The sequence below is a fragment of the Paenibacillus sp. MMS20-IR301 genome (assembly GCF_032302195.1).
GTDB lineage: Bacteria > Bacillota > Bacilli > Paenibacillales > Paenibacillaceae > Paenibacillus_AQ.
Map to the genome: position 1 here is coordinate 6,912,843 of NZ_CP135275.1, position 47,158 is coordinate 6,960,000.

Sequence of the window (47,158 nt, forward strand, 5' to 3'; positions counted from 1 at the left end):
CAAGACTTTAAGGTTCGCGTCCGGCTGCCGGATGGAGCATGGCAGGAGCTGTTTGTGTATGAGGCCAAGGTGGACATGCATGAGGTGCGCCGGGCGTCGATGGCTTACTTCGACATGAGCGGAACGGTCTTCGTGGAGGTTGAATATACGGGACCGGCGGTGGAGGACGCGGTAATCCGCCCTTTGTCGGCAGGAATGGCGTTTACCAGGGACGGCAACGTACTTGCCTTTGCACTGGACCGTCCGTGCAAGCTTTCGGTGGAGGTGAACGGCGACCGGTTCGGCAACCTGCATCTGTTCGCGAATCCGCTGGAGACGGACGCGCCCCGGCCGGAGGATGAGGGTGTCCTGCTGCTGAAGCCGGCCATCCACCGGACCGCGGATATTTACCGGAAGCTGAAGGCCGGGGAGGCGCCGAAGATTATCTATTTCGGGCCCGGCATGCATTATATCGAGGAAACCCTTCTGCGCATTCCCTCGGACACGACCGTCTATATCGCCGGAGGCGCGGTCGTTGCCGGCTCTCTGGTCTGCGAGCGGGCCGAGAACGTCGTCATCCGGGGCCGGGGTGTGCTCTATCTGGGCGACTATCACCGCTTCTCCGCCTTCCGCGGCATCCGGATCGAGTTCTCGAAGCGTATCTCGGTAGAGGGGCTGATTCTGCTGGACCCCCCTCATTACAGCATCTATATCGGCAAATCGGAATTTGTTCTGATCGAGAACTTCAAGTCGTTCAGCACGCGCGGCTGGTCTGACGGCATTGATATGATGGCAAGCTCGGATATCGAGATCCGCGACGTATTCCTCCGCACCTCGGACGACTGCATTGCCATATACGGCAGCCGCTGGGATTACCGCGGCGATACGCGCCGGGTCAGGGTGTCGGACTCCATCCTCTGGGCGGATGTCGCCCATCCGCTGATGATGGGCACGCACGGCGACCATGACCGGGACGGAGATACCATTGAGGAGATTACCTTCAGCAACATCGATATTCTGGAGCACCACGAGCCCCAGCCCGATTACTGGGGGGCCATGGCTATTAATGCCGGGGACAAAAACCGGGTGCGGCAGGTGACGTATGAGGATATCCGGGTCGAGGCCTTCGAGCTTGGACAGTTAATTGATATCCGCGTCGTCTGGAACAAGGATTACAATCCCGTACCGGGCGGGGCTATTTCCGGGATCGTATTCCGGCGGATCCGCTATACCGGCGCGAACATGAATCCGAACCGGATTCACGGATACGACCCGGAACGTCCGGTGGACGGAGTCCGCTTCGAGGATCTGGAGATTAATGGACAGCCCGTGACGGATGCCGCCCAGGGCAACTTTGATATCAATGAATATGCGGTGAATATAACCTTTGCCGCAACGGAGGATGAACAATGATGATCTCTAACCCCGTCCTGCGCGGGTTCAATCCAGACGCTTCGATCATGCGGGTCGAAGACGACTACTACATGGCTACGTCGACTTTTGAATGGTATCCCGGTGTGCTCATCCATCATTCCCGCGATCTCGTTCACTGGCGGCCGCTTGTCCGTCCGCTGGACCGGCTGGACCAGGTGGATCTGCGCGGCGTACCGAGTTCGGGCGGCATATGGGCACCTTCACTAAGCTATGACGGCGGGCTCTATTACCTGTGTTATACGAATGTGGTTGCGCGCAAAGGCGTCTACAAGGATCTTCATAACTATGTAGTGACGGCACCGTCCATTGAAGGCCCGTGGTCGGAGCCGGTGTATCTGAATTCCAGCGGGTTCGACCATTTCCTCTTCCACGATACGGACGGCCGCAAATGGCTGTTCAACATGCAGTGGGATTTCCGCCAGCATAAAAACCGCTTCGCCGGCATCATCCTGCAGGAATATTTGCCTGCAGAGGAGCGGCTCGGCGGTCCGGTTAAAGTGGCGACGAAGGGAACCTCCCTCGGCGTTACGGAAGGGCCGATGGTGTACAAGAAGGATGGCTGGTACTATCTGCTGGTAGCTGAGGGCGGAACGGGGGCGAACCATGCGGCTACCCTGCTCCGCTCGCGTACCGTGGACGGCATGTACGAAGCCGATCCTTCCGGACCGGTGCTGACCAGCGTCGGCGCTCCGGATCATCCGCTGCAGAAGGCCGGACATGGCAGCCTGGTCGAGACGCAGGCGGGCGAGTGGTACATGGCGCATATCTGCAGCCGGCCGCTTCCGGACGGCAGCGGACTGAGTCCGCTCGGGCGCGAGACGGCGATCCAGAAGGTTGTCTGGACCGGAGACGGCTGGCTGCGGCTGGCCTCAGAGGGGCAGCTGCCCCGTCTGGAAGTGCCTGCGCCTGATCTGCCGGCTCATCCGTTCCCCCCGGAGCCGGAGAAGGATGACTTCACGGCCGGTCAGCTCGGCATTCACTGGTGCACGCTCCGGGTGCCGCCGGAGGAAGCCTGGCTGACGCTGAAGGAGCGTCCGGGATATCTGCGCCTGTACGGCCGGGAGTCCCTCCATTCCTGGAACCGCCAAAGCCTGGTTGCCCGGCGGATTCAGAGCTTCCGCTGCGAGGTTGAGACCTGCGTGGAATTCGAGCCGGAAGCCTTTACGCAGATGGCCGGACTGGTCCTGTATTACGATGAGACGGACTACTTTTACCTGAGAATCTCCCATGATGAAGAGCTGGGGAAACATCTCACGCTTGTGAGCAGCGACCGCGGTGTCTACACCGAATCAGAGGAACGGGCCGCCATCGGCGGCTGGCAGCGCTGCTTCCTGAAGGCCGTCATTCATGATGAGACGGTGCGCTTCTTCTATTCGCAGGACGGCACCGGCTGGCAGCCGATCGGCTCCGCGCTGTATACGGGCGTTCTGGCGGATGAATACGCGAAGAAGCTGTCATTCACCGGCGCCTTCGCCGGCGTCTGCGTGCAGGATTTGCGCGGCACCTCACTTCCGGCCGATTTCGATTACTTCAGTTACCGGGAACAGGTTTAAGCCAGACTCAAGACTTATGAAGCTTCCAAGTGCGCACCGGCTGGGATTGAATTAGAACAGATTAATAATCATATACAATGGTCTCAAATGATTAAGTTCATTTGGGACCATTTTTTTCTGATTACCGGAAACGAAAGCGTGGAACGATTGCCGGCAATATGATAAAATAACGTTGTTATTTTGAGGAAAGGAGCAGCGGCCATAGATAAAAAATCAATAGTTACAGAGCGAAAACTGCTGCACAATGCGAAGATGGAATTTATGGAGAAGGGCTTTCACGGCGCGAACATGCGGTCGATTGCCCAGAGGGCGGGAATGACAACGGGTGCAATCTATCGTTATTTCGCTACGAAGGATGCGCTTCTGGTCGCTTTGACGCAGCCTGTCTTGAATGAATTAAATCAGCTATTTGAGCATTCAGCCACCGTTCATACTCAGGCATTGGACGATAACGACAGTGAAGCAAGCATGCTTCTTGCTGAGCATAACCTCAACGGCTTTGTCGATTTTATTTTCCGGAACCATGATGAATTTGCATTGTTGCTGAACTCTTCGGCGGGTTCCTCCTTGGAGAACTTTTGGGAGTCGTGGATAGAATCGGATATCGTTGCCACACAACAATATATGGAGAGTCTGGTAGAGCTGGGGCTGCTTAGCCATTGTCCTCCCGGGCGGTATATTTCTATTTTCGTCAAGCAAAGCTTTGCCTTTGTGCTCGAAACCGTTTCTTCTGGAATGTCCTATGAACAGGCTAAAGAATACATGCGTTATTTAATTCCTTTTTTACAGGCGGGATGGAGAACCCTGTTACATAACGGAGCGGATGCTGAAGGAAGCAAGCGGACTATCCAAGGAGGAGGGCAACATGAGTAGATATGCCATCGGGCACATCCTGATTAAGAGTAAAGATTTAAAGCATGATGTCAGTGTATACGAGAAATGGGGCTTCACCGTGACCTATCGTACGGACCCGCAGCGATCCCACAATGCTCTGATTTACTTTCGCGATGGATCTTTTCTTGAATTATTCGACCCTAAGCCGGCATACATGCCGGATAGGCTTATCACAATGCTGCTTAAGCTGTTTCGCCACGCGAAGTCCGCGAAGATTAAACGGTTTATGCACTATTTGAGCTGCGGGGGCGGAATTACCGATTATGCCATAGATAGTGTGCCAAGCGAAGAGGCGGAGTTGAGTCTTCAGCTTAGCAAGCAGGCCGGAGCGCGGATAAGCAGCATAACCAAGCTGAGTAAGACATTGCCGGATGGAAGAAAGCAGCGGTGGTGGATAGCCATTCCCGAAGAGCCGGCATTACCTTTCTACATGAGCGCCTACGACCCTCCTGTAATCTGCCATAATAACGAACTTACACATCACAACGGCGTGCAAGGAATTGATTGTCTGGTTATCGATGTACCGGATGTGGAGGAGGCAGTGCTGCAGTACAAGCCGCTGTTTCCACAAATCAGCGAATCCCATGATCCACAGCAATATGAGCTTGTATTTGAAAAGCGTCATAGAATTATTCTCCGTCAAGCTGACAAATTCAGGCTGGCTGAGATTCATTTATATACTTCCCAATCCCGGCCCGGCAATGAGCTTGTTCTGACTAACGATAAGCAAGGAACAAAGCTTGAACATTCCAGAAGATAGTCCATGAGATTAAGAGGATCATCAATTGGATTCTGGCGCCGCTTACGTTACATTGTGGGTATCCCGAGAGGGAACTGTAATATTACGTAGGGAGTGAATGCAGTGGAGCAACTGGGAAGAACGATAATCCGGCTGGATAAGACCTGGAGATTTCAAATTGATCCTGAGGCAGAGGGGATAACTATGGGCTGGGACAAAACCGGCTTGCCGTCCCCTGAAGCCGTGACAGTACCCCATACATGGAATGTTCAGCCTGAAACAGAGAATTACCGGGGCCATGCCTGGTACGAGCTCCGGTGTACAGTCCCGGAGCTCCCGCCTGGAGGCCGGGTCTGGTTTGATTTTGAAGCAGTCTACCGGGATTGTATCATTTGGATTAACGGTGAGCGGGCCGGCAGCCATTTGAATTCCGGCTATACCTCCTTCCGCATTGAAGCGACCGGGTTACTCAAGGCAAGACAGGAGAATCTGCTGGTGATATCCGTTGATAACGGAAACAGTGAAACGGCACTCCCCAAGGGCAACAGCTTCGATTGGGCTGATGACGGCGGGATGATCCGCGGGGTTACTTTGAATATTACTGGGGAAGCGGCTATAGATGTTATTCAGATAGAGGCAACCCCGCGGTTCCCGGATCCTGAGCAACCCCGGGCTTGCGGGAGACTTCGCGGATCGGTCACGCTGCACAAGGCGCTGCAGACAGCTGCTAAGGAAGTGAGGCTTGAACTGGTATTGCAGCAGCAGGGCCGGACGATCTGGGAAGGTGCACAGGCCGCCGGCTATCCATGTACGGTTATTCCATTTCCTGAAGCAGAGATTGAAGGGATTGAGCTTTGGCACTTCGATCACCCGCATTTGTATGAGCTGAATGTAAGGATTATTGCAGACGGGGAATTGCAGGACAGTCTGACCCGAAATATCGGTTTCCGGGAATTCAGGGCAGAGGGCAGCCGCTTTCTGCTCAATGGTGAGCCGGTACGGCTGACAGGTGTGGAATGGATGCCGGGCTCTCACCCGGATAGCGGGATGGCAGAGACGCTGGAGGATATCAAGCGTGTATTAACACAAATGAAGCAGGCGAACTGTGTCTTTACGCGCTTTCACTGGCAGCAAAGTGAGCAGCTGCTGGAATGGTGCGACCGCTACGGGATTTTGGTGCAGGAAGAAGTGCCTCTATGGCAACAGCCGGCAGAGCCAGGTGCGGAGACGCTTCCCTTAATTAAGCAGCAGCTGTCCGAAATGATATCCCGGCATAATCATCATCCCAGCGTTATCGCTTGGGGAGTTGGTAACGAACTCGATGGACAATCGCCCAAGACCATGCAGTACGTTCAGGAAATACGGGCTTATATCAAGGAACTCGATCCAGTCCGTACAGTTAACTATGTAAGCAACACAGTTCATTTGGAGCCGTCACTTGATGCAACCGGTGCAGGCGATATTATCATGTGGAATGACTACATCGGGACCTGGCACGGAGAATTCGACATGGATGAGACGGTCCGGAAACTGATTGCGGCACATCCTGATAAGCCGATCGTGGTCTCCGAGTTTGGCCTCTGTGAACCTGTCTATTCCGGTGGAGATGCCCGGCGGAGTGAGCAGATGGTTGAAAAAATGGACATTTACCGGAAGGTTGAGCAAATTGCCGGAATGATCTACTTCAATCTCAACGATTACCGTACCCAGATGGGAGAAGAGGGAGAGGGGCGGATGCGCCAGCGGGTTCATGGTGTAACCGATTTGTATGGGGCGGAAAAGCCCTCCTATCAGCTGCTCCGGGAAGTGTCCTCGCCTGTTACGCTTGAAATTGTGCACCAGAGCTCGAGTGATGAGTTACTTTGCCGGATTAAGTGCAGTGACGGGCTCCCGAGTTATACTATTGACGGGTATAAGCTCATTTTGTCTGCTGAGGAAGGAAGCTGGGAGCGGCAGATCGATATTCCGGTATTATCTCCGGGCGAACAAGCGGATCTTGTTGTCCCGGCAATGGACATTCCCCGCAGCATCCGTGCGGCTGTCCGCCGTCCGACAGGTTTTGATGTGCTGGAGCAGCGGGTGGAGCTCTAACTCTCTCTTCATCTTTTCTATTGTGATAAAAGTTTTACGTTTTCGGGCAAGGGCAGCTTGCTTTTGGAGGGCAACCTTTTTGATCAGTATTTAGGGTGATAACTGCCACGCCCTCCCCAGGCAGCCCAACCAGTTGAATTAGGGGTACTTCTGCCCCTAATTCACCCCCAAAGCGCCCCAATCAGTATGAGGTTTTAGTCCAGTAGCATTTATTTATTGTGCTAATATACTGAAGTTATAGCAATGATATAAAAGAAAATAGTCCATCCTATTCCGAACTTTCTGAATTGTGGCTACTATGGCGATCTTGTATTGTTGAGTTATTCAATTAACTTTACACACAGGAGTGATTGTGTTGACTGAGCCTATGGCCAAAACAAAAATATGGGAAGAAACAGTGCAGATTCCAACGTACGGTGTTGGTGAGCCTAATAAAAACCCGATGTTTCTGGAAAAGCGGGTTTATCAGGGAAGCTCCGGCAGAGTGTACCCGCATCCTGTCATCGAAAAAATCGAAGATGAGAAAAAGCCTGCCCCCTACCGGATTGTTGTTCTGGAGAATGAATACCTGCGGGTAGAGATTATGCCTGAGCTGGGCGGCCGTATTTACCGGGCGGTAGACCGCACCAACAATTATGATTTTGTCTATTACAATCAGGTTATTAAGCCGGCGCTCGTCGGTCTTGCGGGACCATGGATTTCCGGCGGAATCGAATTCAACTGGCCGCAGCATCACCGTCCTAACACTTACGGTCCTGTCGAATACCGCCTGGAAGAGAAAGCGGACGGCAGTGCAACGGTATGGGTCAGCGAAATTGACAGAATGTATGGAACGAAGGTCACTGCAGGCTTCACGCTCCACCCGGACAAGGCATATATTGAAATTTCTGCCCAATTGTACAACCGTACCTCGGAGCCGCAGACCTTCCTGTGGTGGGCTAATCCCGCGGTTGCTGTAAATGATCATACCCAGTCTGTGTTTCCTCCGGATGTGACGGCTGTATTTGACCATGGCAAACGCGATGTCTCGCGCTTCCCTATTGCAACGGGAACGTATTACAAAATGGACTATTCTTCAGGCGTAGATATTTCACGTTACAAGAATATTCCGGTACCGACTTCCTACATGGCTTATAAATCAGACTATAATTTCGTCGGAGGATACGATCATTCCGTTCAGGCCGGACTCCTGCATGTTGCGAACCATCATATTTCACCGGGGAAAAAGCAGTGGACCTGGGGGAACGGCGAGTTTGGCCAGGCGTGGGACCGTAACCTGACCGATGAGGATGGCCCGTACATCGAGCTGATGACCGGAGTATTCACGGACAACCAGCCGGACTTCACCTGGCTGCAGCCTTATGAAGAGAAGACCTTTACACAATATTTCATGCCTTACAAAAATATCGGAGTGGTCAAAAATGCTACCACCGAAGCCGCGGTCAACCTCGAAGTCGACGAAGAGCAGGGCACGGCAACAGTATTTGCTTACACCACTTCACGTTACGAGAATGCAGTAGTTGAACTGGCCGGGCCGCAGGGGATTGTGCTGTCCAAGCAGCTTACACTCACTCCGGCGGATACGTATTCCGCAGAAGTTAAGCTTACGGCTGGCGTCCTGGAACATGAACTCACACTCAAGGTACAAGATGCTGCAGGTAATGTGCTGGTAGCTTATACCCCGCAGCCAAAGGATATTGAACAAGTGCCGGATGCTGCCAGGCCGCTGCCGGAACCGCAGGACATCGCGACGAATGAGGAGCTGTACTTGGCCGGGCTTCATCTGGAGCAATACCGCCACGCCACCTTTGAACCGGAGCCTTATTATCTGGAAGGGCTTAAGCGTGATCGGAATGACAGCCGGATTAATATTGCTTACGGTACTTTACTGCTGCGCAGGGGGTTGTTCGCCGAGAGCGAAGCACACTTCCGCAAGGCAGTTAAGCGGGTAACCTGGCGTAACCCTAACCCGTATGACGGGGAAGCGTATTACCAGCTCGGACTTAGTCTCAAGCTGCAGGGGCGTCTGGATGAAGCCTTCACTGCTTTCTATAAATCGGCCTGGAGTGCAGCATGGCAGGACGGCGGCTATTTCTCACTCGCCCAAATTGCTGCTGAACAAGGGAAGTTTGCTGAAGCGCTGGACCTTGCTGAACGTTCACTGATCCGCAATGCGCGGAACTATAAGTCCAGAAATGCTAAAACCGCCATGCTGCGCAAGCTGAACAGATTGAAAGAAGCGGAAGCCTTCGCGGAAGAGACCCTGAAGCTGGATGTCGCTGATTTCGGCGCCCATTATGAGCTGGCGCTGATCCGGGAAGCACAAGGGAGAAGCGAAGATTTCACTGTATCGGTTAATCAATTCAAAGCGCTGCTGCGCGGTGAGCCGAAGAATTATCTGGAGCTGGCCTCAGACTATGCGGGTGCGGGACTGTATGAGGAAGCTGCCCGGGCGCTGCTCCTGCTGGAGAGCTCCTCGGATCCTATGGTGAATTACACGCTTGCTTATTTGTACGGTAAATTGGGTCAGCCGGAATCAGTGCAAAGCTGCCTGTCTGCCGGAGAGAAGGCGAATGCGGATTACTGCTTCCCGAATACCCTGTTCGAGCTTCAGGTGCTTGAATATGCAGTCTCTGTTCATCCTGAAGATGCTAAAGCCTGCTACTACCTTGGTAATCTGCTGTATGATAAGAAGCGTCACGGGGAGGCTATCCGCTATTGGGAGCAGTCCAGATCCGCCGATGACAATTACTCTGTCGTGCACAGAAACCTGGCGCTGGCCTATTACAACAAGCAAGGGAATCCGCAAGCTGCGCGGGCTTCACTGGAGAAAGCTCTGGCCTGTGATCCGGGGGATGCACGGGTATTATTCGAACTGGATCAGCTGTACAAAAAAATCGGATTACCGGCCGGAGAGCGCCTGGCCTTCTTGGAAAGCCGGACCAGCCTTGTAAGCGGCCGTGATGATCTGTATCTGGAATATGTCACATTGCATAACCTGCTGGGCAAGCATAACGAAGCGGTTCAGCTGCTGGCCTCACGCAATTTCCATCCATGGGAAGGCGGCGAGGGCAAGGCGACAGGCCAATACGTAATGGCACATGTGGAGCTGGCGAAGCAGCATATTCAGGCAGGCCGTCCGGACAAGGCGGTGGAATTGCTGCAGGCGGCGCTTGTCTATCCGCTGAATCTGGGCGAAGGCAAATTGGCCGGTGCGCAGGAAAATAACATCTATTACTATCTTGGCTGCGCCTATGAGGCGCTGGAGCAGCAGCAGGCAGCAGAGGCTTCGTTCCGCACAGCTTCACACGGTCTGGATGAACCGACCAGTGCGATGTACTATAATGACCAGCCGCCGGAAATGATCTTCTACCAGGGGCTGGCCTGGCTGAAGCTGAATGACACACATAAGGCGAAGCGGCGGTTCAACAAGCTGGTGGATTACGCGGAAAAGCATCTGTTCGATGATGTGAAAATCGACTACTTCGCGGTATCTCTGCCGGACTTCCTGGTATTCGATGAGGATCTGAATAAGCGAAATGAGATTCACTGCCGGTTCATGCGGGGATTGGGTTTACTTGGCCTTGGTAAGAAAGAAGCGGCAGCGACTGAATTCAAAGAAGCCCTCCGTTTGGATTGCAATCACATCGGTGCGAAGCTGCATTTGCAGCTGAGTAAGTAAGCAAAACAGCGGCAGCCAGGATTAGAAGGTAGAGTCCTGGACTGCCGCTGTTTTATTTTCCGGATGATATGAAGTTGAACCATTATGTGCCTACTGCACCAGACTCTCCAAATCCGGCTGCAGCTTGTTACGCAGAACGTACAGCATGCCGGCTCCGACAAGGAATGCGGCGGCATCCGCAATGACGAGCGACCAGACCACTCCGTGGAAGCCGTTCAGGCGGTTCGCGATGAATAACACAGGAATCAGCGTAATTCCTTGAATGACTGACATCACGAAAGCAGCAGTTCCTTGCGCAGTAGCCTGGAAGATTCCTGTAAAGAGTGCGGTCGTTCCTGAAATGAACAGGGATAAGAAGGTTACATGCAGAATGTAGCTGCCCATTGCAATTAGCTGCGGGTCATTCGTAAACAAACCGATCAAAGAGTCAGAAATCAGGTAGACGATGACTCCGAATACGACGGCTAACGCTACAATCGTTTTCACTGTGAATCCGATGGTCTGCTTCATGCGCACTTTATTGGCTGTATAAGAGAACGCAATGAGCGGCACGACTCCCTCGCATAAGCCCATGATAATAAACTCAGGAAATTGCAGTAAGCGCGATGAAATCCCGTAAGCGGCTACGGCCGAATCCCCGTATTCTACAAGAAAATGATTGAGAATCAGCGACATGGCCCCCATGAAGATGCTCATAATGAAGACGGGCACTCCGATTTTAAATACATTGCTCAGAATCTCCCTGGTTACCTTGAACCAGCGTACAGAGATCGTCAAGAATGAGCTCTTATACCCCATATGAAAGGCGTAGTATACGCTCGCAACCATGTTAGAAATAACCGTAGCTGAGGCGACGCCGATCACTCCCCAATGAAATACGAAGATAACTAACGCATCGAGGATAATATTCACCACAACGCTGAGAATCATACCGACCATTGACTTAATGGCTGCCCCCTCGGAGCGCACGATATTCTCCAGCGTGAAGCATAATACAAAGAAGGGTGAACCGAGAATCATGACTGTGACATAGTCTTTCGTAAAAGCAAAGGATTCGGGGGTTGCCCCCAGGCTGTGAACAATAGAATTGATTAGTGGAAGACCGGCGGCGATTACGATCAGACCGAGTACCAGGCTGCTGTAAAAGGCGAAGGAAGACACATGCTTCACATCATCATATCTTTTCTCACCCAGCAGACGGGAGATAAATGTACCGCTGCCCATGCCGATAAAGTTGCCTAAGGACATAATGATGGCGAATAGCGGCAGGGTTAAGGCAAGTGCGGTCAACATGACCGTATTATGGAGTGTCCCGATGAAATAGGCATTCAAGATAGAGTAAATAACACTCATGGACATGCCTAACATCATGGGAACAGCGAAGTGGGCTACGGCTTTGGCAACAGGGGCTTTCTCAAAATAATGGAGGTTTTCTGCATCCACTTGGATCACTACTTTCTTATGTTTTGTCGAAATATCAATCTAACACCGTTAGATTGAACCTTACAGTGTTAGATGATATCATGGAGTTATGGATCTGTAAAGCATAAACTTACACTGTTAGATAAAAGGGCGGATAAGGATGAAAAAGCAGCAGCCTCAGATTTCGGAGGAGCGGATTCTGGAAGCTTCATGGGAGCTTCTCGGAGAAGACGATATCGAGAAATTCAGTATGCGGCGGCTCGCCGACAGAGTAGGTATTCAGGCACCCTCTCTGTACTGGTATTTCAAGAGCAAACAGAAGCTCTACCAGCGCCTGGCCAACCAGATATCCAAAATCATTGTGGAGGAATTCCAAGTTGAGGGGGGCTGGAAAGAGCAACTGGCGGGACTTGCGGTAACTGTAAGGAGCGTACTCAGCCGGTATCCCTGCTCCACACAGCTGATGATGATGACGCTGCCCCATGAGCCGGATATCATCCGGTTCAACAACCTCATGCTGCTCTGCGTGGAATCGACACCGCTTAAGCCGGAGCACAAGATGCAGGTGGCGACTACGCTTATGAACTATGTCTTCTTCTTTGTGCTGGACAATTATCAGCATGAGCGTAATGTAACCGCTGTGATTATGAATAAGGAGGAGCTTCCGGGTGAAGGCATGCTTCAGCTTCTGGATACAATGAGCGAGGCAGATTCGGGGGTGTTCCGGAGAGTATTTACGACCGGGCTGTTCGAGCTGATGGGCACCGACCAGGCGTTTGAGTTCGGGCTGAAGCTGATTATACTGGGGATTGAGCAGGTGATTCTTGAGCAGGAGAATTCGCAGGCATAACGATTAGCATGAAGGGGCTGTCTCAAAAGTAGCCATGCGCTACATTGTGGAGAAATAGAGCCATTGTATTTTATACAGTAGATTCCTTCCTAAGTAGCTAAAAAACCCATTCTATTGTATTCCGTACAATGGTTACCAAATAAATGAGCTTAAAATGCTTGAATTTCAAAAAACTAGTGTACAAAATACAATAGATTCATTATTCAGGCGGATTTAACCGCTATTTGGCTGCACGAAGTACAATAGAATTCTCAACTCCTATACTTCCTGAAGCCCAAGACGCAAAGAGGCTGTCCCGGAAGCCATGAAAAGGCCGCTGGGCCAGCCCCATTTTAATAGGGTTTACGGCAAACATACACGTAGGCAGGGGGGAAGTTACGGCCCACAAACTCAACCCGCTCAATTGTGAATCGGGCAGCAAAGTGTTTCTTCATCTGAAGGGAGAACCGGTAAGCCACGAAATAGCCGCCAGGCTTGAGGGCTTGAACAATCTGGTGCAGCAGCCTTTCGCGCATCTCGTCAGAGAAATTAAAGAACGGTAATCCGCATAGGATACAGTCCAGCTGGCTGACGCCTTCATCATTCAGTTTCTTTAATAAGTATGAGGCATTGGAATGGAACATAAACGCAGGAAACCGCTCTTTCAGATAGGTCCTCATGGTCTTATTCCGCTCAAACAGGAATACCTGCGAGCTGTCAGCTCTATGCAGGTCAATTAAGCGTGTGATGGTCCCGGTCCCGGCTCCAAGCTCGGCAACTGAATGAATCTCTGCCCAGGGGATACACCGCACAAGTGTTTCGGCCAGTGCGGGAGAACTGGGCAGTATGCTGCCCACGCGTAGGGGGTCTCTAAGAAATCCGCGGAGAAAAAGCAGGTGTTCACGAATGTTCACTGGTCTGATCCCCCGGTTTCAAGAGGCAGCTTCAGTGCAAAAGTAAATAAGCCGTCTGCATGATGAAGCGTCAGCGAACCCCCGTGCAGCCCGGCGATGTTCCTGGCGATAGACAGGCCAAGCCCGGACCCGGTCTGAATGCCTTCGCTGCTCCGTGAATGGTCCACCTTATAAAAACGTTCAAATAATTTATCCTCTTGTTCCTTCGTTAAAGGAATTCCCCGGTTCTCGACTTCTATTGTCACCTGCCTGTGATCTGTACTCAGCCGGATCTGAATGGCTCCCGGTCTGAAGGAGTATTTCAAAGCGTTCATCAGCAGATTATCGATTGCTCTGGCGATTTTGTCACTGTCCAGAGCCGCGAACACGGGGAGGCTGCCAAGCTCTTTATTGATATGCAGCTCATTCTCATAGGCGATGGGCTCGAATTCAAACAGCAATTGCTTCAGCAGCTGGTTCAGATCAATCTGATTGATGTCCAGCCGGGTGTCACTAGAGCTAAGCCGGGTGTATTCAAACAGATCATCAAGGAGCTTCTTGAGGTGCGCGGCTTTATTGTAGGTATTTTGCACAAAACGGTTATATTCTTCCTGATCCTGAAACGAGTTCGCTCTTAAAAGCTCAATGTAGCCGATGATACTGGTCAGCGGAGTACGCAGGTCATGAGAAATACCGGTAATCCATTCCATCTTCGATTGCTCGGCTTCCCGTTCCTTCACGATTTGCCGCTGCAAACGTTCTGTCATCTGATTGATGTTAAAGGCTACCCGGCCAAGCTCATCCTGCCTGTTGACGGGTACACGGTGGCTTAAGTCTCCCTCGGTGATGGTCTGCAGCCCGCGTTCCAGAGTCATCAGATCCTTGACAATCCGGCGGGTCAGCGTAAGAAAAGTGAGAAGAAATACGGTTAGAAACAGCGGGGTTATAAAATACGGCAACAGCTTGCCCAGCCAGCCCATACCTGTTCCCACCCGGAAAACAAAGTAAATCAGCAGGTTGTTCAAAGCCACAGCAGCCATTATGCTAAGCAGCATACTGAGTAGAATGCTAACCTGAATCTTTTTTTTTCGTTTCGACTGCTTTGCGGATTTATTCAATTTTGTAGCCAACCCCCCATACGGTTTTAATATAGAGGGCTCCGGGGATTATCTTCTAACTTCTCACGTAAGTTGCGGATATGGACCATCACGGTATTGTCGGAATAGCCGAAGGGCTCTTTCCAGACATGTTCATAAATATGCTCAGAACTAAACACCTGTCCCGGGTGGCTGGCCAGCAGTACCAGAATGCCAAACTCCAGCGGCGTCAGCACAATATCATTGTCTTTCAGCTTTGCTGAATGTTTACTTTTATCAATGACAAGATCTTTGATCAAAATAAGTGATGAATTGTTCTCAGCCTTCCCGAGTAAAGTCTGTCTCCGCATTTGCGCTTTGACACGGGCCAGCAGCTCCAGCGGGTTGAAGGGCTTGGTCATGTAGTCATCTGCCCCGGTGGTAAGACCGGTAATCTTATCAATGTCCTCTTCCTTCGCGGACAGCATAATGATCGGCGCATCAGAGATTTCCCTGATTCTCAGGCAGGCAGTTATCCCGTCCATCCGGGGCATCATGACATCGAGGATTACCAGCCCGACAGGGGTGGTTTGTATCACTTGTAATGCTTCCCGGCCGTCAGCTGCTTCAAGGACACGGTATCCTTCATTCCGTAAATAGACATGGATGATATCCCGGATTTCGGATTCGTCATCAACAACAAGGATCGTATTCATCTGCAGTGGCCCTCTCTTTATTGAAGTTGGTAGCTTATTATATATGTTTCCGGCAGACGTATACAAACGCAGGCGGAACATTGAGCGGCACGAATTTGATATCCTCAATAATGAAGTGCTCAGCGAGCTGCTTCTTCATCTGCAAGGAATACTGGAAGGCAACGAACAGGCCGCCCGGCTTGAGGGAGCTGACAATCTGTTCAATTAGGGCGTCTCTTAAGCCGCGTTCAAAGTTGAAAAAGGGCAGCCCGCTGAAGATGCAATCCAGTTGTGCAACCTTGTTTTTATGAATCGTATCTTTCATCCGGACAGCATTAGCGTGACATGAGAATTCCGGATAGGCCAGGCGCAGCTTCTTCCGCATCACATGATCCATTTCAAATAAGAAAACTTTGGCCTCCGGTTTTACATTGGCCCCAATATAACGGGTAATCGGCCCGGTTCCTGAGCCCAGCTCGGCTACGGCTGTAATGTCATTCCAGTCCACCTGCCGGATCATCTTTTTCGCCAGAAAACGGGAGCTCGGTGTAATGCTTCCCACATTTTTCGGGCTTTTCATAAACCTCTGCAAAAACAATAAATTCTGATTCACTCCGTATTCCCCCATCGCTAAAAGTTAGAATTGAAAAGAGAGATGAACATCTGATGCAGAAAGATTAATAAAAGAAACTGAAGAATTTATGGGGAGAATTCTGAAGAAATTCTGAAGCTTTATACTCGCGGATTCCAAAAAAAAGAAGCCTTGGGAGCAGTGCGCCGTAGTCACTGAATACTCCTTGGGCTTCTTTTCTATGATTCATACAATATTTATTGCGGATAGAACTTCTTAATTCTCCGCATGCGCAATTCTGTACGCTGTAGGGGAGGAACCGGTTATTGTCTTGAATAATCTGGACAGGTAGGAGATGTCCGCAATCCCTACCCGGCTGCAAATAGAAGCTAAGGGGAGGTCCGTTGAGATGAGCAGCAGCTTGGCCTCCTCTATTTTTTGCTGGTTAATATACTGGATTGGCGATGTGCCGAAATGCTGCTTGAAAATCCGGATAAAATAATTGGGATGGACGTGAATGAGCTCGGCTAACTCTGCGATGGTCAGATTACGGCGGTAATTCTCCTGTATATAATCAATAACGCCCATTAAGGGTTCGGATAGCTCAGAGCTTCGCAAATTGTCTGCTTTAGGAACTGCATGTTCGATGTAATGCGCAATCAGGCTGAGCATCGCCGATTTTTTGAGCAGGGGGGCGGTGAGCAGCTTCGACGAATCCGCAAGCACCAGTTCATTGAACAGACGGAGGGATGCTGTATTGCCGGTGCTGTCGAAATAATAAGGCGTCTGCAAAAGATCAAACAGATTGTGCTGACCCACTTTGGCTGAGAAGTGGCACCAGTATTTGGTGAATCTGGTTCCTTCTGTAGTGGAATAGGATTGCTGAACGCCTTGCGGCATAAGGAAAAATTGGCCAGGCTGCGGGTAGAACTCCTCATCCCCGATTTTCAGCCAGCCTTCCCCGTCCTGAATGAAATAGAATTTGTTGTAGCCGGGAGTGTAGTCCAGATCGCACCAGTCACTCCAGACCTGATTATAACCAATAGCCGTTACGTTCACTTGCAGATTGCTAAGATACAGCTGTACCAGTTGCTGCCGGGAAATGGTCATGACAGTCTCCAATGCATGAGAATGAACTACAGCCAAAGAATAGCATACCCGTCTGAGCCCTGTAAAATTAGGTTGCAAATTCATAAAATCTGAGTGAATATTATACTTTTTTAACCTTATAAATAAATGTAGTATAAATTTGTAAACGATTGCGTTAAGGTTGTAAATTTTAAAATGAAAAAGGAGCGTAACTATGACTACAGTGAACAATGCCGGACTGGTTATCGACAAGGCCTACCGTTTAGCCGAAGTGGATCCCCGGCTGTACAGCTCATTTATCGAGCACTTGGGCCGTGCTGTCTATGGCGGCATTTATGATCCGGAACATCCTGAAGCAGACCCGTCCGGCTTCCGCCGCGATGTTGCCGGGATGATCCGTGATATTGGGGTGCCGCTGATCCGCTATCCGGGCGGCAACTTCGTTTCCGGCTACAACTGGGAAGATGGCGTGGGTCCGGTAGAGGACCGTCCCAGCCGTCTGGAGCTTGCCTGGCGGAGCCTGGAGCCCAATACGGTGGGAACAAATGAATTCATCGAATGGGCGAGAGGCGTAGGAGCCGATGTCATGATGGCTGTTAATCTGGGCACCCGGGGCGTCGATGCCGCACGCCATCTGCTGGAATACTGCAATCATCCCGGCGGGACGTACTATAGCGATCTGCGCGCGGCGCACGGCTACAAGGAGCCGCACCGGATCAAGACCTGGTGCCTCGGCAATGAGATGGACGGGCCCTGGCAGATCGGCCAGAAGACAGCGGCCGAATACGGGCGCCTGGCCAGTGAGACTGCCAAAGCGATGCGGCTCGTTGATCCTGAGATTGAACTGGTCGCCTGCGGCAGCTCCTTCCGTTCGATGCCTACCTACGCCGAGTGGGAAGCGGAGGTGCTTGATCATACCTACGAGCAGGTTGATTATCTGTCATTGCACACGTATTACGGCAATGCCGAGAATGATACGGCGAATTATCTGGCCCGCTCGCTGGATATGGACCATTTCATCCGTGAGATTATCGCGGTCTGTGATTACATCAAGGCGAAGAAGCGCAGCCGCAAGACGCTGCATCTGTCCTTTGACGAGTGGAATGTATGGTTCCATACGCTGGAGAGCGACAAGCAGGTTGCCCCTTGGCAGTTCGCACCGGAGCTGCTGGAGGACTGTTATACCTTCGAGGATGCGCTGATGGTCGGCAGCATGCTGATTACACTGCTGAATCATGCTGACCGGGTCAAGGTTGCCTGCCTGGCCCAGCTTGTCAATGCGATTGCACCGATTATGACGGAAACTGGCGGCCGCGCCTGGAAGCAGACGATCTATTATCCGTATCTGCATGCCTCCCTGTACGGCAGAGGAACCGTGCTTGTGCCGGTGCTGAGCTCAGGAAAATACGACAGTAAGGATTACACCGATGTGCCGCTGCTGGATACAGCCATTGTGTATGATGAAGCCCGGGAGGCGCTGACGGTCTTTGTGGTCAACAAAAGTCTCGAGGAGGCCAGCCTGCTGGAATGCGATATCCGGGGCTTTGCCGGCTACCGGGTAATCGAACAGATTGTAATGACGAGCGGGGATGTGAAGGCAGTCAATACCGCAGATAGCCCGGATAACGTAGTTCCGCGCCGGATCCATGATGCCGGGCTTGCTGACGGCCGCTTAACGGCTGTGCTGCCGGCATTATCATGGAATGTAATCCGGCTGGGCAAAGCCGGCAGCTAACGCTCTTTCGCAAATTTGCTGCGGAATGCCGACGGGGAGAGCCCTTCCTTCTTGGAGAAGCAGGAGGAGTAATGGGAGACATGATGGAAGCCGACCTCCTCGGCGATACGCGCCACAGGCCAGGAAGTGAGGAGCAGCAGCCGCTTGGACTGTTCGATCCGGTAATATTGCAAGTAAGCCATCGGCGTCATGCCGAAGACCTTGAGCATGCTCTTCGCGAGGTAATTGGGATGGTAGTTCAGCGCCTTCTGCAGCACCGGGTTGGTGATATCCTCCATGTAATGATTGCGGATATACAGCTCGATCTGCTCTGCCAGATGAATCGCGGTAGCATCGCTCGGCGAAGCCAGATCCCGGTCCAGATGCTGCAGGAAGGACTGAAAGATGGCCTGGCGCCGCCAGTTGCGCATGGATTTCGGCTCGGATTCCTGTTCGAAGAACAGCTCCAGCTGTTCCATCGCTTTGGCGGAGATCTTCATATGCTTCGGGATAAAGATGGAGCAGACATCGGCGTGGTTGAGGTAGGCTTTGCTCTTGTGCTCCTCCATCAGCGCCTGCTGATTACCGAGGCAGTCACCCATATCAATACATTCCTGCCAGCTGCCGAAGGTCTGGAAGTGAATCCAGATAATTTCAGTTTTCACCGTGCAGGGGGCAAAGCCGTAATGATGGCCGTCCGGCAGGAGAATGATCCCTTCCCCTGCATTTAACTGCCACAGGACCCCGTTCTCGGCGACCGGCAGGAGGCCCTTGACCACGACGATCAGATCGAACACGCCTATGCAGTTGCGGTCAATGTGATAATCACCAACATCGTAGGATGCATGACCGCAGTCAACGAAATAGGGAATAGGCGGTGAAATGAAATGCAGAATCGGCGCATTCATATACAGGATTCCTCCAGAGGTTGAAAATATTAAAAATCAGGTTGAATAACCTTGTTTATTTTAATGTTATATCATGTCATATTATAAGTAAAGCGCTTTCTAAAATAGTGTAATCGTATAAATTGTTGGCATGACTTATCTCCTTAAACGGGTTAAGTATAGAAGAATTATCCAAGGAGGGTACACATGAAGAAGCAAGGATTAGTTACACTGGCGGCAATGATGGCTATGAGCATGGGGCTGAGCGCCTGCGGGGGAAATGGAAGCAATAATGAGAATGCTGCCACGAATGCACCGGCACAAACAAATAATGCTCAAGCCGAAGGCACGAATGCCGGCGGAAATGCAAAAGCGGAAAAACTGGTGTTCTGGACCTTTGTGGATGCGCATCAGAAATTTATGGAGAGTATGGCCGACAGCTGGAACCAGGCTAACCCTGACAAGCAGATTGAGCTGGAAGGCACTACGATTCCTTATGATGATATGCATACCAAGCTGCTGATTGCCCTGCAATCCGGCGTAGGCGCCCCAGATCTGGTTGATATTGAACAAAGTAAATTCCCGAACTTCATGAAGGGCACACCGCAGCTGGTCTCCCTGAATGATATCCTTGAACCCGAGCTGGGCAATATCGTCAAGTCCCGGGTGGAAATCTACAGCAAGGATGCTACTTATTACGGTATTGACTACCATGTCGGTGCTACGGTGATGTACTACAATAAAGAGCTGATGGATCAGGCCGGCTTGAACGCTGATGACATCAAGACCTGGTCCGATTTCGAGACCGCCGGCAAAACAATGCTGGAAAAGACCGGCAAGCCGATGATTACATTTGAAGGCAATGGCAACTGGTCATGGTGGCCTGCGATCAGCCAGCAGGGCTCCGATCAGGTGGATGCTGAAGGCAACCCGACTGTAGATGCTCCGGTCAATGTGCAGACAATGCAATTCTTCCAGAAGCTGGTCAAGGAAGGGGTGGCAGCTGTTGCTCCGGGTGCCGGCCATGATACTGAAGAGTACTTTGGCTACATGGACTCTGAAAGCGCTGCTTCTGTCTTCATGCCGTTCTGGTTCATGGGCCGCTTCACCGACCATATGCCTGACCTTAAGGGGAAAATGATCATCCGTCCGATGCCGGCCTGGACGGAAGGCGGAAACCGTTCCGCAGGTATGGGGGGAACCGCTACCTCAATTACTAATCAGGCTAAGAACCCGGAACTGCTGAAGGAGTTCCTGGCATATGCCAAGCTGTCCAAGGAAGGCAACATTCAAATCTGGAAGCAGCTCGGCTTCGATCCGATCCGCACCGATGTATGGACGGATCCGGCAATGAAGGAATCCAACAAATATACGGATTACTTCGGCACAGATATCTTCGATACACTGCTTAGCGTTAAGGATGAAATCGCACCGGTCAACATCCGTGAAATCTCGCCAAAAGTATTCGATGCCATCCGCAACATAGCGATTCCAATGATCTTCATCGATATGAATGATCCGGCAGCAGCCTTGAAAAAGGTGCAGGACAGCCTGAAGTAACAGCTGAAGGCAGCAGATTTAAGATCAATGAAAGGAGTGGAGGCGATTCTATGCAACAACAAATAAACAGAGAACCGGCTTTAGCTTCCAAGCCGAGAAACCGACTGGCAAATTCTCAAGCGCTCGCCCCCTATTTGTTTGTATTGCCGTTTATAATCTCATTTCTTCTGTTTTTTGCTTACCCGTTGATCAATGCCATCATCATGAGCTTCCAGAGTGTACTGCCCGGAGAAGTGACCTTCGTCGGTCTGGATAACTACCGCGAGCTGTGGAATACAGATTTCGCCGATGCCTTATACAACAGCAGCCGCTATACCCTGTTTACACTGGTGCTGCTGATTCCGGTTCCCCTGCTGCTCGCTGTAATGCTGAATTCGAAAAAAATGCCGTTCAGCAATTTTTTCCGCTCGACGCTGTTTATTCCTGCCCTTACTTCAGTAGTGGTGGCGGGGGTAGTGTTCCGCATGATCTTCGGAGAGCTGGACGGCGCACTGATGAACTCATTCCTGCATCTGTTCGGCATCTCCAGCCAGCGCTGGCTGTACAGCTCAGAGCTGTCCATGTTTGCCCTGCTGGTGCTCGCCTCATGGCGCTGGATCGGAATCAACATTCTGTATTTCCTATCTGCACTGCAGAACATTCCGTCCGATTTATATGAAGCGGCAGATATTGACGGCGCCGGTACAAGAACGAAATTTATGCGGATTACAGTACCGCTGCTGAAGCCGATTACCGTCTATGTGCTGACGATCAGTATTTATGGCGGTTATGCCATGTTCACCGAGAGCTACATGCTCTGGGCGGGTAAGCCGTCACCGCAAAATATAGGGCTGACGATCGTCGGCTACATTTATCAGCAAGGGTTTCAATATTTCAATCTTGGCTTCGGTTCCGCAATAGGGATTACACTGCTTGGCATTACGCTCGTAGTCAGCATGCTGCAGCTTATTCTGACCGGTATGTTCAAGAAGGAGGAGTAGAGAAATGGAAACTGCACCGCGCAAAAAATTCACCGCATCTTCTTTGCTCCTGCTGGTCCTGTTCACCATACTGGCCGTGCTGATGCTGTTCCCGCTGTATGCCCTGTTCCTGGCTTCCTTGAAGCCGGCCAGTGAATTGTTCCGGTACGGGCTGAATGTCCGGCTTGATTTCGACTTAATGAGCCTGGATAATTACCGCAGCATCTTCGCGGGGAAAGGCGAGGCGGGCCACTATTTCCAGTGGTATTCCAACAGTGTAATCATTACGGTGCTCTTCACCGTGCTGAGCCTGCTTCTGTCATCCATGGTCGGCTATGGACTCGGCATGTACCGGTTCAAGGGCCGCAGCCTGATATTCACGCTGGTCCTGGTCGTAATGATGATCCCTGTGGAGATTATTCTCCTGCCGTTATACAAATTAACGGTAAGCCTGAAGCTGATTAACTCCGTATGGGGGATTATTCTGCCCTTCATGGTTGCGCCGCTGCCGATCTTCTTCTTCCGCCAGTTTGCCCTGGGGCTGCCGAAGGATTTCATGGATGCGGGCCGGATTGACGGCTGCACCGAGATCGGAATTTTCTTCAGGATTATGGTACCGCTGATGGCACCGGCCTACGGTGCAATTACGATTCTGCAGGCGATGAACAGCTGGAATAACTTCCTGTGGCCGCTGATCGTTCTTAGAACTACCGATAAGTTCACCCTGCCGATCGGCCTTGCCTCATTTGTTACCCCGCTGGGCAGCAATTATGAAGCGCTGATATCAGGTGCTGTTCTGGCAATCCTGCCGATTCTTGTCCTGTTCTTATTCTTCCAGCGTTACTTTATCGAAGGGCTGACTGTAGGCGGAGTCAAGGGCTAAACCGGCAGCAGCCTAATATTGCAGGATAAGGGAGCACACTGCGGATGACCATGCATGAATGGGCGTTAACAGGCAATCAGGATCAGATCATTAACCTGCCTAATGGCGGCTGCTTGAAGAGAAGCAGCACTCAGGATCACCCGGGAGCGGCTATGACAATAATTGAACTGTCCAATGGCCGCCTGATGTTCACCGTACTTATTGAACGGGGGCTCGACATAGGCGTGCTGTATCTTGGGGAGCAGAAGATGAGCTGGGAGCGAAGCGGCAGCTATTTGCTGCACCCGTCGGATGTTGACCTTCAGGAGGCAGACGGTACAGGCTGGATGAAGGGCTTTTACGGAGCGGTAGCTGCTATTGGGCCGGAATGCTTCGGCACACCGGGCGAAGGCTTCACCTTGCATGGTTCGGGATCGTATTCAGCAGCACTGCCGGAGAGCATTCAAGTCTTCTGGGATGACCAGTCTGTCCGGATAGAAGGAATAGTTCCGGTGAAGGACCGGTCCGGCAGGCTGTTATTCGAGAAATGGATCCGGATGAGTACCGTCTGGGGAGGAACGCTCCTGTGCCGTGAAGAGAGGGTCAGAAACTGCAGCAGTCAGGTGCAGGTTCTTGATGACGGATATCATATCCAGTTATCCGGTGCTTATATGGAGCAGGGAGGCAGATACGTACTGCCTGCTGAGCGGCAGGCGCTATTGCTCAGAGATTCAGCGCCTGCGGAGGAGAACCCGCTGCACATTCCCGCAAGGGCTGAAGGGCCATACCCGATGAGATGTTATCAGTATGTGCCTGGAAAGGTGGCAGGTCTGGCCCGGTATCCGGGCCTTGCTCCATATGTAAGCACCATGAATCTAAGCAGAGGGTTAACCGCCGAGATGATTGTCGATACGGCAGGCACATGTGCGGGCTATGTGATCCGGCCGCTCGCGGACTTTCCCAGATCGCTGATTGCGAAGCAGATTGACAGCAGCTTCATGTTCGCCATCGAGCCGTGCCGGTCACGGCCGAACCGGATGTCACAGAAGATCACTGACGGTGAGGCGTTATTCATTGAGGCCGGGGAGACCCTGTCATCGAGCTGCATCATCGGTCTTACGGATTCCAGTGAAGAGATTCGCGGGATGGAGAGGCTGATTCTGGCCGGAATCGATCCTTAATGGAAATTGCTAAACGTTTAAACTATGAACAATAGGAGTGAGAACTTGAATCTGCTTCGTAATGATACATTTGAGTTACACCTCTCTCCACGGGGCACAGTGGAGTCCTTAATAATGGCAGATGATCCGGCAGGGATGAACTGGGTCATTGATGCCGGCTATGTTAAGGAAGCCGGTTACTCTGATGAAGACAAACGGTTCGGGCAGTGGAGTGTTACAGCAGACGGTGAGCGGATTGAGAGCACCAGCCTGCAGCCGCATATTGAAGTGGTGGAGGATCAAGCGGCCACGGTTACTTTTGTACATGATAAGCTTACCGTTCAATATGAATACCTGCTGGATACTCACGGGGAGTGGACCTGGAGTATCCGCTGCTTCAATCCCAGCAAGGCTGCTGTACTGCTTAGCGGGTTCCACAGCTGGTTCTCACTGGCTTATATCATGTTCCGCGATCATGATGTCTTGAGGAATATTAAGCATTCCTGCGCCGTATTTCCGCATGTGGGCGGGGATTACAGTAAATTCGCGGCTGTAAGGCGAAGCAATGAGGCCCCGCATCTTGCGGTGTACAGCACCGGTGAGCGTGTTGCCGCATTTGGAACGTATTGCAGTTATGTTAACCGGTTCCTGGAGCAGGTCTCGCCGTCACTGGACGGAATGCTGTACCACCGCTTATCCTTTGTGGAGGATGGAAGCTCGATGGAGCAGTCGGCGGACCATGACTGGATTTACGGCGGCGACTATACCTCTATGACCCTTGAGCCTGCGGGCGAAAGAGTATGGTCCTTTGTTTTTACAACCTTTAATGAACAAGAAGAATTCTACGCCAAAGCGAAACAATACGGGCATCCGGGCTGGAATTATTCGTCCGTGACGACTACAGAAGGGAAATTTATTGCCGAAGTGGAATTGCCGGAAGCAGAAGCCCTGCAGTCGGTGACCATTTACAGCGTAACAGATGATACAGGGGCTGTTCATGAGACGGATGTCTCAAATGAATTCAAGATAGTTCCTAATACTTCATCTAAACGTTTACGCGCAGTGCTGCCGCTCAGGTCAGCCGGAGAGATCAAGCTGGTTGCCGAGCTTACTAACGGAAAATGTGATGTGCTGGTCGGAAACGTTCTTGAGCCGGTACATAAGATTCTTGAGGAAAGAGCAGCCTGGCTGTGCAGCAACAGCTTTAACACGGATTCCGTAACCCGCCCTTACTCGATTCTGCCCCTATCCAATCAAGGGGAATCGCTGGGCAAACTGTCATTTATCCTGATGAAGAATCTTCTGTCCCCTCCAGTAACGGCACAGGTGAGAAAGGTTGAACTCACTGCCTTCCTTGATCTGAAGCATCACTGGTTTGAACACGGGGATTTCCTGCTTCCGAAACCGCTGTACGGGTCCTTCTACCGTATTTATGATTTTGATTATATCGGCCATGTCTATTATCTATTGTCCAAATTCGATAAATCTCATTTATATTACGGAACTCCGGAGATGTATCTGACCTGGGCTGCCGAGGTTATGTGTATGCGGCTCGATCCGCAGTGCCACCGGAATAAACGTGAGCAGGAAGAATCCCAGCTGGTAGGGGTGTTTATTCTTTATATAGCAGACCTGCTGGAGGACTTGCATAAGCGGGGGTTAACGGACTGGCATGATAGGCTTAACAAGCTTTGGCTGACGCTTGTACGCGGGCTGCAGCAGGGCTCGGCAACCTATGAGGGGGCTGTGACGGAGCATTTTTATGACAATGCCGGCTTTGCGCTTACCTGCCAGGCGCTGTGCCTGGCCGGATTCACTGCTGAAGCGAAGCGGTATGCCCCGCTGATCATTGCCAACACCGGATTCAGTAATGATTACAGGGCCAATGCTCCGGACCGCTGGTGGGAAGCCTTATCCTTCATGACGCATTCGTTATGGGGCGGATTAGCGGCAGGTGCTGCCCGCCTCGCTTATGAGACGCTTGGAGATATCCGGCTGCTCGAAGCCGGTTACCGGGCAACGATGGCTATGTTCAACTGCTATGACTGGAACGTTCATTCGACCACCCGCAGGCTTAAGCCCGGTGAGGCCGCTTCAACGTACAGCATTGCCGCTCCGAATCTGAATATGCCTGAGCTGTCCCGAAACCGCTTTGGGCAATCCATTTTCAAAAAATCGAGTGATCCGTTATTCAGCAGCCTGTTCGCAGACATCGAAGGGGATGACTGGGATATGGGAGAAGAGCTGGTCGCTTATCTGCTTGGTTTCGGATCAACCACCTACCTGTATACCGACAGCGAAGGGAAGCTGCAATGTGTAAACGGCCTGATTGAGCCGGCAGGGGAAGGCTGGATGATTACAAGCTATGCCGCCTACCCGACCAGATACCTGATGCCGGAGCAGGGACTCGTCTTCGGCTCAGCAGCAGGGGAAATAGTTAAGCGCGTCCTATACGCAGATGGTAAATTTGAAAGTGCAGAATTGAAGATTTAGCCAGCAGAAACCCGAAAGCAGGCATTGCACGGCCGGCTTTCGTTCTTTTTAAACGTTTTACTTAAATGTACTGATTGAAATTTCATAAATATAGGTTGGAATATCTGGTTTTTCAATCTAAACTATGGGTGCTATAATCAAGTAAGCGCTTCCCAAGTAGGGCGGTTATAGGGAAAAAGGGTGAATTGCACAGCAGAGAACGGGTAGCGCAAATAATGTCTGAATGAATCACTTCTTAGCAAATTTTTATGGACTTTATGCTAAACGTTTAACCAGAAAGCCGGGTTAAATGGATAGACATACAAATTCAAGCTAATTTCGAAGGGAGATCAGAGGCAATGAGAACAGGAAAGAAACTTGGGGCAGGTCTTATTCTAACCACACTCTTAGTGGGTGCCGCTGGATGCGGAGGCAATGAGGCGAATACAAACAAAAACGCAAGTGCAAGCACTAACTCACCCGCATCTGAAGCAACCAAAGCACCCGAGGCATCTGCAGAAAAGGTCAAAATTATTTACTCCATGTGGGGAAGCGCGGCTGAAGGAAATACAACCCAGGCCGTAGCAGACCGGTTCAATGCTTCCCAGGATAAAATCGAAGTAGAAGTGCAGGCGATCCCTTGGGAGAACTACATGACAAAGTTGAATACGCTTGCAACAGCCGGCCAGCTGCCGGATACAGGAATGCTGAAGGAGGACGGTGTCATCCAGTGGTCCTCTGAAGGGATGCTGAATGATGTAAGCTCCATGTACGAAGGCAGCGACAGCAAGCCGCTGGACAGCCTGGCCTACAAATATCAAGGCAAGCCTGTAGCTTATGCCGCGGCCAATGAAATTCTCCTTCTCTATTATAACAAAGACATGTTTGATAAAGCGAATGTGCCGTATCCGCCATCTGCACTCGATCAGGCCTGGACCTGGGATCAATTCGTAGATGCTGCCAAGAAGCTGACGAATGACAAGAACGGCAAACATCCCGGCGAGGACGGCTTCGATTCACAGGGGATTGTCCAGTTCGGTGCTTCGGTTGAGAACCTTCCGTGGCAGCTCGAGACGTGGGCGCTCAGTAACGGCGGAGGCTTCTATTCCAGTGATGGTTCAGAAGTTAAGGTCGGGGAGGACGCAAGCATTGAAGCGATTCAGCGGGTGGCCGACCTGTACTTGAAGGATCATGTTGCTCCGCTCTCTGTCGGACAGACTGACGATGGGATCCAGCGTACGATTATTGCCGGTACTGTCGCTATGGCGACTAATGGACAGTGGAACGTGGGAACCAGCCTGAATACGGCAAAAGAAGAAGGGCTGAACTACGGCGTAGCTGTTCTGCCGTACATGAAGGATAAAATCACGATCAGCACCGGCGGTGCCAATGTTGTATTCTCCCAGACCAAACATCCGAAAGAAGCGATGGAATGGCTGAAATGGTATAACTCCGAGGAGAACAACTGGGAACTGATCTCTTCAGGCATCTGGATGCCGACGCTGGATAAATGGTATAAGGATGAGACGCTCACCCGCAAATGGGTAGAGAATCCAAACTTCCCTCCGTATGAGGAATACAAATCAGCGGTTGTTGATTATGCGCAGTCCTCTGCAGCGAGACCTGCAGCCTGGTTCTATACGAACTATACAACAGACTTTAACACATTGCTCGGATCGGTGCTGGGAGATGTCTGGACCGGTAAGACTACCGCCAAAGAGGCAATTACCAAGAATCTCGATGCCCTGAAGGCAGCTCATACAGGCAACAAATAAATATAAGTCAGGGGATGACTGCCGGTACTTCATAAGCGGCGGTTATCCCCTGCACATAAGGTGGGGGAGCAAGGTATGGAAACCATTAAGATGCAGCCCATTAGTAAACTGCAAAAGCGGCGTCCCCGGATTTTTTCGGCCGAAGCGCGTGTAGCTTATATCTGTTTAATTCCTGCTTTTCTGGGACTAATCTTTCTGACCTATTTACCGCTTGTCGGGGTGCTGGGAATCAGCTTAACGAATTGGACCGGGCTTAAGAGCCCTGAATTCATCGGCTTCGAGAATTACATCAAAATATTTACTACCGACCCTTATATTAAGGATTCGATTATCTCGACTATCTACTTTGCGGCATTGTCTGTAGCGGGAAGCATGATTTATTCACTGTTTATTGCACTGCTGCTGAACCGGAAAATTCCGGCGAGAGGATTCTTCCGCGCTGTGTTCTACGTTCCTTATGTACTGCCGGCTGCAGCGATCTATGTAGGATGGTCCTGGCTGTATGAGGGGAACTTCGGTTTCTTCAACTATATCCTCTCTGAGCTGGGGCTGAACAAAATTCTGTTCATCGCAGATTCCAGCTATGTTGTCCCTTCCCTCTCGCTGATTTCGGTTTGGCTGTCAGGAAATCTCATAGTTATCTTCCTGGCGGGCCTGCAGAACGTTCCGGCCGTATACCATGAAGCTGCGGAGATGGATGGCGCGAACGGATGGAAACGCTTCCGGCATATCACGCTGCCATGTATGTCACCGATTATTTTCTACAATCTGCTAATGAGCCTCATCGCCAACCTTCAAGTTGTAACGCCTGCGCTGGCCTTAACGAACGGCGGCCCGGGCAACTCCTCCCGGTTCCTGACCTATCTGATGTATGACCAGGCTTTCGTGAATTACAGATTAGGTTACGCGTGCGCAACGACCCTGATCATATTTGCTATCCTGGCTGTATTTACCACAGTGTTGTTCAGGACCTCGGGCCGGTGGATCTACAATGAAGGAGGCGACGACAAATGAGCACAGCGGCATACGGCAGACTGAAAAGCAAGAAACGCAGAACCAGAACGATGAACATAATCACTTTTGCCGTCGTCATTTTTTTCGCCATACTCGCTATCTTCCCGATCTGGTGGATTTTCCGCACCTCACTCATGACGAACGCTGAAATCTACAAATACCCGCCTTCGCTGATTCCGGACAACTGGCTCTTCTCCAACTATGAGAAGACCCTGAAGGTATTTAAATTCTGGAAATATCTTTGGAACACAATGGTCATCATCGTTCCTTCCTGTCTGGCAGGCACATTTACGGCTACGCTCTGCGGATATGCCTTTGCAAGACTGCGTTTCCGCGGGAAAAGCTTCATCTGGGCACTCTGCGTGGGTTCGATGCTCCTGCCTGCGATGGTAACACTGATTCCGCTGTATATCGGCTGGACGCGCGGGCTGGGCTTCAATGACAGCTACTGGCCTTTGATTCTGCCGTATTTCTGCGGCGGGGGTGCATTCAATATTTTCCTGATCCGCCAGTTCATCATGTCCATTCCGCGGGAGCTGGATCAGGCAGCAACCATTGACGGCGCCGGTTATTTCCGGATCCTGTTCAATATCATCATACCCGCCATCCGGCCGGCGATGATCGTCGTTGCTTTGTTCATCTTCATCGGGCTGTGGAATGATCTGCTTCAGCAGATGATTTATATTAACTCAAGCGATAAATATACGATTGCCCTTGGACTTACCAATTTCCGGGGACAGCTCAAAAGCGACTGGTCGTTAACGATGGCCGCAACCTGCTTGTCCTTTGCTCCAGGCGTCATTTTTTATTTAGTCGGCCAGAGGTATTTCGTAGAGGGTATCACACTTACCGGCTTAAAGAATTAATCCGAGCCCCATTGCTAATACAACATGTACACAGGAGGTTACAATGACGATGATTTCAAAAAAGTGGAGGCCGCTTACGGTCGCGCTGCTGCTGGCTGTTCAGAGTGTGCCGCTCCAGGTTAGTGCTTCGCCTGCGGATGCAGCAGCGGCTGTGAAGAATGGTATCTCCAATGCCAGCCTGTCGGCCAAAGTCGGTGATCTGGGCCAGATTGAAGAGCTGTATATCAACAACAATCCTGCCAATAAACAGGGGAAGCCGATCAATTTCGTACTGCCTAATACTACATCACCGCAGAATGGCATCCAGCACCAGTGGATGGGGGAGATGATCTTCTCTTACCGCACCGGTGCCAGTGCACAGTTCCCTGAGGGCAGGGACGGCTTTGTAGAAGTAGATACCAACAAAACACTGGCCGCCGGCGGGTCCACACAATATTCCTCCATCAATCCGGCTAACCCTTATATGAACAAGACAGCTTCAGCAGACGGCAAGAAGGTCGAGATTAACTTCATCGGGCAGAACCTGGATTCTGCCGCGCAGCGGGTAATGAAAGGCTTTGATGTAAAGTCTGTCTTCGATATGGAGACGGATGACGGTTCAATGCTGTGGGAAATTACGGTGAAGAACAAGAGCAGTGAGTACATCGAATTCGGGGATATCGGCCTGCCGATGCCTTGGAATAATAAATACCAGACCTTATCCGATACCTATGATGACCGTCTGACCGTGCATAATTTCGCCGGTGCCGACAGCGGGTATTCCTATGCCATCCGCACCAGCGGCGAAGGAAACTTTATGATGTTCACCCCGGTGCCGGAGAGCGGTGCACGGATCGAGTATGTGGATTATTGGATGCATGAAGCCGGAGAGCAGCGTGCTGCGGATACCTTCGCGAACTGGACAGGCGACAGCGGCGGCTGGTACCCGGGGCTGAACGTGCTGTATATCCACTCGAAGGACATCCAGAAAACCGGGCGCGGCTATTTCACCGATGCCTCCAGCCTGGTGCTGGGACCGGAAGAGTCCAAAACGTATAAGTTCAAATTCTCGGCGGTCCGTGCCGGTGATAATACGCCGCAGGAAAGCGCCCAGAGCCCGAATAACAGTTCAACCTCGATGGAGGACCGCGAGGCCAATCTCCGGTCGGTTCTTTACAAATCAGGCATGATTGATGCCGTAGCGGTGCCGGGCTTCCAGACAGCGATCAATATGCCCGTAAAGCTGGACTTGCACTACGATGACAGTATCGTTGATGTACAGTCAATTGAAATTCAGAATGTGGCTGAGAATGATCCGTTTGATGAAGCGCATATTCCGGATATTAAGCCGGGCAAGAGCCGGCAGGAGATGGTCGATAACTCGCGGATTGGACGCGGGCTTCCCGGCGGGAATCCGGGCTACACTGAATCATATGAGTTTGTAGAGACCAAGATTGTAAATGGTGAACAGCACCATATCTATTCCCTGCAGTTCGATTCAATCGGCAACAACAGTGTGCGTGTGGAATATAAGCTGAAGAACGGCAGTGAATGGGTCGATAAATTCACCCAATATGAATTCAATGTTCTGGCCGAGCTGGATGCTACCTCGGAAGCCCATTCTGAATTCATGGTGGAGCAGACACAGGACAAGAACCCCGAAAGTCCGACTTACGGCAACTATTTCGACTGGTATCTTACCGGCGGTAAAGACGGGAACATTAACCACTGGGGGGATGACTGGAGCCACGATAATATCAACTTCATGACGATGAAGAACTATCTTGCTCCCGATCCTGATGAAATCCGTTCTATTGAGACCTACCTGATCGATTTCATGTGGGAACGGTTCATGAAGAATACCCAGGACAGCTATATCGTTGCGAACTGGCTTAAGGATTCCGGGGCGTATACCGATAAGGACAAGCCTTATACACGGACATTCTCCGAGATAATGGAAGCTACCGGATTCTTCAATATGTACCGGATCCAGAAGGCGTATCCTAATCTGATTGAATACCGGAAATCACCGCAGTTCTATCTGGAGAAGGCTTATAACATCTACTATAAGCGTGTCTCCACCGGAGCCATCGGCTTCTATGGCGAGCAGCAGATCCCGGATATGATTGAAGCGCTGAAAGAAGAGGGAATGCCGGCTGAGTCGGCTAATCTGCAGAAGAAATTCGCCCTCGACAAGGCACGGAACATGACTTACGCCAATTATCCTTACGGCTCGGAATTTGAGTATGACAACACCGGTGAAGAAGGCGCCTATGCAGCAGCGAAGGCGCTGCGCACTTACTATCCTGCGGATGCGCGTGCGGAAGCCGCTGAGGCAAGCATGGAGATGGCCGACTGGAAGACCCGGGCGATGCGCGGAATCCAGCCGACCTGGTTCCATTATTCTGTGCCGGTCTTCCGCGGCGGTGAAGGCTGGTGGAACTTCCAATATACCGCTTCATTAGCAGGATATATTATGGATGACTGGCTCCGCTATGAGGATGACGGCAGATCCGCCGAGCAGACCGCGGTTGCGCAGCAGCGCAACTATGCTGCGAAGATTTCAAACTTCAATGCCGTCAACATGGGGCAGATTACGGCTAATGCTGTCGGCAGCACCTCCTGGAGATATTCGATGTATAAAGGAGGAACCGGAACCAAGGACGTGTACGATGGCGGCTCGCGAGTAATGAGCAACGGCTGGAATGATTTCTCCGGTGAATCGGAAGAAGGCCTGTATGGCTCCCTGCTCAGCATCAGCTCCGATATTGTGACAGATCCGGTATTCGGGCTGTTCGGATATGGTGCACTGGTGACTGACGAAGGCGGCAGCTACCGGATTACACCAAAAGACGGCTTCGGCAAGCGGATCAATCTGCTTGATGAGAAGATCTATCTGGAGATGGAAAGCGATAAAGTTGAAAGCGCAAAAATCAAAAAAGACGGCACTGCCTTTACACTGCAGCTTCTTAATCCTGCCGGGAAGGAGCATGCCTCACGGATTTCGTTTGACGGGGCCGGAATGGACAATGGCTATTATACCCTTAAGCTGAATGGTGAAGATGCCGGACAGTTCTATGTGAAGAATAACAAAGGCGTGGCCATGTTCCAGATGGACAGCGTACAAAATGCTGAATTGATCATTGAAAAATCTGCCGGGGGCGAGAATGAGGCTCCGCAGATTACAGCCGAGCTTGCGACGCAGAATCCGCAGGCGCTGATTCCATTCATGCTGAACGGGATAGTAACCGATGACGGTGCACCGGATGGTACACTCGCCTATGAGTGGGAAGTGGTTAGCACTCCGGAAGGCGGGAAGCTGAGCTTCAATCATCCGCAGGCAAGCATCACCCAGGCTACCGGTACCAAGGAAGGCTCTTATACCGTTAAGCTTAGCGCAAGTGACGGGCAGAAGACCGGTTCCGGCCAGGTGACCTTTGAGCTGGCTGCACCGCCCGAGAAACAGCCTCCGGCCATCGGCCCGGTGACTGCGGTCCAGGATGTTGCCAATAACAGTATTGTGGTATTGTCCGGGGAGGCAACTCCTGACCCGGTGCACAGCGGGGCTGAAGAGTCTAAGCTGGCGTATACATGGGCGGTTAAGCAAAAGCCGGATGGCGCAGCCGATATCTCCTTCGTGAACGCTGATCAAGCAGCAGCCTATGCGCGTGTAAGCAAGGCTGGCACGTATGTGTTTACCTTCACAGCAGCAGACGGGGACAAGAAGGCCAGCAAGGATGTAACGGTTGAGATCAAGGAAGACACTGTAGATGCTTACCGGGCACTCAGCGTAGTGACCAAGAAGGATACTGCTCCGGTGCTTTCCGGCCAGGTCAATATTCTGTCTGAGGAAGGGTATAGTCCGAAGGAGATTGCCTGGGAGGCTATTGATCCGGGCAGCTATGCGAGCATCGGCCAGTTCGAAGTGAAGGGTAAGGTCAAAGGCAGTGAGCTGGAGGTCCGGGCCACCGTATATGTGGTGAATACAGGGCTGCAGAATGCAGCACCGACAGCCAAAGCCTCCGCGAGCTTCTCCGGCGGCGACGGATATCCTGAAGCCATGAATAACGGCATTGAACCGAAGAGCTCGGCAGACTTCTCGCCGAACCGCGGTGCTGCGAACAGCGCATGGCATAACTGGGGAAGAGAAGGAGATCCGGCCTGGGTCATGTATGAATGGGATGAGCCATTCCTGGCCTCTTCTATGGATGTCTATGTGTTCCAGGACGGCGGCGGGAACTTCCGCCCGAAGGATATGCAGCTTCAGCTTCGCGGCGAGGACGGGAAATGGTATACCCCCCGGGCCGTAAAAGGGCTTGGCAATGAGTTGAATAAGTACAATACAACTACCTTCGAGCCTGCCTTTATTACAGGTGTCCGTATTGACATGAAGCCTTCGGTGAATGGCAGCGGTATTCTGGAATGGAAGGTGAACGGCTACACAGGGGCAGTAGACAAGTCGGAGCTGGTCAAGGTCTACAATTATGTGAATACCTTAAAGGCAGCGAACTTAGTAGAGCCCGGACTTACGCCGATCGAAGCGGCGAAGGCAGAAGCTTCAGCTGTAATCAAGAATATGAATGCTGCAGACGGGGAGATTTCCCTGGCGCTTGAGAAGCTGCTGACCGGTCTGCGTCTGCTCAGCCCGCGTGAGCATAATATGGCCTTCTTAGCGAATGCATCCTCCAGCTACACCTCCCCGTGGGAGAGTCTGGCTGCGGTGAATGACGGGAAGAAGGAGGGTGACAGCCTTCCGCACTGGGGAACCTGGGGCCGTGAAGGTGCAGAAGAGTGGGTGCAATATGAATGGCCGCAGGGTGCTGTCATCCAAAGCTCGAATCTAGTGGTATGGTCTGATGGAGGCGGGATTTTGGCGCCTACAAAGGTTGAGTATTCCTACATCCCGGCAGGCAGTGTTACTGACGAATGGGTAACCGCAGGAACGGTTACTGATGACATCAAGGTGGCTGTCGATACTCCGGTTGGGTCCTCCAATCCGTATACGTTTGCTCCGGCGCTGGAAGTGAAGGCGCTGCGGGTTACCCTGACGAAGCAAGAGGCAGACGGCAACGGTGTTGGCCTATGGGAGTGGGAGGTTATCCGGGGTGTATCGGTCCGCCCCGCACCAGTTACTCCGGCCGGGGCAGCACCGTCCATCCTCCATGGGGCGGACGGCAAGCTGACCGGTGTGACAACGGAAATGGAGTATAAGAAGGAAGGCGCAGTAGAATATACTGCAGTTACAGGAACCGAGGTTACAGGTCTTACTGCCGGTAAGTATTATGTCCGGTATACGGCGGCCGGAACGCTGAGCGCCAGCCTGGATAAGGAAGTAATGATTCCTGAAGGGCAGCAGCAGGAGCAGGCGGCGCCGGATTCAAGCCGTTGGACCATCACACACGCCAATACGGATACTGGGCAAACCGGGGTAATCGCTGGCGTATACGAAACGATGGAGTACCGGAAGCTGGGTGATGTAAATTATGTGCTTGTATCCGGTACAAGGATAGATAATCTGGAGCCAGGCAGCTATCAGATCCGGTACGCAGCCACAAACAGCTTGAAGGCAAGCCCGCCGGTAACCGTGGACATCCGCAATGAAGCCAAGGAAGACAGGGAGGCGCCAACAGCAGATGGGCTGGTCATTACGCCGCCTGCAGCGGCAGGCGGAAACGACGGGAAGATTGGCAATGTAACTGACGATATGGAATACCGCAAGCTGGATAGCGGAGCATATATTCCGGTCAGCGGTACCAGCATTGAAGGTCTGGAGGCCGGCAGCTATGAGCTGCGGTATGCCGGAACGGATACGAGTAATCCAAGTCCTGCTATCCTGATCGTAATTCCGGACGGAGCCAAGCAGGAGCAGAATCCGCCGGCAGGCGGAATGGTCAAGGCTGTTAATGTCAGTGCAGCCGGGGCCAAGGACGGGAAGATCACTGGTGTGAGTCCAGCGATGGAATACCGGCAAGCGGGTGGAGCCGGCGGCGGCTGGACGGTTATCACAGGCACAGAGGTTACAGGTCTAGACATTGGAACCTATGAAGTGAGAGTTAAGGAAACGGCAACTCATTATGCGAGCCCGTCCCTTACAGTCGTCATCAGCAATCCGGATATTGATCCGGGACTGACACCAACGCCGACACCAACACCGACACCAACGCCGACACCAACACCGGCGCCGACATCGGCAGGAGCGGATGTGCCTGTACCGGCCAAAACTCCTTCACCTACTCCTGTAAGCATCAAAGTCGAAGGACATTTGATTAAGGTTGACTTACCGAAGGCGGATGCCGCAACCGGAATAGCCAAAGCAGCGCCAGTCCGCCAGGAGGACCTGAATAAGGCGCTGGAGCAGGCGCAGCAGGGCAGCGGCAATGTGAAGACGCTCCGGGTGGAAATACCGGAAGCGGAAGGTGCACATGCCTATGCGGTTGAGCTTCCTGCAGCGGCATTAACCTCGGATAAAGGCAATGTCATGATAGAGATTGCTACAGAGTTCGGTGTGATAGTTGTCCCTTCCAATATGCTGAAGAGCACAGCGGCGGGAGCTAAGAGTGTGGAACTGACATTTGCCCGGGTGGATGCTGCGAAGCTTGATCCGGCAGCGAAATCCTTAATCGGCAGCAAACCTGTTATTGCCTTAACTGTCCTATTGGACGGGGCAGCAGTAGCAGCCGATAAGCTGAATGCACCGGCACAAGTCAGATTGCCATATGCTCCTCAAGCTGGAGAATTGGCCAATGCCAAATACCTTGCAGTTTCCTATGTGGCTGCTGACGGCAAGCTTGTCCGGCTGCCGGCTGCCGGATACGACAGCACGCTGCAGGCCATGGTATTTACAGCCGCCAATACAGGCGAATATGCTGTGCTGTATACCAAGAAGGATTTCAGTGATGTAATCAAGGATTCGTGGTATGCGCCGGCGGTTGAGATGATGGCCTCCCAAGGCTTCATCGACGGGACCTCGGAGGCAAGCTTCAGTCCCGGCCAGCAGATCACCAGAAGTGAGTATCTGGCCTGGCTGGTAAGAACGCTGGGGCTTACAGCGGATTTCAGTGCCAACTTCAGTGATGTGGAGCCTACAGACCGTTATTATGACGAGATCGGAATCGCCAAAGCGCTTGGAATTGCTCTGGGCTCAAATGACAGCTTCCGTTCTGATGCGGAAATTACCAGACAGGATATGGCTGTACTGACCATGAGGGCCTTACGGGCGGTGGGTGCAGACCTGCAGACGGGTACGCCTGAGGAGCTCAAGAAATTTAAAGATGCCGCAAGTATAGCCAAGTACGCGGCGGATGATATGGCTGCAATGGTTACAATGGGCTTCGTGAACGGGCGGGGCAATGTCAGCCTGAGTCCTGCCGGAACCACAACCAGAGCAGAAGCTGCTCAGGTGCTGTACAAGATTTTCCTGCAGCAATAATAGAAATAAACGGCCTTGGTCCTATATATATAGGGACTGGGGCCGTTTTTTTAATATCTCTTGGGGTCCCCGCAAAGTACCTGAATCATCATCGGAGCTATACTCCACTTTGTGGGGTTTTTTTGGGGTCCCCGCAAAGTACCTGAATCATCATCGGAGCTATACTCCACTTTGTGGGGGTAATTGTTAATCTGCTTTCCGAAACTCAGACGGGTTCATTCCGGTCCAGCGTTTGAACTGTCTGCTGAAGTGCGACAGATTGTTATAGCCTAAACGGCCTGCAATCTCATCCAGGGATAGCTTCGGCTGCTGGAGCAGAATTTTCGCTTCCTGCAGCTTGAGGCCGGACAGATATTTCCGCGGTGACATATGATAGATCTTTTGAAAAACCTCCAGTCCATAATTAGGGCTGATCCCGAGCGAAGCTATGATAGGCTGGATATGAACGGTATAGCCCTCATTTTCCGGGATCATGCTGGTCTTGAACGCCCGCTTAATCGCCTCGGCAATTTCTTTCGCATATTTGGCCGTGGTCATGGACTGGTGTGTACCAGTACCCGCCGGTAGCGGCTGTATCTCCACCAGAACCCCGAGCAGCTCAAACAGGACCACCTGTGCTCTAAGTTTAGCCTGGGTGAAAGAAACAGCCTCATCCTCTAAGATGCCGATCCAGCTTAACAAACACTCCTTCAACTTGTCATGATACGGGTTCGCCGGCGCATAGACCCAGTCGCAGTTCTTCAGGATTTGCATGCGTAAAGCAGGTTCATCAATATCAAAATGAGCACAGAAATAGGTCATCGCCGCACTCGAATTACAGCTGTTGGTATGCTCAAAGCCAGGCGGTATAAGGAGGATATCCTCTTTTGCCAGAATAAAGGCTTCATTCTCAATCCAGGTGTGCTGCGTGCCGTCTAATACAATTAGTATTTCAAAAGCATGGTGGGATTCCTTGGCCATTGACCAGCCGGCAGGGACGGTCTGCTTGTGTGCGCCGAAAAACCGGATATTCCAGTCGATCCGCGGAAGAAGCTGAGTCCTGCCTCCGGCAGCCTCATCCGGATAATCTTCCATGTTATAATCCCACCTTTGATTTGGGTAAATTCACCCTTACTTGTACCATCGTATCCCCGGGGTATTAGTTATTATAATATAGCTGAGCAACAGGAAACAAAGCCGTCATCAGGCGGCGAAAAGAACGGAGAAATGACAATGATCCATAATCCTGTAATTCCCGGAATGGCGCCAGACCCCTCCATTATCCGGGTGCAAGATGTTTATTATATTGCCACGTCCACGTTTCACTGGAATCCCGGCATACAAATTTATAAGTCAACGGATCTGGCCAATTGGGAGTTAATCAGTTCAGTGCTCAGAAACGGTGAGGTTGATCTCCGCGGCACCAATACACCTGCCGGAATCTGGGCACCTCACTTATCCTATGATGCCAGTACAAACAGATATTGGCTGGCGTATTCTCACATGCTGAATATGGCAGGCCGTGAATTCAACTCCGATTCCTACGTAATGTGGGCGGAGGATATTCTCGGGCCCTGGTCTGAACCCCTGTACCTGACATCCATCGGCTTCGATCCCGCTATATATCATGATGAAGACGGCAAACATTACATCTCCATCCTGGAATGGGAGACCCGGGAGGGCTATCAGGCACCAGGCCATATCGTCATTGCCGAGGCTGATTTAGTGAATGGCGGAATTACCGGCGACTGGCACCGGGTCACGCAAGGGTTCACCACCCGGGGCTGTGCGGAAGCGCCGCAAATCTACAAGCATAACGGCTATTATTATCTTATTCTGGCTGCGGGCGGAACAGGTTACGCGCATGGTGTAGAGATCGGACGCTCAAACCATATATTTGGCCCGTATGAGCCGCATCCTTCAGGAGAACCGATTATTACTTCATCGCCGCGGCATCTGTTCTCACTGGGCGACCCGGACGCAGGACATTTCGGGATGTATAATCCTAAGTCTGCTATGCAAAAAGCAGGGCATGGCTCGCTGGTAGAGACGCACACTGGCGAATGGTATATCGCTCATCTGATGTCGCGCCCGCTTGCCGGAACTCTTTTGAACCCGCTGGGCCGTGAGACCTCTATTCAAAAAATGCAATGGACCGCAGACGGCTGGCTGGAAATGAAGGACGGGTCTAATGTAGCGAAAATGGAAGTGGAAGGAATGGACGGGGGCCGGGCAGCTGCTGAACTGTCGCATGATATCCGGGATGATTTCAGTAACGCACAATATAATATCCATTTCATGACGCCTTACCGCAATCAGGAAGAGTGCTGGGTGAATACGGCAGAACGTCCCGGGCACTTGCGTATTCACGGCGGCAACTCTTTCTTCTCACAGAGCAATCCGGCGATTATGGCGACACGCGCCACTTCCTTCCATTATGAGCTGCAGGCCAAAGTAGAATTTCACCCCGATCATTACTCGGAAATGGCGGGGCTTGGACTGTACTATGATTCGAATAACTGGATTTACGCTCACTTGACGCATTCGGAGGTCTCAGGCGGAACGGTCCTGAGTCTGCTGCAGGCTAAGCTGGGGAAACGTATGGAATGGGCGCACGGCAATATTACCGTACCTGAAGGCCGGGTGGAGCTGCAGCTTGTTTATCAATCAGGAAAAGCGGACATCTATTACCGTTTGCAGGACAATGTGGCCTGGAAGCTGTTTGCCGGTGAGCTTGATGTGGCGTATTTGTCAGACGAGGGTGTGAACGGGGAGCCCGGGGAGATCGGCGGCTTTACCGGACTGTTCAATTTCATCGGCTCGGTTGACTCCCACCAGCATGATTCGTTTGCAGATTTCGGGTATTATGCGGTGAAGAATATAGGCTTGTGAATAGACTGTTAAATGAAACCGGAACAAACTGGGATTCCCCCGTTTTTCCGGTTTTGTTGTATAGTACAAGTGAACTACTCCCACCTATAGAGGTGTGAGCTTCTTGGAAACAGCCCATACTTGCTCTGGATGACGACCCTCCGAAGCAGCGGTTAGGCTTATACACCAAGCGATCCCCGCAGTCCCTGCGGTTCCCTTCAGCGTTAGATTTAGGCGGTTCCATTGAGCAGACGCAGCCCTTCTGTCCGGATGTTCCTGCTTGCATTTACGTCCCGGTCATGCGTGGTTCCGCAGCTTGGACAGCTCCATTCCCGGATGTGGAGTTCTTTTTTTCCTTCCCGGTGCCCACAGGTCGAGCAGAGCTGGCTGGAAGGGAACCAGCGTCCCACCCGGATCACTTGTTTCCCATACCACTCTGCTTTGTAGGTCAGTTTGGACAGAAAGGCGGACCACGAGACATCATGAAGACTACGGGCAAGCCTGTGGTTTCGAACCAGCCCTGTGACATTCAGAGTCTCCACACAGATCACGTCGTGGTTGTTGACGAGTTCCGTACTGAGTTTGTTCTGAAAGTCATTCCGCTGATTGGCTATTTTTTCATGCAGCTTAGCCACAAGGATACGCTGCTTCTGGTAATTACGGCTACCTGCGAGGAGGCGCCCCTCCTTCTGGGCCTGCAGCGCTCGGCGCGACAGTTTACGCTGGGCCTTGGAGAGCCGGTCTGCAGTTTTCATCAGATGCTTCGGATTCTGGACTTTCGTTCCATCGGAGAAGGCGGCAAACGAAGTGACACCGAGATCCATCCCGATGACCGAGCCGGTTAATGTCTTCGCTTCCACCTTCGTTTCGCACAGAATGGACACAAAATACTTACCGGTAGCCGTACAGGAGATGGTGGCCGATTTGATGTGGCCCTGAAGCTGCCGATGCAGCTTGATCCGCACAGGCTCCATCTTGGGCAGTTTCAAATAACGCCCTGCCACAATCGCGATGGTTCCATTCTGATTGTTCGTGGTGTAGGACTGGACCGGATGTTTACGGGATTTCCACTTTGGAAAACCGGAGGAAGGATGTCTGAAAAAGTGGGTATATGCGGCCTTCAGATGAAGCTGGGCATTAGATAGGGCCAAGCTGTCGACTTCTTTAAGAAAAGGAAATTCTTTTTTGTATTGGGCGGGTGTAGGAAGCTTGATGGGTTCACCGGTTTCCCGGTGCTTTTTGTAGGCTTCGATGCGATCATTCAGCATGAGGTTGTAGACTTTACGCACACAGCCGAAGCTTCTCACCAAGAAATCAGCCTGCGGAGCACTTGGATATAACCGAAATTTGAAAGCTTTGAGCATGAAGCGTCACCTCAACTTCTATGAATCAAAACAGGAATATATGTTCTTGTTTCGATTTTACCAAAGATCTTCTAAAAAGCAAAGACAAACCGTTATCATTCATCCCGCCACTTTAGAAGTGGGGGAATTCTGACAACGATTTGTTAAATAAAAATTATAGTAAGGGTGGCTGCATAACATGAAAGTTGTTTGCTTTGATCTGGATATGACACTCCTGGATCATCACACAGGGGAGATCAGCCGGAGCACACTGCATACCATAGAACTGCTGAGACAAACAGCAAAGATTGTACTGGCTACCGGACGGAATATGAGACTGGCAGATCATGCCCAGTATATTGAACTCCTTCAGCCGGATGCCATCATTCATATGAATGGAACCCGGGTGGAAACCGAAGGCATACTCTTATTCGAGCAGCTGCTGGATCCCGGACATATTCAGGCGATTGCGGCAAAAGCCTATGAAATGAAATGGTGCATCGGCCATACACAAGACAACATCATGTACACAACCTCCCGGCAAACCATTATTGATAGAGACATGAAACGGCTGGGACGCTGTGACCGGAGCTTTGGTGAATTACGGGATGTACTGAATGATGATTTTCATTCTTTGACAGTCTGGGAGGATTCGGAATCCATCGATAGAATGGCAGCTGAGTTCCCGATGGTCTCCTTCAATAAGTTCAGTGAAGCCTTCGGTGCCGATATTGTTCCATTACAGATTTCCAAGGCAACCGGGATGAGGTACTTGCTGGAGCGCTGGGGGTATGAATTTAAAGACGTTATCTCTGTAGGGGACAGCATGAATGATTATGAGCTGATCAAGCAATCCGGTACGGGCATAGCGATGGGCAATGCAGATCCGGTATTGAAGGAAGCGGCGGATCTGGTAACGGATGACATTGGCAAGGATGGTATTCAGAAGGCATTTGCCCGGCTTGGAATCGTGTGAGCAGAATCCGATAGAATTGTGAATGCTTGAGGTTAGGATTCTGCATTCATTTTCCCCGGAAGCTTGCCTTAGAATGAATGGGGTACAGGATGAGGGGGATAAACAATGAATGAGCAGAAGCTCTGGTTCACACAACCTGCTGAACAATGGGAAGAGGCGCTGCCTATCGGAAACGGCACTCTCGGCGGGATGATATTCGGTGCAACCGGCATGGAACGGGTCCAGCTGAATGAAGACAGCCTCTGGTACGGCGGCCGGATGGACCGCAACAATCCGCATTCCCTTGAATATCTGGAAGAGATCCGCAGCCTGCTGTTCTCGGGGAAAATCCGCCAGGCCGAGGAGCTGGCATCCACGGTACTTGTTGGTGTACCTGACGGGCAGCGCCACTATGAGCCGCTTGGCGACTTGTATCTGAATTTGGGAGATGAAGGGGAGATTGCGGACTACCACAGGCAGCTTGACCTTGATGAAGGGATAGCCCTAACTGCTTATCGTGCCGGTCAGGTTCACTACACCCGTGAATATTTCTCCAGCTGCCCGGACCAGGTTCTTGCCGTCCGCCTAAGTGCAAGCGAGCCGGGCCGGCTTAACTTCTCTACGCTGTTTGGGAGAGGAACTGTGCTTGAGCAGACTCCGTGGTCAGATATCCTCAAGCATCCGGTAGGCTTCCAGGCATACCTGGACCGGATTGAGCCCCGCGGACAAGATACGCTGGTGATCCGGGGCAGAACAGGCGGAGAGGATGGCATCCGATTCTGCTGTGCTGTGCGGCTTCAGGCGGATATGGGGCAGATTGCCTGCCGGAGCGGGCAGCTCTACTTGAAGGAAGGGACCGCCGCTACGCTGCTGGTCTCGGCATGTACTGACTTCCGGATTCCGAAGGAACAGCTGGAGGCCGAGTGTATCCGCCGGCTGGATCAGGCCTCGGCCAAGTCCTACGGGCAGCTGCGCAGCGCGCATACCGCAGATTTCCGCGCATTGTCTGATCGTGTGCAGCTGTCCCTGGAAGCTGCAGCTGATCATCCGGACAGTTCTGCCCTTCCTGTAGACCAGCGGCTGGAACGGGTCAGGGCGGGAGCGGAGGACCCGGGGCTTGTCGGCCTTTACTTCCAGTTTGGCCGGTATCTGCTGATCTCCAGCAGCCGGGCGGGCTCGCTTCCGGCCAACCTGCAGGGAATCTGGAATAAGGACATGCTGCCGGTCTGGGACAGCAAATATACAATCAACATTAATACACAGATGAATTACTGGCCTGCCGAAAGCTGCAATCTGGCCGAATGCCACGCCCCGTTATTTGAGCTGACCCGGAGGCTGCAGGAACGAGGGAGCGAGACTGCCCGTGTAATGTATGGATGCAGAGGATTCGTAGCCCATCACAATACAGATCTGTGGGCGGACACTGCACCTCAGGATGTCTGTATTACTTCGACCTTCTGGACGATGGGAGCCGCCTGGCTGTCACTGCATTTATGGGATCATTATGAGTATGGGAGGGATACCGTCTTTCTCCGGGAAGCGTATGGCACGATGAAGCAGGCGGCCCTCTTCCTGCTCGATTACCTGATCGAGGACCCTTCCGGGAATCTGGTGATCAGCCCTTCCTCCTCACCGGAGAACCGGTATGTTCTGCCCGGCGGAGAATCGGGAGCATTATGCTACGGGGCTTCTATGGACAGCCAGATTATCCGTGAGCTGTTTCTATGCTGCATCGCCAGTACGGAGATTCTCGGAGAGGATCAGGAATTTGCGCGGGAGCTGGAGAAGGCGCTGAAGCGGGTGCCGGAGCCGGCGGTCGGGCGGCATGGCCAGATTCAGGAGTGGAGCAATGACTACGAAGAGCTGGAGCCGGGCCACCGGCATATCTCCCATTTATTCGCCCTGCATCCCGGAACGCAAATTATCCCGGAGGCGGCGCCTGTACTGGCTGAAGCCGCGCGGACTACACTGCGGAGAAGGCTTGCCCATGGCGGCGGACATACCGGCTGGAGCCGGGCCTGGATCCTGAATATGTGGGCGAGGCTGGAGGAAGCGGAGCTGGCCTATGAGAACGTAATGGAATTGCTGCGTTCATCCACTTTGCCTAATCTGTTCTGCAATCATCCTCCCTTCCAGATTGACGGGAATTTCGGGGGGACCGCAGGCATAGCTGAAATGCTGCTTCAGAGCCATGGAGGAGAAATCCGGCTGCTGCCGGCTTTGCCTGCTGCCTGGGCCACCGGATCGGTCCGCGGCCTCCGGGCACGCGGGGGATATGAAGTCGATCTGTCCTGGAGAGACGGCGGGCTGGAGCGGGCTTGTATCCGCTCCCTGAATCAAGGTACGGTCAGGGTAGCGTATAAGGGGCAGCGGCTGGAGCTGGACTATCCGGAGCCGGGATTCGCTGTTACCTTGTATGCCGGTGACTGGACGAAATAAGATCTGCCGTGATGAGATGAATATCCTGTATTGTAAAAGCCCGCACTCCGGCCCATATTCGGCCGGAGTGCGGGCTTTGTTTACACAAGATCCTGTCCGTTCTCATTCTCGGTATAGATGGAGATCAGGACGGATGCCGGATCTCCGCCAATATTCTTGACGAAATGGGGAGTGCAGGCATTCCAGCTGAAAGAATCCCCTTCGCTGAATTCGGCCCCATCCTCGCCTTGCTCTGCATAGATTCTCCCTTTCAAAACCACATGTACCTCCTGCCCCTCATGGGCATGGGGAGCCTCGCCGATCATTGCGCCGGGAGGAAATTCCACGATCATCATCCGCACATTATTAGTGGAGCTGAGGTGCTCCACCTTCAGCCGGTCCGGTCCGGTTGTGGTGACTCTCCGTTCGTCCCTGCGGACAACCTGCATGCGCTCATCTTTCTTAAGCAGCAGATAAGCGAGCGGCACCTTCAGGGCACCCGCTATATTCTCCAGCGTTGAGATCGACGGCGAGGTTTTGTTGGTCTCAACCTGGCTCATGAAGCCTTGGGACAAGCCGGTAGCCTCGCAGATTTGAGCGATGGTGATGTTCTTGCGCTTCCGGATTGCCCGTATTGTAGAGCCGATATCCATGGAATCACACCTTTATAATATTTGTAATACGTAACTTAAATTCATATTATCAATTTTGTTGTTGACAAGTCAATGTGCTCTGCGTTAAATTACACATATAGAAAATATATTATTATTACTAATATTAATCATCCATCTGATCATCAAAAGACGCACATGCAGATGCAATAATAACTTATAGCAGGGAGGAAGCCTGAATGAATCCGAAATATCAATATGAAGTGAAAGTTCCGGCTAGTTGGAAGGAGGGGGAGCGGTATCCGGCCATTTTCACCCTTCACGGCAAAGGCTCGAACGAGCAGAATATGTTCGGTCTGGTTGCCCCGCTGGCTGAAGAGTTCATTATTATCGGAATCCGCGGGAATATGCCGCTGGGGCTTGGTTATCAATATTATGATCTGAAAAGCCTGGGCAATCCGGTCCGGGAAATGTTCGATCAAGCGGCTGCAGATCTTGCAGAGGTCATCTCGTATGCTACAGAGAAATATCCGATTATGCCGGACAGACGTTATTTGCTCGGCTTCAGCCAGGGAGCTATTCTATCGATGACCCTCGCGCTGACGATGGGAGGACAGCTGAAGGGAATTATTGCGCTGAACGGGTACGTTCCTGATTTTGTGAAGACGGAATATACACTGCGGAGTATGAAGAACGTATCCGTTTTTGCTTCGCACGGTGAATATGATTCTGTATTCCCTGTCCGGATCGGCCATGAGACTGCAGCCTACCTGCAGGAGCAGACGGATAATTTAACGTTTAAGCTGTACCCGTCAGACCACGGTGTAACGGAAGAGAATCAGCATGATTTCTTAAGCTGGCTCCGGCAGGATGCTGGAATTCTTAATCATAAGGAGTGAAGAGACATGATACCATCTTATTTTTTTGCACACGGGGCACCGTCTATTGTACTTGAGGATAATGACTACACTAAGCTGTTAAAGGAGTTTAAGGACCATGCACCGAGACCGAAAGCTATTGTCGTCTTCTCGGCGCATTGGGAGGAAGCGGTTCAATCTGTGGGGGCGGCAGCGGAGTATGAAACCATCTATGATTTCGGCGGCTTCCAGGATGAGCTGTATCAGATGACTTACCCGGCCCGGAGTAACCGGGAGGTAGTGGAGCAGATTCAAAGCCTGTTCGATCAGCAGGGGATAATGAATGTAACAGATGAGCGCAGAGGTCTGGATCACGGCGTATGGGCAGTATTAAAGCTGCTATATCCGGAGGCCGATATTCCGGTAATTGCATTGTCGGTGGACCGTGACCTGCCTAATGAGCAGCAATATCAGATCGGTAAGGCGCTGGCTAAGCTGCG

At 51.8% G+C, this 47,158-nt stretch carries 31 protein-coding genes and 1 pseudogene (2 of these 32 only partly in view); 22 read left to right on the top strand and 10 right to left on the bottom strand.

What is annotated here, in order from left to right; genetic code table 11:
- The 6 genes from LOS79_RS29875 to LOS79_RS29900 all read left to right on the top strand — a co-directional run.
- Positions 1 to 1,392 carry the 3' portion of a glycosyl hydrolase family 28 protein gene (locus tag LOS79_RS29875; RefSeq protein ID WP_315414495.1) on the top strand. 48 nt of this gene lie to the left of the window's left edge, so only the last 1,392 of its 1,440 coding nucleotides appear in the window; its start codon lies beyond the left edge, outside the window; its stop codon occupies positions 1,390 to 1,392.
- A complete protein-coding gene (locus LOS79_RS29880) occupies positions 1,389 to 2,966 on the top strand; it encodes a glycoside hydrolase family 43 protein (RefSeq protein WP_315414496.1) in 1,578 nt (525 codons plus the stop codon). Before LOS79_RS29875 ends, LOS79_RS29880 begins: the two co-directional genes overlap by 4 nt.
- A gap of 180 nt (positions 2,967 to 3,146) precedes the next feature.
- Positions 3,147 to 3,839 carry a TetR/AcrR family transcriptional regulator gene (locus LOS79_RS29885; protein WP_315414497.1) on the top strand — a complete coding sequence of 231 codons (693 nt, stop codon included), beginning with the start codon at positions 3,147 to 3,149 and terminating at the stop codon, positions 3,837 to 3,839.
- On the top strand, positions 3,832 to 4,620 hold the full coding sequence (locus LOS79_RS29890) for a VOC family protein (protein ID WP_315414498.1): 789 nt from the start codon (positions 3,832 to 3,834) through the stop codon (positions 4,618 to 4,620). Before LOS79_RS29885 ends, LOS79_RS29890 begins: the two co-directional genes overlap by 8 nt.
- 102 nt (positions 4,621 to 4,722) lie before the next feature.
- Positions 4,723 to 6,690, top strand: coding sequence for a glycoside hydrolase family 2 protein (locus LOS79_RS29895; RefSeq protein WP_315414500.1), 1,968 nt, complete (start codon positions 4,723 to 4,725; stop codon positions 6,688 to 6,690).
- 367 nt (positions 6,691 to 7,057) lie between these two features.
- A complete protein-coding gene (locus LOS79_RS29900; RefSeq protein ID WP_315422519.1) occupies positions 7,058 to 10,372 on the top strand; it encodes a DUF5107 domain-containing protein in 3,315 nt (1,104 codons plus the stop codon).
- Between the two features lie 90 nt (positions 10,373 to 10,462).
- On the opposite strand, the gene LOS79_RS29905 is transcribed toward LOS79_RS29900, so the two are convergent.
- A complete protein-coding gene (locus tag LOS79_RS29905) occupies positions 10,463 to 11,815 on the bottom strand; it encodes an MATE family efflux transporter (protein ID WP_315414502.1) in 1,353 nt (450 codons plus the stop codon).
- A 139-nt stretch (positions 11,816 to 11,954) separates the two neighbouring features.
- Here LOS79_RS29905 and LOS79_RS29910 point away from each other — a divergent pair, with 139 nt between their 5' ends.
- Positions 11,955 to 12,644 (top strand): TetR/AcrR family transcriptional regulator, encoded by a 690-nt coding sequence (locus LOS79_RS29910; protein ID WP_315414503.1) that lies wholly within the window; start codon positions 11,955 to 11,957, stop codon positions 12,642 to 12,644.
- A 332-nt stretch (positions 12,645 to 12,976) separates the two neighbouring features.
- On the opposite strand, the gene LOS79_RS29915 is transcribed toward LOS79_RS29910, so the two are convergent.
- The 5 genes and pseudogenes from LOS79_RS29915 to LOS79_RS29935 all read right to left on the bottom strand — a co-directional run bounded on the left by LOS79_RS29915 (position 12,977) and on the right by LOS79_RS29935 (position 16,968).
- A complete protein-coding gene (locus LOS79_RS29915) occupies positions 12,977 to 13,537 on the bottom strand; it encodes a class I SAM-dependent methyltransferase (RefSeq protein WP_315414505.1) in 561 nt (186 codons plus the stop codon).
- A complete protein-coding gene (locus LOS79_RS29920; protein WP_315414507.1) occupies positions 13,534 to 14,634 on the bottom strand; it encodes a sensor histidine kinase in 1,101 nt (366 codons plus the stop codon). Before LOS79_RS29920 ends, LOS79_RS29915 begins: the two co-directional genes overlap by 4 nt.
- Positions 14,627 to 15,308, bottom strand: a pseudogene (locus LOS79_RS29925) (response regulator transcription factor). The gene LOS79_RS29920 and the pseudogene LOS79_RS29925 overlap by 8 nt, the downstream one beginning before the upstream one ends.
- Positions 15,309 to 15,345: 37 nt before the next feature.
- Positions 15,346 to 15,867 carry a class I SAM-dependent methyltransferase gene (locus LOS79_RS29930; RefSeq protein ID WP_315414509.1) on the bottom strand — a complete coding sequence of 174 codons (522 nt, stop codon included), beginning with the start codon at positions 15,865 to 15,867 and terminating at the stop codon, positions 15,346 to 15,348.
- A 267-nt stretch (positions 15,868 to 16,134) separates the two neighbouring features.
- On the bottom strand, positions 16,135 to 16,968 hold the full coding sequence (locus tag LOS79_RS29935) for an AraC family transcriptional regulator (RefSeq protein WP_315414511.1): 834 nt from the start codon (positions 16,966 to 16,968) through the stop codon (positions 16,135 to 16,137).
- 193 nt (positions 16,969 to 17,161) lie between these two features.
- Between LOS79_RS29935 and LOS79_RS29940 the strand changes: the two genes are divergently transcribed.
- The gene (locus LOS79_RS29940) at positions 17,162 to 18,682 is read left to right on the top strand and encodes an arabinosylfuranosidase ArfA (RefSeq protein ID WP_315414513.1); all 1,521 of its coding nucleotides are present in this window, start codon (positions 17,162 to 17,164) and stop codon (positions 18,680 to 18,682) included.
- Here LOS79_RS29940 and LOS79_RS29945 read toward each other — a convergent pair.
- Positions 18,679 to 19,569, bottom strand: coding sequence for a helix-turn-helix transcriptional regulator (locus tag LOS79_RS29945; protein WP_315414515.1), 891 nt, complete (start codon positions 19,567 to 19,569; stop codon positions 18,679 to 18,681). The genes LOS79_RS29940 and LOS79_RS29945 overlap by 4 nt on opposite strands.
- A gap of 186 nt (positions 19,570 to 19,755) precedes the next feature.
- Between LOS79_RS29945 and LOS79_RS29950 the strand changes: the two genes are divergently transcribed.
- From LOS79_RS29950 to LOS79_RS29990, 9 genes are all read left to right on the top strand, one after another.
- Complete coding sequence (locus tag LOS79_RS29950) at positions 19,756 to 21,108, top strand: ABC transporter substrate-binding protein (protein ID WP_315414517.1); 1,353 nt, start codon at positions 19,756 to 19,758, stop codon at positions 21,106 to 21,108.
- A gap of 50 nt (positions 21,109 to 21,158) precedes the next feature.
- Positions 21,159 to 22,088 carry a carbohydrate ABC transporter permease gene (locus LOS79_RS29955; protein ID WP_315414519.1) on the top strand — a complete coding sequence of 310 codons (930 nt, stop codon included), beginning with the start codon at positions 21,159 to 21,161 and terminating at the stop codon, positions 22,086 to 22,088.
- 4 nt (positions 22,089 to 22,092) lie between these two features.
- Positions 22,093 to 22,950, top strand: coding sequence for a carbohydrate ABC transporter permease (locus LOS79_RS29960; RefSeq protein ID WP_315414521.1), 858 nt, complete (start codon positions 22,093 to 22,095; stop codon positions 22,948 to 22,950).
- A gap of 44 nt (positions 22,951 to 22,994) precedes the next feature.
- Positions 22,995 to 24,110, top strand: coding sequence for a DUF4432 family protein (locus tag LOS79_RS29965; RefSeq protein WP_315414523.1), 1,116 nt, complete (start codon positions 22,995 to 22,997; stop codon positions 24,108 to 24,110).
- A gap of 114 nt (positions 24,111 to 24,224) precedes the next feature.
- Positions 24,225 to 26,582 (top strand): hypothetical protein, encoded by a 2,358-nt coding sequence (locus tag LOS79_RS29970; protein WP_315414524.1) that lies wholly within the window; start codon positions 24,225 to 24,227, stop codon positions 26,580 to 26,582.
- A 338-nt stretch (positions 26,583 to 26,920) separates the two neighbouring features.
- The gene (locus LOS79_RS29975) at positions 26,921 to 28,336 is read left to right on the top strand and encodes an ABC transporter substrate-binding protein (RefSeq protein WP_315414525.1); all 1,416 of its coding nucleotides are present in this window, start codon (positions 26,921 to 26,923) and stop codon (positions 28,334 to 28,336) included.
- A gap of 75 nt (positions 28,337 to 28,411) precedes the next feature.
- Positions 28,412 to 29,350 carry a carbohydrate ABC transporter permease gene (locus LOS79_RS29980; RefSeq protein WP_315414527.1) on the top strand — a complete coding sequence of 313 codons (939 nt, stop codon included), beginning with the start codon at positions 28,412 to 28,414 and terminating at the stop codon, positions 29,348 to 29,350.
- A complete protein-coding gene (locus tag LOS79_RS29985) occupies positions 29,347 to 30,216 on the top strand; it encodes a carbohydrate ABC transporter permease (protein ID WP_315414528.1) in 870 nt (289 codons plus the stop codon). The genes LOS79_RS29980 and LOS79_RS29985 overlap by 4 nt, the downstream gene beginning before the upstream one ends.
- A gap of 43 nt (positions 30,217 to 30,259) precedes the next feature.
- Complete coding sequence (locus LOS79_RS29990) at positions 30,260 to 37,624, top strand: DUF5695 domain-containing protein (protein WP_315414529.1); 7,365 nt, start codon at positions 30,260 to 30,262, stop codon at positions 37,622 to 37,624.
- Positions 37,625 to 37,810: 186 nt separating this feature from the next.
- On the opposite strand, the gene LOS79_RS29995 is transcribed toward LOS79_RS29990, so the two are convergent.
- A complete protein-coding gene (locus LOS79_RS29995) occupies positions 37,811 to 38,698 on the bottom strand; it encodes a helix-turn-helix domain-containing protein (protein WP_315414530.1) in 888 nt (295 codons plus the stop codon).
- Between the two features lie 138 nt (positions 38,699 to 38,836).
- On the opposite strand from LOS79_RS29995, the gene LOS79_RS30000 reads away from it, so the two are divergent.
- A complete protein-coding gene (locus LOS79_RS30000; RefSeq protein ID WP_315414531.1) occupies positions 38,837 to 40,495 on the top strand; it encodes a glycoside hydrolase family 43 protein in 1,659 nt (552 codons plus the stop codon).
- A 209-nt stretch (positions 40,496 to 40,704) separates the two neighbouring features.
- On the opposite strand, the gene tnpB is transcribed toward LOS79_RS30000, so the two are convergent.
- Positions 40,705 to 41,838, bottom strand: coding sequence for an IS200/IS605 family element RNA-guided endonuclease TnpB (tnpB, locus tag LOS79_RS30005; protein ID WP_315414534.1), 1,134 nt, complete (start codon positions 41,836 to 41,838; stop codon positions 40,705 to 40,707).
- A 178-nt stretch (positions 41,839 to 42,016) separates the two neighbouring features.
- Here tnpB and LOS79_RS30010 point away from each other — a divergent pair, with 178 nt between their 5' ends.
- On the top strand, positions 42,017 to 42,793 hold the full coding sequence (locus LOS79_RS30010; protein WP_315414536.1) for a Cof-type HAD-IIB family hydrolase: 777 nt from the start codon (positions 42,017 to 42,019) through the stop codon (positions 42,791 to 42,793).
- Between the two features lie 105 nt (positions 42,794 to 42,898).
- Positions 42,899 to 45,211, top strand: coding sequence for a glycoside hydrolase family 95 protein (locus tag LOS79_RS30015; protein ID WP_315414538.1), 2,313 nt, complete (start codon positions 42,899 to 42,901; stop codon positions 45,209 to 45,211).
- 80 nt (positions 45,212 to 45,291) lie between these two features.
- Here LOS79_RS30015 and LOS79_RS30020 read toward each other — a convergent pair whose 3' ends face one another.
- Positions 45,292 to 45,843, bottom strand: a complete 552-nt coding sequence (locus LOS79_RS30020; RefSeq protein ID WP_315414540.1) for a helix-turn-helix domain-containing protein — start codon at positions 45,841 to 45,843, stop codon at positions 45,292 to 45,294.
- A gap of 197 nt (positions 45,844 to 46,040) precedes the next feature.
- Here LOS79_RS30020 and LOS79_RS30025 point away from each other — a divergent pair, with 197 nt between their 5' ends.
- Positions 46,041 to 46,700, top strand: a complete 660-nt coding sequence (locus tag LOS79_RS30025; protein WP_315414541.1) for an alpha/beta hydrolase — start codon at positions 46,041 to 46,043, stop codon at positions 46,698 to 46,700.
- A gap of 6 nt (positions 46,701 to 46,706) precedes the next feature.
- Positions 46,707 to 47,158 carry the 5' portion of a DODA-type extradiol aromatic ring-opening family dioxygenase gene (locus LOS79_RS30030; RefSeq protein ID WP_315414543.1) on the top strand. Its footprint extends 319 nt past the window's final position, so 452 of the gene's 771 nt are visible here — the first part of the coding sequence; its start codon is at positions 46,707 to 46,709; its stop codon lies beyond the right edge, outside the window.

What these genes read in the sequence shown, in the direction of transcription:
- LOS79_RS29975 (WP_315414525.1), top strand. Translation starts at nt 26,921, where the DNA reads ATGAGAACAGGAAAGAAACTTGGGGCAGGTCTTATTCTAACCACACTC.
- tnpB (WP_315414534.1), bottom strand. Translation starts at nt 41,838, where the DNA reads ATGCTCAAAGCTTTCAAATTTCGGTTATATCCAAGTGCTCCGCAGGCT.
- LOS79_RS30000 (WP_315414531.1), top strand. Translation starts at nt 38,837, where the DNA reads ATGATCCATAATCCTGTAATTCCCGGAATGGCGCCAGACCCCTCCATT.
- LOS79_RS29955 (WP_315414519.1), top strand. Translation starts at nt 21,159, where the DNA reads ATGCAACAACAAATAAACAGAGAACCGGCTTTAGCTTCCAAGCCGAGA.
- LOS79_RS29995 (WP_315414530.1), bottom strand. Translation starts at nt 38,698, where the DNA reads ATGGAAGATTATCCGGATGAGGCTGCCGGAGGCAGGACTCAGCTTCTT.
- LOS79_RS30010 (WP_315414536.1), top strand. Translation starts at nt 42,017, where the DNA reads ATGAAAGTTGTTTGCTTTGATCTGGATATGACACTCCTGGATCATCAC.
- LOS79_RS29880 (WP_315414496.1), top strand. Translation starts at nt 1,389, where the DNA reads ATGATGATCTCTAACCCCGTCCTGCGCGGGTTCAATCCAGACGCTTCG.
- LOS79_RS29990 (WP_315414529.1), top strand. Translation starts at nt 30,260, where the DNA reads ATGACGATGATTTCAAAAAAGTGGAGGCCGCTTACGGTCGCGCTGCTG.
- LOS79_RS29985 (WP_315414528.1), top strand. Translation starts at nt 29,347, where the DNA reads ATGAGCACAGCGGCATACGGCAGACTGAAAAGCAAGAAACGCAGAACC.
- LOS79_RS30025 (WP_315414541.1), top strand. Translation starts at nt 46,041, where the DNA reads ATGAATCCGAAATATCAATATGAAGTGAAAGTTCCGGCTAGTTGGAAG.
- LOS79_RS29940 (WP_315414513.1), top strand. Translation starts at nt 17,162, where the DNA reads ATGACTACAGTGAACAATGCCGGACTGGTTATCGACAAGGCCTACCGT.
- LOS79_RS30015 (WP_315414538.1), top strand. Translation starts at nt 42,899, where the DNA reads ATGAATGAGCAGAAGCTCTGGTTCACACAACCTGCTGAACAATGGGAA.
- LOS79_RS29900 (WP_315422519.1), top strand. Translation starts at nt 7,058, where the DNA reads ATGGCCAAAACAAAAATATGGGAAGAAACAGTGCAGATTCCAACGTAC.
- LOS79_RS29960 (WP_315414521.1), top strand. Translation starts at nt 22,093, where the DNA reads ATGGAAACTGCACCGCGCAAAAAATTCACCGCATCTTCTTTGCTCCTG.
- LOS79_RS29965 (WP_315414523.1), top strand. Translation starts at nt 22,995, where the DNA reads ATGACCATGCATGAATGGGCGTTAACAGGCAATCAGGATCAGATCATT.
- LOS79_RS29980 (WP_315414527.1), top strand. Translation starts at nt 28,412, where the DNA reads ATGGAAACCATTAAGATGCAGCCCATTAGTAAACTGCAAAAGCGGCGT.
- LOS79_RS29945 (WP_315414515.1), bottom strand. Translation starts at nt 19,569, where the DNA reads ATGAATGCGCCGATTCTGCATTTCATTTCACCGCCTATTCCCTATTTC.
- LOS79_RS30020 (WP_315414540.1), bottom strand. Translation starts at nt 45,843, where the DNA reads ATGGATATCGGCTCTACAATACGGGCAATCCGGAAGCGCAAGAACATC.
- LOS79_RS29935 (WP_315414511.1), bottom strand. Translation starts at nt 16,968, where the DNA reads ATGACCATTTCCCGGCAGCAACTGGTACAGCTGTATCTTAGCAATCTG.
- LOS79_RS29910 (WP_315414503.1), top strand. Translation starts at nt 11,955, where the DNA reads ATGAAAAAGCAGCAGCCTCAGATTTCGGAGGAGCGGATTCTGGAAGCT.
- LOS79_RS29970 (WP_315414524.1), top strand. Translation starts at nt 24,225, where the DNA reads ATGGCAGATGATCCGGCAGGGATGAACTGGGTCATTGATGCCGGCTAT.
- LOS79_RS29950 (WP_315414517.1), top strand. Translation starts at nt 19,756, where the DNA reads ATGAAGAAGCAAGGATTAGTTACACTGGCGGCAATGATGGCTATGAGC.
- LOS79_RS29890 (WP_315414498.1), top strand. Translation starts at nt 3,832, where the DNA reads ATGAGTAGATATGCCATCGGGCACATCCTGATTAAGAGTAAAGATTTA.
- LOS79_RS29930 (WP_315414509.1), bottom strand. Translation starts at nt 15,867, where the DNA reads ATGAAAAGCCCGAAAAATGTGGGAAGCATTACACCGAGCTCCCGTTTT.